The organism is Pseudomonas sp. K2I15 (assembly GCF_002204795.1).
Classification (GTDB): domain Bacteria; phylum Pseudomonadota; class Gammaproteobacteria; order Pseudomonadales; family Pseudomonadaceae; genus Aquipseudomonas.
In genome coordinates, this window is record NZ_NIXO01000030.1 from 1 (window position 1) to 57,671 (window position 57,671).

The 57,671-nt window shown below is 59.9% G+C and carries 46 protein-coding genes and 1 pseudogene (1 of these 47 running past the window's edge); 19 read left to right on the forward strand and 28 right to left on the reverse strand.

Annotation, left to right across the window (positions count from 1 at the left end):
• Positions 1 to 68: 68 nt before the first annotated feature.
• A complete protein-coding gene (locus CEC48_RS18330; protein WP_088425019.1) occupies positions 69 to 1,901 on the reverse strand; it encodes a sigma-54-dependent Fis family transcriptional regulator in 1,833 nt (610 codons plus the stop codon).
• 331 nt (positions 1,902 to 2,232) lie between these two features.
• Between CEC48_RS18330 and CEC48_RS18340 the strand changes: the two genes are divergently transcribed.
• From CEC48_RS18340 to CEC48_RS18365, 6 genes are read left to right on the forward strand one after another with little or no spacing between them, the layout of a single operon-like run.
• On the forward strand, positions 2,233 to 3,327 hold the full coding sequence (locus tag CEC48_RS18340) for an ABC transporter ATP-binding protein (protein ID WP_003218524.1): 1,095 nt from the start codon (positions 2,233 to 2,235) through the stop codon (positions 3,325 to 3,327).
• The gene (locus CEC48_RS18345) at positions 3,327 to 4,424 is read left to right on the forward strand and encodes an ABC transporter ATP-binding protein (RefSeq protein ID WP_088425021.1); all 1,098 of its coding nucleotides are present in this window, start codon (positions 3,327 to 3,329) and stop codon (positions 4,422 to 4,424) included. The genes CEC48_RS18340 and CEC48_RS18345 overlap by 1 nt, the downstream gene beginning before the upstream one ends.
• Complete coding sequence (locus CEC48_RS18350) at positions 4,421 to 5,287, forward strand: carbohydrate ABC transporter permease (protein WP_010173085.1); 867 nt, start codon at positions 4,421 to 4,423, stop codon at positions 5,285 to 5,287. The genes CEC48_RS18345 and CEC48_RS18350 overlap by 4 nt, the downstream gene beginning before the upstream one ends.
• A gap of 10 nt (positions 5,288 to 5,297) precedes the next feature.
• Positions 5,298 to 6,098 (forward strand): carbohydrate ABC transporter permease, encoded by an 801-nt coding sequence (locus CEC48_RS18355; protein ID WP_008433050.1) that lies wholly within the window; start codon positions 5,298 to 5,300, stop codon positions 6,096 to 6,098.
• A 10-nt stretch (positions 6,099 to 6,108) separates the two neighbouring features.
• Positions 6,109 to 6,381, forward strand: a complete 273-nt coding sequence (locus tag CEC48_RS18360; RefSeq protein ID WP_088425022.1) for a DUF2160 domain-containing protein — start codon at positions 6,109 to 6,111, stop codon at positions 6,379 to 6,381.
• Between the two features lie 35 nt (positions 6,382 to 6,416).
• Positions 6,417 to 8,159: an ABC transporter substrate-binding protein gene (locus CEC48_RS18365; RefSeq protein ID WP_088425023.1), complete on the forward strand. Its 1,743-nt coding sequence runs from the start codon at positions 6,417 to 6,419 to the stop codon at positions 8,157 to 8,159.
• Positions 8,160 to 8,293: 134 nt separating this feature from the next.
• On the opposite strand, the gene CEC48_RS18370 is transcribed toward CEC48_RS18365, so the two are convergent.
• Positions 8,294 to 8,599, reverse strand: a complete 306-nt coding sequence (locus CEC48_RS18370; protein WP_141099686.1) for a DUF6124 family protein — start codon at positions 8,597 to 8,599, stop codon at positions 8,294 to 8,296.
• A 546-nt stretch (positions 8,600 to 9,145) separates the two neighbouring features.
• Between CEC48_RS18370 and CEC48_RS18375 the strand changes: the two genes are divergently transcribed.
• Together CEC48_RS18375 and CEC48_RS18380 are read left to right on the forward strand one after the other, a co-directional pair.
• Positions 9,146 to 10,198, forward strand: a complete 1,053-nt coding sequence (locus tag CEC48_RS18375) for an ATP/GTP-binding protein (protein WP_088425024.1) — start codon at positions 9,146 to 9,148, stop codon at positions 10,196 to 10,198.
• Entirely contained in the window at positions 10,185 to 10,706 is a 522-nt protein-coding gene (locus tag CEC48_RS18380) for a hypothetical protein (protein WP_256579733.1), read from the forward strand. Before CEC48_RS18375 ends, CEC48_RS18380 begins: the two co-directional genes overlap by 14 nt.
• Positions 10,707 to 10,734: 28 nt before the next feature.
• Here the strand turns inward: CEC48_RS18380 and CEC48_RS18385 are convergent, their stop codons facing one another.
• The 9 genes from CEC48_RS18385 to CEC48_RS18430 all read right to left on the reverse strand — a co-directional run bounded on the left by CEC48_RS18385 (position 10,735) and on the right by CEC48_RS18430 (position 21,279).
• On the reverse strand, positions 10,735 to 12,375 hold the full coding sequence (locus CEC48_RS18385; RefSeq protein ID WP_088425025.1) for a BatD family protein: 1,641 nt from the start codon (positions 12,373 to 12,375) through the stop codon (positions 10,735 to 10,737).
• Positions 12,372 to 14,114 carry a tetratricopeptide repeat protein gene (locus CEC48_RS18390; RefSeq protein WP_088425026.1) on the reverse strand — a complete coding sequence of 581 codons (1,743 nt, stop codon included), beginning with the start codon at positions 14,112 to 14,114 and terminating at the stop codon, positions 12,372 to 12,374. The genes CEC48_RS18385 and CEC48_RS18390 overlap by 4 nt, the downstream gene beginning before the upstream one ends.
• Positions 14,111 to 15,199 (reverse strand): VWA domain-containing protein, encoded by a 1,089-nt coding sequence (locus tag CEC48_RS18395; RefSeq protein WP_088425027.1) that lies wholly within the window; start codon positions 15,197 to 15,199, stop codon positions 14,111 to 14,113. Before CEC48_RS18395 ends, CEC48_RS18390 begins: the two co-directional genes overlap by 4 nt.
• A complete protein-coding gene (locus tag CEC48_RS18400; protein WP_088425028.1) occupies positions 15,192 to 15,686 on the reverse strand; it encodes a DUF4381 domain-containing protein in 495 nt (164 codons plus the stop codon). Before CEC48_RS18400 ends, CEC48_RS18395 begins: the two co-directional genes overlap by 8 nt.
• Positions 15,683 to 16,615: a DUF58 domain-containing protein gene (locus CEC48_RS18405; protein WP_088425029.1), complete on the reverse strand. Its 933-nt coding sequence runs from the start codon at positions 16,613 to 16,615 to the stop codon at positions 15,683 to 15,685. The genes CEC48_RS18400 and CEC48_RS18405 overlap by 4 nt, the downstream gene beginning before the upstream one ends.
• A gap of 5 nt (positions 16,616 to 16,620) precedes the next feature.
• Positions 16,621 to 17,580: a MoxR family ATPase gene (locus CEC48_RS18410; RefSeq protein ID WP_003218556.1), complete on the reverse strand. Its 960-nt coding sequence runs from the start codon at positions 17,578 to 17,580 to the stop codon at positions 16,621 to 16,623.
• A 312-nt stretch (positions 17,581 to 17,892) separates the two neighbouring features.
• Entirely contained in the window at positions 17,893 to 18,249 is a 357-nt protein-coding gene (locus CEC48_RS18420) for a hypothetical protein (protein WP_088425031.1), read from the reverse strand.
• A 98-nt stretch (positions 18,250 to 18,347) separates the two neighbouring features.
• A complete protein-coding gene (locus CEC48_RS18425) occupies positions 18,348 to 20,051 on the reverse strand; it encodes an ATP-binding cassette domain-containing protein (protein ID WP_088425032.1) in 1,704 nt (567 codons plus the stop codon).
• Between the two features lie 31 nt (positions 20,052 to 20,082).
• Positions 20,083 to 21,279 (reverse strand): YcaO-like family protein, encoded by a 1,197-nt coding sequence (locus CEC48_RS18430; protein ID WP_088425033.1) that lies wholly within the window; start codon positions 21,277 to 21,279, stop codon positions 20,083 to 20,085.
• A gap of 1,020 nt (positions 21,280 to 22,299) precedes the next feature.
• On the opposite strand from CEC48_RS18430, the gene CEC48_RS18435 reads away from it, so the two are divergent.
• Positions 22,300 to 27,159 carry an NAD-glutamate dehydrogenase gene (locus CEC48_RS18435; protein WP_088425034.1) on the forward strand — a complete coding sequence of 1,620 codons (4,860 nt, stop codon included), beginning with the start codon at positions 22,300 to 22,302 and terminating at the stop codon, positions 27,157 to 27,159.
• An 86-nt stretch (positions 27,160 to 27,245) separates the two neighbouring features.
• Here CEC48_RS18435 and CEC48_RS32215 read toward each other — a convergent pair.
• The 4 genes and pseudogenes from CEC48_RS32215 to CEC48_RS18450 all read right to left on the reverse strand — a co-directional run.
• Positions 27,246 to 27,340: pseudogene (locus CEC48_RS32215) on the reverse strand (N-acetyltransferase); the annotation flags it as partial.
• 14 nt (positions 27,341 to 27,354) lie between these two features.
• Positions 27,355 to 28,041, reverse strand: a complete 687-nt coding sequence (locus tag CEC48_RS18440; protein ID WP_088425035.1) for a GntR family transcriptional regulator — start codon at positions 28,039 to 28,041, stop codon at positions 27,355 to 27,357.
• Positions 28,042 to 28,058: 17 nt separating this feature from the next.
• Positions 28,059 to 28,763, reverse strand: coding sequence for a FadR/GntR family transcriptional regulator (locus CEC48_RS18445; protein WP_088425036.1), 705 nt, complete (start codon positions 28,761 to 28,763; stop codon positions 28,059 to 28,061).
• A 145-nt stretch (positions 28,764 to 28,908) separates the two neighbouring features.
• Positions 28,909 to 30,234, reverse strand: coding sequence for a C4-dicarboxylate transporter DctA (locus CEC48_RS18450; RefSeq protein WP_176438734.1), 1,326 nt, complete (start codon positions 30,232 to 30,234; stop codon positions 28,909 to 28,911).
• 217 nt (positions 30,235 to 30,451) lie between these two features.
• Here CEC48_RS18450 and CEC48_RS18455 point away from each other — a divergent pair, with 217 nt between their 5' ends.
• Positions 30,452 to 31,081 (forward strand): DNA-3-methyladenine glycosylase I, encoded by a 630-nt coding sequence (locus CEC48_RS18455; RefSeq protein WP_088425038.1) that lies wholly within the window; start codon positions 30,452 to 30,454, stop codon positions 31,079 to 31,081.
• On the opposite strand, the gene CEC48_RS18460 is transcribed toward CEC48_RS18455, so the two are convergent.
• Positions 31,078 to 31,479: a cupin domain-containing protein gene (locus CEC48_RS18460; protein ID WP_088425039.1), complete on the reverse strand. Its 402-nt coding sequence runs from the start codon at positions 31,477 to 31,479 to the stop codon at positions 31,078 to 31,080. The genes CEC48_RS18455 and CEC48_RS18460 overlap by 4 nt on opposite strands.
• 84 nt (positions 31,480 to 31,563) lie before the next feature.
• Positions 31,564 to 32,997: a PLP-dependent aminotransferase family protein gene (locus CEC48_RS18465; protein WP_088425040.1), complete on the reverse strand. Its 1,434-nt coding sequence runs from the start codon at positions 32,995 to 32,997 to the stop codon at positions 31,564 to 31,566.
• A 162-nt stretch (positions 32,998 to 33,159) separates the two neighbouring features.
• Between CEC48_RS18465 and CEC48_RS18470 the strand changes: the two genes are divergently transcribed.
• On the forward strand, positions 33,160 to 33,603 hold the full coding sequence (locus CEC48_RS18470; RefSeq protein WP_088425041.1) for a carboxymuconolactone decarboxylase family protein: 444 nt from the start codon (positions 33,160 to 33,162) through the stop codon (positions 33,601 to 33,603).
• Here the strand turns inward: CEC48_RS18470 and CEC48_RS18475 are convergent, their stop codons facing one another.
• The 4 genes from CEC48_RS18475 to CEC48_RS18490 form a co-directional block, all read right to left on the reverse strand.
• Complete coding sequence (locus CEC48_RS18475) at positions 33,604 to 34,371, reverse strand: SDR family oxidoreductase (RefSeq protein ID WP_088425042.1); 768 nt, start codon at positions 34,369 to 34,371, stop codon at positions 33,604 to 33,606.
• A gap of 18 nt (positions 34,372 to 34,389) precedes the next feature.
• Positions 34,390 to 35,457: a phosphotransferase family protein gene (locus CEC48_RS18480; protein WP_088425043.1), complete on the reverse strand. Its 1,068-nt coding sequence runs from the start codon at positions 35,455 to 35,457 to the stop codon at positions 34,390 to 34,392.
• A 130-nt stretch (positions 35,458 to 35,587) separates the two neighbouring features.
• Positions 35,588 to 37,444 carry a pilus assembly protein TadG-related protein gene (locus tag CEC48_RS18485; protein ID WP_088425044.1) on the reverse strand — a complete coding sequence of 619 codons (1,857 nt, stop codon included), beginning with the start codon at positions 37,442 to 37,444 and terminating at the stop codon, positions 35,588 to 35,590.
• A gap of 90 nt (positions 37,445 to 37,534) precedes the next feature.
• Complete coding sequence (locus tag CEC48_RS18490; RefSeq protein WP_088425045.1) at positions 37,535 to 38,485, reverse strand: 2-hydroxyacid dehydrogenase; 951 nt, start codon at positions 38,483 to 38,485, stop codon at positions 37,535 to 37,537.
• 179 nt (positions 38,486 to 38,664) lie between these two features.
• Between CEC48_RS18490 and CEC48_RS31155 the strand changes: the two genes are divergently transcribed.
• Positions 38,665 to 39,000, forward strand: coding sequence for a hypothetical protein (locus tag CEC48_RS31155; RefSeq protein WP_141099687.1), 336 nt, complete (start codon positions 38,665 to 38,667; stop codon positions 38,998 to 39,000).
• Positions 38,997 to 39,323, forward strand: coding sequence for a hypothetical protein (locus tag CEC48_RS18495; RefSeq protein ID WP_088425046.1), 327 nt, complete (start codon positions 38,997 to 38,999; stop codon positions 39,321 to 39,323). Before CEC48_RS31155 ends, CEC48_RS18495 begins: the two co-directional genes overlap by 4 nt.
• 15 nt (positions 39,324 to 39,338) lie before the next feature.
• Here the strand turns inward: CEC48_RS18495 and CEC48_RS18500 are convergent, their stop codons facing one another.
• The 3 genes from CEC48_RS18500 to CEC48_RS18510 form a co-directional block, all read right to left on the reverse strand.
• Complete coding sequence (locus CEC48_RS18500; protein WP_088425047.1) at positions 39,339 to 39,875, reverse strand: cysteine hydrolase family protein; 537 nt, start codon at positions 39,873 to 39,875, stop codon at positions 39,339 to 39,341.
• 214 nt (positions 39,876 to 40,089) lie between these two features.
• Positions 40,090 to 40,686, reverse strand: coding sequence for a TetR/AcrR family transcriptional regulator (locus CEC48_RS18505; RefSeq protein ID WP_088425048.1), 597 nt, complete (start codon positions 40,684 to 40,686; stop codon positions 40,090 to 40,092).
• Positions 40,687 to 40,738: 52 nt separating this feature from the next.
• The gene (locus tag CEC48_RS18510; RefSeq protein ID WP_088425049.1) at positions 40,739 to 41,122 is read right to left on the reverse strand and encodes a tautomerase family protein; all 384 of its coding nucleotides are present in this window, start codon (positions 41,120 to 41,122) and stop codon (positions 40,739 to 40,741) included.
• 253 nt (positions 41,123 to 41,375) lie between these two features.
• Between CEC48_RS18510 and CEC48_RS18515 the strand changes: the two genes are divergently transcribed.
• From CEC48_RS18515 to CEC48_RS18525, 3 genes are all read left to right on the forward strand, one after another.
• Positions 41,376 to 42,653, forward strand: a complete 1,278-nt coding sequence (locus CEC48_RS18515; protein WP_088425050.1) for a serine/threonine transporter — start codon at positions 41,376 to 41,378, stop codon at positions 42,651 to 42,653.
• A gap of 167 nt (positions 42,654 to 42,820) precedes the next feature.
• Positions 42,821 to 43,438, forward strand: a complete 618-nt coding sequence (locus CEC48_RS18520) for a ParB-like protein (protein ID WP_088425051.1) — start codon at positions 42,821 to 42,823, stop codon at positions 43,436 to 43,438.
• Positions 43,428 to 45,062 carry a SulP family inorganic anion transporter gene (locus tag CEC48_RS18525; protein ID WP_088425052.1) on the forward strand — a complete coding sequence of 545 codons (1,635 nt, stop codon included), beginning with the start codon at positions 43,428 to 43,430 and terminating at the stop codon, positions 45,060 to 45,062. Before CEC48_RS18520 ends, CEC48_RS18525 begins: the two co-directional genes overlap by 11 nt.
• Positions 45,063 to 45,072: 10 nt before the next feature.
• Here CEC48_RS18525 and CEC48_RS18530 read toward each other — a convergent pair whose 3' ends face one another.
• Complete coding sequence (locus CEC48_RS18530) at positions 45,073 to 46,578, reverse strand: FAD-dependent oxidoreductase (protein ID WP_088425053.1); 1,506 nt, start codon at positions 46,576 to 46,578, stop codon at positions 45,073 to 45,075.
• A gap of 136 nt (positions 46,579 to 46,714) precedes the next feature.
• Between CEC48_RS18530 and CEC48_RS18535 the strand changes: the two genes are divergently transcribed.
• Positions 46,715 to 47,125 (forward strand): MarR family winged helix-turn-helix transcriptional regulator, encoded by a 411-nt coding sequence (locus CEC48_RS18535; RefSeq protein ID WP_218192534.1) that lies wholly within the window; start codon positions 46,715 to 46,717, stop codon positions 47,123 to 47,125.
• A 66-nt stretch (positions 47,126 to 47,191) separates the two neighbouring features.
• On the opposite strand, the gene CEC48_RS18540 is transcribed toward CEC48_RS18535, so the two are convergent.
• Both CEC48_RS18540 and CEC48_RS18545 read right to left on the reverse strand, forming a co-directional pair.
• Positions 47,192 to 47,686, reverse strand: a complete 495-nt coding sequence (locus tag CEC48_RS18540; RefSeq protein WP_003210798.1) for a DUF934 domain-containing protein — start codon at positions 47,684 to 47,686, stop codon at positions 47,192 to 47,194.
• Positions 47,670 to 49,328 carry a nitrite/sulfite reductase gene (locus CEC48_RS18545; RefSeq protein ID WP_088425055.1) on the reverse strand — a complete coding sequence of 553 codons (1,659 nt, stop codon included), beginning with the start codon at positions 49,326 to 49,328 and terminating at the stop codon, positions 47,670 to 47,672. Before CEC48_RS18545 ends, CEC48_RS18540 begins: the two co-directional genes overlap by 17 nt.
• 451 nt (positions 49,329 to 49,779) lie before the next feature.
• On the opposite strand from CEC48_RS18545, the gene CEC48_RS18550 reads away from it, so the two are divergent.
• A complete protein-coding gene (locus tag CEC48_RS18550) occupies positions 49,780 to 50,859 on the forward strand; it encodes an ABC transporter substrate-binding protein (RefSeq protein WP_088425056.1) in 1,080 nt (359 codons plus the stop codon).
• 6 nt (positions 50,860 to 50,865) lie between these two features.
• Here the strand turns inward: CEC48_RS18550 and CEC48_RS18555 are convergent, their stop codons facing one another.
• On the reverse strand, positions 50,866 to 51,081 hold the full coding sequence (locus CEC48_RS18555; protein WP_088425057.1) for a DUF2970 domain-containing protein: 216 nt from the start codon (positions 51,079 to 51,081) through the stop codon (positions 50,866 to 50,868).
• A 137-nt stretch (positions 51,082 to 51,218) separates the two neighbouring features.
• Here CEC48_RS18555 and CEC48_RS18560 point away from each other — a divergent pair, with 137 nt between their 5' ends.
• On the forward strand, positions 51,219 to 57,671 hold the 5' portion of the coding sequence (locus tag CEC48_RS18560) for an NEL-type E3 ubiquitin ligase domain-containing protein (RefSeq protein WP_088425058.1). It continues 504 nt past the right edge of the window; only the first 6,453 of its 6,957 coding nucleotides appear in the window; its start codon is at positions 51,219 to 51,221; its stop codon lies beyond the right edge, outside the window.

Below are 57,671 nucleotides of genomic sequence, written 5' to 3' on the forward strand. Positions count from 1 at the left end.
GTGCCAGATTTATTGGCTGATACACCGCATTCGCGAGCAAGCCCGCTCCCACAGTTTTGACTGTGTTCTTACAGCGAATCCTCGTTTTGCCGCAGGCGTTTGTAGAGGGTATTGCGGCTAACCCCTAACTCCCGGGCCAGATGCGAGATATTGCCGCCCGCTGCTTTCAACCGCTGGGCCAGGTCCATGCTGTCATCCAGCCTGTCGCCGGCAGGCTCTGGCACCAGCCCATTCAAATCCACAAAAAAATCATCCGGCAAGTGCTCCACCCGAATCGGCTGCTCTTGCGCCATTGCCAACGCCACCTGCAACACGCTGCTCACCTGGCGCAAATTCCCCGGCCACGGATGCTGTTCAAACAATGCGAGCACCTCGTTACTTAACCCCGCCCACTGCGTCGGCTCGCGGTGCTGTTGCCACAGCTGCTTGAACAACGCCTGTTTATCCGTGCGCTCCCGAAGCGGCGGCAGTTCCAGCGTCAGGCCACCGATGCGGTAATACAAGTCTTCGCGAAAACGCCCGATCTGCACCTGTTCGCGCAGCAGGCGGTTGGTGGCAGAGATGATCCGCAAATCCACCGGGAACAACTCGCTGCTGCCTACGGGCTGCACACACCGTTCCTGCAACACCCGCAGCAGCCGGGCTTGGGTCGGCAGCGGCATATCGCCGATCTCGTCGAGAAACAACGTGCCTTTATCCGCCTTGCGTATCAGCCCGATGCTGCCTTTCTGGTTCGCGCCGGTGAACGCGCCTTTTTCGTAGCCGAACAGCTCCGACTCCACCAGGTCGGCGGGGATCGCCGCGCAGTTGACCGCGATAAACGCTTGTTGGCTGCGGGAGCTGGCCTGGTGCAGGGCTTTGACGAACACTTCCTTGCCCACGCCGGTTTCGCCGTGGATCAGCAACGGGATGTCCTTTTCCAGCAGTCGCTCGGCCTGGCGTACTGCTTTTTCCACGCGGGCGTCGCCAAAGTGCAGGGTCTTGAGGCTGATGGCCGTAGGGGCGGGCTCGCTGGCTTTTTTGGGTTCCACAAACACGCGGGCCTGCACCGGCGCCTGCTTAGGGCGTTTCAGCAGGCATTGGAATCGGTTGCGCCCGGCGGCTTGCAGCGAGAAGGGCAGGCCTTCAGGCTGGTTGAGCAGTTCCAGCAGCGAGACTTTGAACAGGCTATCGATCAGTACCCGAGACAGGCTGATACCCAGCAGGTTGTCCGCACGACGGTTGGCCGACAGCACCTGGCCGCTCTCATCAAAGATCAGCAACCCCGCCCACTGGCTATCAAGGTTGTTCAACCCCGTATTGAACGTCAGCTGGAAATGCTCACCACGAAACAGGTTGAGGATCAGCCGGTTCTCCACGGTCTGGCTCATCATCTTGACCATGCCCAGGGTGTGGGAGGGCGGCAGGTAGCTGTCGCTGGACACATCCAGCACCGCGATGATCTCCCGCTGCGCATCGAAGATCGGCGCCGCCGAGCCGGTCATGAAGCGGTTGGCCTTGAGGAAGTGTTCGTCGTGTTCGATATGCACTGCCTGGGCACAGGCCAGGGCGGTGCCAATGGCGTTGGTGCCGCTTGCGCGTTCCATCCAACTGGCGCCGGGGCTGAAGCCACGGGCCAGCTTGGGTTCGATAAAGCGTTGGGTGCCCCACGAGGTCAGCACCTGGCCCTGATTGTCAGCGAGCATGATCAGGCAGTTGGAATTGCTCAGGATATTTTCGTAGTAGGGCAGCACTTCCTGGTGGGTGGTCTGCACGAGGGAATGCTGGCTCTCCAGCAATTGGCTGACACCGTCTGCGGGCAGTTGATCGAAACTCGGCGTGCTCTGGTGATCCAGGCCATAGGCCCGGCAGCGGCGCCAGGAGTCCTGGATGATGGCATCGTGCGCCAGCGGTGTGCTCATGGCGGTGACCCTGTTTTATTGTTGTTCTGGGCTCTATCTCTATGTAGGAGCGAGCTTGCTCGCGAAAAACTTCAGGACGCCGCGTTCATGCCGGATGAGCGCGTTATCGTTGACGTTCTTCGCGAGCAAGCTCGCTCCTGCAAAGTGTTGTTCAGAACTGTTCATTGTCAACCCGCCAGTTGTTCAGTTGTTCAGGCTGACCTGTTCATTTCTGTTCAGAGGTGAACGGCCTTTTTGCCTAACCCGTTGACCTGTCTGGGTTTTGGGTTTTTGGCACGGAACTCGCTCTGTGCTCTTGCCAGAACTATTCCAATAATAAAAAGGTCGTGTCATGTCATTGACCCTGGAGCACGTCACCCGCGTTGTCGAAGGCCAGACCTGGATCGACGACGCCAACCTGCGTTTCGAAGCCGGTTCCTTCAATGTATTGCTGGGCCGCACGCTGTCCGGCAAGACCAGCTTGATGCGCCTGATGGCCGGCCTCGACAAGCCCGACAGCGGGCGCATCCTGATGAACGGCGTCGACGTCACCCAAAAACCGGTGCGCTTGCGCAACGTGTCGATGGTCTATCAGCAGTTCATCAACTACCCGACCATGACCGTGTTCGAGAACATCGCCTCGCCGCTGCGCCAGGCGGGTGTGTCTGCCGAGCAGATCCAGAGCAAAGTCCTCGAAACCGCGAAAATGCTGCGTATCGAGAAATTCCTACAGCGTCACCCCCTGGAGCTCTCCGGCGGCCAGCAGCAACGTACCGCCATGGCCCGGGCGCTGGTCAAGGACGCCGAGCTGATCCTGTTCGATGAACCCCTGGTGAACCTGGACTACAAACTGCGCGAAGAGCTGCGTCAGGAAATGCGCGAACTGTTCAAGGCGCGCCACACCATCGCCATCTACGCCACCACCGAACCCAACGAAGCCCTGGCGCTGGGCGGCACCACCACCATTCTCCATGAGGGCCGGGTGATTCAGAGCGGCAAGGCCGCCGAGGTCTATCACCAGCCGCAAACCGTGCTGGCCGCCGAATTGTTTTCCGAGCCGCCGATCAACCTGATGCCCGGGCGCATCAGCGGCAATGAAGTGAGCTTCGCCAACTTCGTGCACTTCCCGTTGAACGTTGACCTGCGGCCCATCGGTGAAGGCGAGTTCCGCTTCGGCGTGCGCCCCAGCCATATCAGCCTGGTGCCGAGCAACGACGATGACCTAGAGTTGGCGGTGACCGTGGAAGTTGCCGAGATCAGCGGCTCGGAAACCTTCCTGCACGTGCGCAGCGAACACTTCCTGCTGGTGCTGCATTTGCCCGGCGTGCACGAGTACGACGTCGACGCGCCGATCCGCATCTATATCCCGACCCACAAATTGTTTGTGTTCGATGGCCAGGGACGGCTGGTGCAGGCCCCCGGCCGACGTGTCGCGAGGGTTGCCTGATGGCCGAGATCCATTTGCAGAACCTGGCCCACAGCTACAGCGCCAAGCCGGCTGGCCCTGAGGACTACGCGATTCGAGAAATGAACCACGTCTGGGAGCAGGGCGGTGCTTATGCCTTGCTCGGGCCCTCGGGCTGCGGCAAGTCGACCTTGCTCAACATTATCTCCGGCCTGCTCAGCCCGTCCGAAGGCCAGGTGCTGTTCGACGCCAAGGTGGTCAACGACCTGACTCCGGAAAAACGCAACATCGCCCAGGTGTTCCAGTTCCCGGTGGTGTACGACACCATGACCGTGTTCGATAACCTGGCCTTTCCCCTGCGAAACCAGGGCATGGCCGAGGCGAAGGTTCACAGCAAGGTACAGGAAATTGCCGAGGTGCTCGACCTGCAAAACCTGCTGGGCAAAAAGGCGCGCAACCTCACTGCCGATGAGAAACAGAAAGTCTCCATGGGCCGCGGGTTGGTGCGCGATGACGTGTCGGCGATCCTCTTCGACGAACCGCTTACGGTGATCGACCCGCACCTGAAGTGGAAGCTGCGGCGCAAGCTCAAGCAGATCCACGAGCAGTTCAACATCACCATGGTCTACGTCACCCACGACCAGTTGGAAGCCTCGACCTTCGCCGACAAGATCGCGGTGATGTACGGCGGCCAGATTGTGCAGTTCGGCACGCCCCGGGAATTGTTCGAGCGGCCGAGCCATACCTTTGTCGGCTATTTCATCGGCAGCCCGGGGATGAATCTGATTGAGGTGCAGGCAGAGGCGGGCGGTGTGCGCTTTGCCGGGACGCATCTGGCGTTGCCTGAGGCGTTGCAGCAGCGCATTGGCGAAACGCCCTATAAGAAACTGCAGGTCGGCATCCGCCCGGAATTTATCCATGTATGGGATGAGCACAATCCTGACGCGTTGCAGGCGCAAGTCACTCATGTGGAAGACCTCGGCACCTACAAGATCATGACCCTCAACCTCGACGGCGCACCGCTGAAAGTGCGCCTGGCCGAAGACAAACCGGTGCCCGAGGGCCAGGCGTCCATCAGCTTTCCCGGGCAATGGCTGATGGTGTATGCCGATGATTACTTGCTGGAGGGGCAGCCATGAACAAGGTGCAGAACAACAAGGCCTGGTGGCTGGTATTGCCGGTGTTCCTGCTAGTGGCCTTCAGCGCGGTGATCCCGATGATGACCGTGGTCAACTATTCGGTGCAGGACATCTTCGACCAGTCCAGCCGCTACTTTGTCGGCGCCGACTGGTACAAACAGGTGCTGCTGGACCCGCGCCTGCATGACTCGCTGTTGCGCCAGTTCATCTATTCGGCGTGTGTGCTGTTGATCGAAATACCGCTGGGCATCGCCATCGCTCTGACCATGCCCACCAAGGGCCGCTGGTCCTCACTGGTGCTGATCGTGATGGCGATTCCGCTGCTGATCCCGTGGAACGTGGTGGGCACCATCTGGCAGATTTTTGGCCGTGCCGACATCGGCTTGCTCGGTTCAACGCTCAATGCGATGGGCATCAGCTACAACTACGCGGCCAACACCATGGACGCCTGGGTCACCGTGCTGGTGATGGACGTGTGGCACTGGACGTCCCTGGTGGCGCTGCTGTGTTTCTCGGGGCTGCGGGCAATCCCGGATGTGTACTACCAGGCGGCTCGGATTGATCGGGCCTCCAGCTGGGCGGTATTCCGACATATCCAGTTGCCGAAGCTGAAAAGCGTGCTGTTGATCGCGGTGATGCTGCGCTTCATGGACAGTTTCATGATCTACACCGAACCGTTTGTGCTGACGGGCGGTGGTCCGGGGAATGCCACTACCTTCCTCAGCCAGACCCTTACCCAGATGGCCGTAGGCCAATTCGACCTGGGCCCGGCGGCGGCATTCTCGTTGGTGTACTTCCTGATCATCCTGTTGGTGTCCTGGCTGTTCTACACCGCCATGACCCACTCCGACGCCAACCGCTGAGGCCGCCAACATGAGCAAGCGCAAGGTAATCCCATTGTTGGTCTACATCCTGTTCCTGCTGGTGCCGATCTACTGGCTGCTGAACATGTCCTTCAAGAGCAACACCGAAATCCTCGGCGGCCTGACCCTGTTTCCGCAGGACTTTACCTTCGCCAACTACAAGGTGATTTTCACCGACCCGAGCTGGTACACCGGCTACCTCAACTCGCTGTACTACGTCAGCCTCAACACGGTGATTTCCCTGAGTGTGGCGCTGCCTGCGGCCTATGCGTTTTCGCGCTACCGCTTCCTGGGTGACAAGCACCTTTTCTTCTGGCTGCTGACCAACCGCATGGCGCCGCCGGCGGTATTTTTGCTGCCGTTTTTCCAGCTGTATTCCTCCATCGGCCTGTTCGATACGCATATCGCCGTGGCCCTGGCCCACTGCCTGTTCAACGTGCCGCTGGCGGTGTGGATTCTCGAAGGCTTCATGTCTGGCGTGCCCAAGGAAATCGATGAAACGGCCTACATCGACGGGTACAGCTTCCCCAAGTTTTTCGTGAAGATTTTTATCCCGCTGATTGGCTCCGGGATCGGCGTCACGGCGTTTTTCTGCTTCATGTTTTCCTGGGTTGAACTGCTGCTGGCGCGCACGCTGACGTCGGTCAACGCCAAGCCGATTGCGGCGGTAATGACCCGCACGGTGTCGGCGTCCGGCATCGACTGGGGCGTGCTGGCAGCGGCGGGGGTGTTGACCATTCTGCCGGGCATGCTGGTGATCTGGTTTGTTCGCAACCACGTGGCCAAGGGCTTTGCCCTGGGCCGGGTCTGAGGAGTCGATGATGGAATGGATGGCCTGGACCACCCCGACTGCACTGTTCTTTATCGCGATCGGCCTGCTGCTGGCGGGCATGACAACTTGGGAATTGCGCTCGCCGAGTATCCCCCGGCGCGGCTTGTTACCGATCAGCACCACCCGTGGTGATCGCTTGTTTATCGGTCTTCTCGGCAGCGCCTACCTGCATTTGTTGGTGATCGGCGTAACCGGCTGGAGCATCTGGGTGGCGTCCGCGCTGTCTGTGGTGTGGCTGTTGTCTGTGATGCGCTGGGGCTAGTTGCCCCTTTTGAACCCCAAAACCAGGAGGTCTCTATGTTCGATAAAAACAATAAGCTGCGACATAGCATTTCATTGGCGGCCGTGCTGGCGCTCAGCGGGCTCAGTGCTGCGGCCTGGGCCGATGCCTATGAAGACGCTGCGAAAAAATGGATCGGCAGTGAGTTCAAACCGTCGACCCTTACCGAAGCCCAACAGCTCGAAGAGCTGAAGTGGTTTATCAAGGCTGCCGAGCCGTTTCGTGGGATGAAGATCAATGTGGTGTCGGAAACCCTTACCACCCACGAGTATGAGTCCAAGGTGCTGGCCAAGGCCTTCACCGAAATCACCGGGATCAAGCTGACCCACGACCTGCTGCAGGAAGGCGATGTGGTGGAAAAGCTGCAAACCCAGATGCAGTCCGACAAGAATATCTATGACGGTTGGGTCAACGATTCCGACTTGATCGGTACGCACTTTCGCTATGGCAAGACAGAATCTATCACCGACCTGATGGCCAACGAAGGCAAGAACTTCACTTCGCCCACCCTGGACATCAAGGACTTCATCGGTATTTCGTTCACCACCGCACCGGACGGCAAGATCTACCAATTGCCCGACCAGCAGTTCGCCAACCTGTACTGGTTCCGCGCCGACTGGTTTGAACGGGCGGACCTGAAAGCCAAGTTCAAGGAAAAATACGGCTATGAGCTGGGCGTACCGGTGAACTGGTCAGCCTACGAAGACATCGCCAAATTCTTCAGCGAAGACGTCAAGGAGATCGACGGCAAGCGCGTCTACGGGCACATGGACTACGGCAAGAAAGACCCGTCCCTGGGCTGGCGCTTCACCGATGCCTGGTTCTCCATGGCCGGCGGCGGCGACAAGGGCCTGCCCAACGGCTTGCCGGTGGACGAGTGGGGCATTCGTGTGGAGGACTGCCACCCGGTGGGCTCCAGCGTGACCCGTGGCGGCGACACCAACGGCCCGGCGGCGGTGTATGCCACGCAGAAATACGTCGACTGGATGAAAGCCTACGCGCCACCGGAAGCGGCGGGCATGACCTTCTCCGAATCCGGGCCGGTGCCATCCCAGGGCAACATCGCCCAGCAGATCTTCTGGTACACCGCGTTTACCGCCGACATGACCAAACCGGGATTGCCGGTGGTGAATGCCGACGGTACGCCGAAATGGCGCATGGCCCCATCGCCTGTCGGGCCTTATTGGGAAAAGGGCATGAAGAAGGGTTATCAGGACGTGGGTTCCTGGACCTTCCTCAAGTCGACGCCCGAGAAGCAGAAACTCGCGGCCTGGCTGTACGCGCAGTTCGTGACCTCGAAAACCGTGTCGCTGAAAAAGACCATCGTGGGCCTGACGCCGATTCGTGAGTCCGACATCAACTCCCAGGCCATGACCGACCTGGCGCCGAAACTCGGTGGCCTGGTGGAGTTCTACCGCAGCCCGGCCCGGGTGGAGTGGACCCCGACCGGCACCAACGTGCCGGACTATCCACGGTTGGCGCAGTTGTGGTGGAGCCATATTTCGGAAGCAGCAAGCGGCGAAAAAACGCCGCAACAGGCGCTGGATGGGTTGGCCAAGGATCAGGACGCGATCATGACGCGCCTGGAACGCTCCAAGGTGCAGCCGATTTGCGGGCCGAAGATGAACGAGGAGCGGGACGCGCAGTACTGGTTTGACCAGCCGGGTGCGCCGAAGCCGAAGCTGGCTAATGAGAAGCCGCAGGGCGAGACGGTTAGCTATAACCAGCTGCTCAAATCGTGGGAGGAAGCGCGCAAGTAATCCAGACGCAGCAAATCAAACATGTGGGAGCGGGCTTGCTCGCGAAACCGGAGGATCAGTTAGCAGATAGGTGACTGACAGACCGCGTTCGCGAGCAAGCCCGCTCCCACATTAGGTTTTCGGTGTTTTCGAATTTAGTGTGGTTTCAGACAATCCAGCGCCTGATCAGCCAAGGTTCGAGCCATCTCGATGAGGTGCACGGTAGAGTGCGCCATATCGCGGCTTTCCCCAGTTGCGCTCTGCGCTGAACCTCCTGCCGTTGCGGCTGCACAGCGTAGTAACTCAGAGATTTGGGCGATTGCGTCTTCAAAGCTGACGTCTTGGTGAACGGTGAATATTGGATGAGAGAGGGGGTCGGGTTTTACGTAGTGACTTAAAGCGCGATCAAAGGCTTCGCGGTCTCGGGTGGAACGAGGTGGGTCTGGAACGATCTTGTCCATGCATAAGCTCCTACTGAGTGGGATCCACATCATGTCGTTTCCACACGACAGGGGGTGGCAGCTATACGCGGGGTGGAAAACCGGACAGTAGGACCCGGCCAGACCGAAGTCTGCCCACGTACAGCCGCCATAGAGCGCTGACGAAAAAACGCCGACGACGATTATGGTGCTGACGCTTGGCGCCCACTGAATTTCCAGGTTTCCACACCCGATCGCTGATGTGCAGCGACGGAGCGAAGACTAGCCAGTGGTTCCAGTAGGCACAAGGCCGAAAGATTCTCTAGGAAACGTCCCGCAAGTTAAAGCGATTTGCCTTGCTGGCCTTTAACAATCTGTGACGGCTATGCATACGGTTGTGAAAACTGCATTACCTGACGGATCCTCATTTTTCAAGCAAACCGCAGGACTTCATGACCGCCTCAATGTAAGCTTATGTCCTAATCAATATTTTCAAACTCGTATTTTCCGCAGCCCTCAAAGCGAACGTTTTTTTCAGCAAAGCTGGGGTTCCCGAGGTAAAAGTGCGGCAACGTCAGAGGATCCAGCATGCTGAAAAGCGCCAACATTAAGAATTTTGGGCCACTGCCCAACACTGAGTTTCGTTTTGCCGCCGGGCTGAACGTTGTGATTGGTGAGAATGGTTGCGGAAAAAGTCAGTTGTTGAAGCTTTTGTATACGCTGCTCAAAGTACAGGCTGACGGTAAAGAGTTAAATAAAACTACACTTCAGAAAACTTATGCCGACAAATTGATAGGGGTTTTTCGACCGGACAGCCTAGGGCGTTTGGTTACACGTGGCCGAGGCCGCGTAAAGTGTGAAATTGCATTAGCGATGGAGGCGCGTAGCGCAGATTTGGCAATTAGTTTTGCTTCGCAGGCGACCACATCAGTTCAAATTGATAAATTACCGGCAACAAGTCTTGAAAAGTCGCCTGTGTATCTTCCCACTCGGGAGTTGGTAACGCTTTCTCCCTGGTTCGTTCCTCTTTATGATAATTATCACATTGAGTTTGAGGAAAGCTGGAGAGATACAGTCTCATTGCTGGGTAATCCAGCGCTTAAAGGCCCTCGTGAAAAAATAGTAGCCGCAATGGTCAATCCTTTAGAGGTGGCGCTAGGAGGGCGAGTTATCGTCGATCCCGGCACTGGGCGTTTTTATTTGCAAATGCCGGGTGAGGGGAAAATGGAAATGCCACTGGTCGCAGAAGGTCTGCGTAAAGTGGCTATGATTGCTCGCTTGATCAGCACCGGAACCCTGTTGGAACAAGGTTATTTGTTCTGGGATGAGCCAGAGACCAATCTCAATCCAAAGCTAATAAAGCTAATTGCTCTCAGCGTTATGAATCTCTGCAAGCAAGGCATACAGGTCTTTATCGCCAGCCATTCCCTATTTTTGTTACGCGAGTTGGAGATGATCGCGGAACAGCCTGAGTTCAAATCTGTTGAGCAGCGTTATTTTTCACTTAAGTCAGGAGAGGATGGCGTTGAGTTAGAGTCAGGCGACAGTGTAGAGGACCTTGCTACATTGGTTTTGTTGGATGAAGAACTCAAGCAGTCGGACCGGTTCATCGGTTTGGAGAGTAAAAATGGCCGTGATTGAGCAAACGATTCAAGAAGGGCTACTCACTTTCGACTTTCCTCTTGGAGCGCTTTCCAGTAAGTATGATGAGTGGGCTCATTATCGACGCCAGTTTAATAAGTCGTTTGGCGGTACCAAAGCGGTCGACATTATATTTGCAGATAACGCGGTCGGCTGGCTTATTGAAATCAAAGACTATCGAGCGCACAGCCGTACCAAAGCGATTGATTTGGCCGATGAGATTGCAGCGAAGGTTCGGGATACTCTTGCGGGGCTGGTCTCAGCCAATATCAGCGCGAATGATGCTGATGAAAAAAATTTGGCTAGTCGTCTTTTGCTCTGTACCCGCTTACGCGTTGTATTGCACATTGAGCAACCAGCAACACAGTCGAAGTTGAGGCCCACAGCGATTGACCCTGCGGCTGTTTTACACAAACTTAAGGGGCGCGTAAAAAGCGTAGATCCATACCCATGCGTAGTTGACCAAAACAGCCTTAAGAATGCCATGAGTTGGACAGTCCAAGGGTAGGGGTTAGCAAGTAGCCTGAGCTACCAGGCTACTTGGGATACAACGGCGGCAAGCTGGTGCTGTCCCCCGCAGGGTCCTGCTCGCGCTCCGCCATCGGAATCGCCTTCACCGCTCGCCACAATTCCTCTCCCTGCCAATACTGCCCACTCTCGCTGTACAGCGCGCCGTTCAACCCATCCAACGCATCCGACAGCGGCACAAACCGCGCGGCCATATCGGCCAGCGTCTCCGGCTGTTGCCGTGCCCAGGCATCCAGCGCCTGGCGTGTGGCCTGTGGGTCGTTGGCCTGGCTCGCGCGCTTGAGGTCGTCCAGTAACGTACGCGGGCTCGGGCCGGTTTGCGCGGCACGCAGGATCGCCGGCTGCCAGCGCGCACGCCACCACAAGCCGAAGCCCAGCAGGGTGGTGCAGGCCAGGATCAGGCTGGTCAGTTGCCAGATCCACAGGCTGTCGTTGTCGGGCGCGGTGATCACGGTCGGGCTGGCCGGCGTGTCTACGATCAGGCTCGGGTTGGTTGCCACTTGCAGGGTGCGGGCCGGCAGGCTGGTGCGTTCCAGGTGGTCTTCGTGGGTGTTCCACCACACCACTTCCACCGCCGGTAGTTCGAGCGCACCCACACGGTTGGGCACCAGCGCCTCGCGGTCTTCACGGCTGCCGATCAGGCCACGGTCGTTGTTCTGGTTGCCCAGCACCGGCTGGTCCGGGTAACGGCGCAGGCCCGGGATGTCGCTCAGCGCGAGCGGCGGCAGTTGTGCGCCGGCCAGGCCTTCGGTTTTCAAGGTCAGGCTGCGGGTCAGGGAGTCGCCGACCTGCACGTGATCCGGCTCGGGGTTCCAGCTTTCAGTGAGGGTCAGGCTGCGTGCCGGTAACCAGGCGGCGTCTGCCGGGTACAGCGCAGGCTTGGCCTTGACGTTCAGCGACAGCTCCGGTGAGCTGACGTGGATCAGCTTGCCGGGTTTGGAGCCTTGCGGGTTGTTGTCCTGGGCGGGCCGTGGCTCTACCAGGGTGGCGCTGAAAACCTGCGCCGGGATCGTCAACGTACCGCTGTGCTGCGGGTAGATCGCATAGCGGGTTTCGATCACGCCATGGCGGATGCCGTTGATGACTTTTTCGTAGGTGCGCGACTCACCCAGTTGTTCGATGCGTGTATCGGCGATCTGCAACGGGGTGAGGCTGCTGTCGTCGTACAGTGACACCGAGTGGTAGACGCGCACCGTCAGCAGTGCCTGGGCCTGGACGTAAACGCTATCTTGATCAAGGTTGGTTTCGATAAACACCGGAGCCAGTTGGGTCTCGGTGTTCTGGCTGACGGTTTCCACCACTTGCAGGCTGATCGGCTGGGTCTTGAGTTCGCCGATCTGCAACGGCGGAATCACTACGGTGCCGTTCTCTTTGGGCAGCAGGGTGATGATCCAACGGGTGGTGGCATGGTTGTCGCCGGCCAGGGTGGTGAGCTGGTTGATCTGGCGGGTGCCGCTCACTTCAAACAGCGGGTCCAGGGGCGCCAGGTCCGGTTTGCCGAACAGCGTGACGTCGTTGGACTCCACCGTCAGCTCCACCGTCTCCCCGGAATTGATGCGGCTGCGGTCGACACTGGCCACCAGGCCAGCTGCCTGGGCCTGGCTGGCCCACAACGCGAGGGTGAGAAGAAGGGCGGTGCAGCGGTTCATCGAGTCTTGTCCTGATGTTGTTGCTGTTCGTACCAGAATTTACGTCGCAGCAGCTCGCCGGGGTTGTCCGGGATCTGCCGCAGCCATTGTTCCAGGGCCTGGCGCTGTTCGCCTTCGATTGTGCCGTTGGCGGGGCGCAGGGGCGGCGTGGTGGTTTGCTCATCCCCCAACTCGCTGCCGGGCACCTCGTTACTGCCGGCATGGGGCGTGGCACCGGTTTGTGTATCGGTGGTGCCGGGCTGGCCCTGGCCTTGGGACGTCTGCTCGCCACCGGTGGCGGTCTGGCTATTGGCGCCCGGTTGCGCAGTCTGGCCGGGTTGGGTGGTTTCGTCATCCTCGTTGTTTGCAGGCTTGGCCGGCTCGGTTTTTTCCGGCTCCTGCTGCATGAGGCTTTCCACCAGAGCTTTGTTCTTCAGCGCCGGTTGCAAGTCTGGCTGGGCTTCGAGGGCTTGTTCATAGGCGTCGATCGCCGCTTCCAGCTCGCCACTTTTCGCCAGGGCATTGCCTCGATTGTAGTGAGAATAGGCGTCGCTGCCTTCGGCAAAACGCTTGGCGGCCTCTGCGTAGTTGCCCGCTTGATACAGCGCGACGCCTTGCCATTGCGGGTCTTCAAAATGTTCGGCTGCTTCAGCCGGGCGTTTTTTCTTCAGCAGCAATTGGCCCTGTTGGTCCGGGCGCAGCCACAGGTCCTGGAAGTCGAAGGCATAACTGGGCTGCGGCGCGCCCAATAACAGCAACGGCAGGAAGAACAGCCAGCCACGTCGCCCGGCGCAAGCGGCCAGCAGCAACAGAGGCAAGAGCAGCCAATAACCCTGGTCGGCCCAGGTGTCGAGGTGCAGCAATTGGCCGTCGTTGCGCAGGCTCTGCGGGCCGTCCAGCAGGCCGAGGCTGCGCAGGTCCTTGTCGTCCAGGCGGGCCTGGCGATAGCGGCCGTCCATTTCACTGGCGAAGGCCTTGAGGGTCGGGCTGTCGAGGCGCGGCACCAGGATTGCGCCCTGGGCGTCCTTTAGGAACTCGCCGCTTTCCTGGGTGACTGGCGTGCCTTCGCGGCTGCCGATGCCGAGGATCGACAAACTCGGCGCCTGGTTGCCTTGCAACAGCAGGCGGATGCCCTGGCGCTCTTGCTTGGACAGCGACGAGCCAATCAGCAGCAGCCGCCCCTGGCCGAGGCCGCCATGCTTGAGCAGGTTCAGGGCTTTTTCCACCGCCAGGTCGGCGCGGTGGCCGGGCTCGGGCATGATCGAGGGGCGCAGGGCTTCCAGCAGGTTGTGGCTGGTGGCCAAATCGTCCGAGAGCGGCACCAGCGTGTGCGCGCTGCCGGCATAGACCACGATGGCGGTTTGCGCATCGCTGCGAGCCTGGAGCAGGTCGAACAGCTTGCGTCGGGCCTGTTCGAGGCGGTTGGGCGGGCTGTCGGTGGCGAGCATTTCCGGGGTCAGTTCCAGCAACACCACCAGCGGGTCAGAAGGCTTCTGGCTGGATTGTTCAACGCGCTCCCAGCTCGGGCCGAGCAACGCCAGTACGGCCAGCAGCCAGGCGATGCCGAGCACCACCCACGGCGATTTGCTTTCGCGGCCATTGCCGCCGCTGAGCAGCGCGGCGTGGAAGGCTGGCGGCAGAATCATCTGCCAGCGCCCGGCGCGTTTCTGCCGGTGCCACAACTGCCACAGCAGCCAGCCGAGCAGGGGCAGCAGCAACAGCCACCACGGGCGGAACCAGTGCGGCCACAGGGCGATCATCGACGCCTCCGCAAACGCAGGCGTTTCAGGCGTTCGCGCCATTCAGGATTGGGTTGCAGGAAACGGCCCTTGCTGGAGAGTTTGTCGAAAAGCCGTTGCAAGGCGTTATTTGGCCAGCGTTCGTGAATGACCAGCAGCATGCTGAGGATGAGTGCCAATGCCAGCGGCGCGCTGTACAGCGCCTGGGCGGGACGGGCCTGGGTCGGTTGCTGGGCCACGGGCTCAAGCTGGTCGAGGGTTTCCTTGATCTTCAGCAGTTCGTTACCGTCGCGGGCGCGGAAGTAGCGGCCACCGGTGGCCTCGGCGATGGCTTTGAGGGCCGGCTCGTCGAGGTCCAGGCTCGGGTTGACGCCGAGGATGCCCAGGGAGCCGGTTTGTTCAGGGTCTGCACCGATGCCGATCGGGTAGATTTTCACGCCTTCTTCAGCGGCCAGGCGGGCGGCGGTCAGCGGGTCGATTTCGCCGGCATTGTTGGCGCCGTCGGTGACCAGGATCAGCACCCGGCTCTGGGCGGGGCGCTGGCGCAGGCGCTTGAGGGCCAGGCCGATGGCGTCACCAATCGCGGTGTTTTTGCCGGCGATGCCGATTTTTGCTTCATCGAGCCAGGTGCGCACGGTGCGCCGGTCGAAGGTCAGCGGCGCTTGCAGATAAGCCTGGCTGCCGAACAGGATCAAGCCCACACGGTCGCCTTCGCGGCCTTCCAGGAAATCCCCCAGCAGGTGCTTGACCAGGCTCAGGCGGCTGACGTCCTCGTCTTGCCACTGCATATCGGGGAAGTCCATCGAACCGGAGACGTCCACCGCCACCAGCAAATCGCGGCCACTGGCGGCAATGGGCAGCGGCTCGCCCAACCATTCCGGGCGGGCGGCGGCAGTCAACAGCAGCAGCCACAGGAACACGAACGGTGCTTGCTGGCGCCAGCCCGGCAGGTTGACCCGCGCACGGCGACGGGCAAGGCCTTCGAGGTCGCTGAGGAAGCTGACTTTCAATGCGGGCTCGCCGCTGTCGGCCACCGGCAAGATGAGGCGCATCAACCACGGCAATGGCAACAGGGCGAAGATCCACGGCCAGGCAAACTCAAACATGTTTGCGAATCCAGGTGTCGACGGCTTGGGTCAGACCGGCGATGGCCTTGTCGTCGAGTTTGCATTCGGGCTTGTAGGCACCTTCCACCAGCACCATCCAGCGGGTCAGGCCGGCGGCGGGGCAACGGTTGTCGAGGAACGCCAACCATTTTCGGCCGTTGAGGGTGTGGCTCTGGCTGTAGGGGTAGTCGTTGCGGCACAGGCGTTTAAGCAGGCCGTTGAGTTGTTGCAGCCAGGCACCGGCAGGTGCGCCGTCGTAAGGTTTGGGCATCAGGGCCAGCTCGGCGAGGGCGGCGATGCGCAGTGGGTCCAGGGGTTGTTCGGCGCGCGCCAACGGGCGCTTGGCTGGCAGGAAACGTCGCAGGGACCATAGGCCCCAACCCGCCAACGGGATGAGCAGCAGCAACAACCACCAACCCGGCGCCGGCGGCCAGAAGCCGATCACGGGTGGGGCGATCAGGGGTTGCAATTGGTCGAGGCTGCTCATTGCTTTTTAACCGGGCGTTGCGGGTTCAGGTATTCGCGCAGTTGCTCGACCATTTCACCCTGGGTGCTCAAGGGCATCAACAGCACCCGCAGCTTTTGCGCGAGCAATTCCCAGCGCGCGCTGCGAGCTTCGGCCTGGGCCTTGTAGGCCTGGCGCAGATCAAAATTCAGAGTGTCCAGTTCCAGTTGGGCGCCGCGCTCCGCGAAGCGAAGCAACCCGGCGGCGGGCAGCGCGTGGTCCAGCGGGTCGGAGACCGGCAACAGCAGCAGGTCGCAATGCCGCGACAGCAGGCTCAGCTGTTGCTCGGCGCCTTCGGTCAGGGCGCGCTCGTCACAGATCACAATCACCAGGCTGCCCGGGCGCAGCACTTCCCGGGCACGGCGCAAGGCCATACCGAGTGCATCGGCTTCCGGGCGGCGCTCAGTATTGAGGCTCTGGTTGACCCGCACTAAACGGTTGAGCAATTGCAGCAGGCTTTGCTTGCTGCGCCGGGGTTTGATTTCGTAGTGCTCGCTGTCGCCAAACACCAGGCCGCCGACCCGGTCGTTGTGGCCCAGCGCCGCCCAGCCGATCAGGCTCGCCGCCTGGGCCGCCAGCACGGATTTGAACATCCGCCCCGAGCCGAAAAACAGCCGGCAGCTTTGCTCCACCATGATGAAGATCGGGCGTTCGCGCTCTTCGTGGAACAGCTTGGTATGCGGCTCCTGGGTGCGAGCGGTGACGCGCCAGTCGATCGTGCGTACATCGTCGCCGGCCTGATAGACCCGCACCTGGTCGAAGTCGACCCCGCGCCCGCGCAGTTTCGAGTGGTGCAGGCCGATCAGCGGGCTGCGCTGGCTCGGCGTGGAAAACAGCTGCACTTCCCGCACGCGATGGCGCATCTCGATCAATTCGCTGAGGGTGATACGGGTTCCATCGCCAGCGTTCATGGGCGTCAAGCGACGGCAACGACGTCGAGAATGCGTTGCACCACGCGGTCCTGGTCAATGCCGGCCGCTTCGGCCTCGAACGACAGAATGATGCGGTGGCGCAGCACGTCGAACAGCACCGCCTGGATGTCTTCCGGGCTGACGAAATCGCGACCGGCCAGCCAGGCGTGGGCCCGGGCGCAACGGTCCAGCGCAATCGAGCCACGGGGGCTGGCGCCGTAGGCAATCCACTCGGCCATTTCCGGGTCGAACTTGGCCGGTGTGCGGGTAGCCATCACCAGTTGCACCAGGTATTCCTCCACCGCGTCGGCCATGTACAGCCCGAGGATTTCCTTGCGTGCAGCGAAGATCGCCTGCTGGCTGACCCGGCGCTCGGGCTTGGTCTCGCCGTTGAGGGCTTCGCCACGGGCTTGTTGCAGGATGCGACGTTCGACGGCGGCATCGGGGAAGCCGATTTTCACGTGCATCAGGAAGCGGTCGAGCTGGGCTTCGGGCAACGGATAGGTGCCTTCCTGCTCGATCGGGTTTTGTGTGGCCATTACCAAAAACAGTGGCGACAGCTCGTACGTACTGCGCCCGACACTGACCTGGCGTTCGGCCATGGCTTCGAGCAATGCGGATTGCACCTTGGCCGGGGCACGGTTGATTTCGTCCGCCAGCACCAAATTGTGGAAGATCGGGCCTTGCTGGAACACGAAGCTGCCGGTTTCCGGGCGATAGATTTCGGTGCCGGTGATATCGGCGGGCAGCAGGTCGGGGGTGAACTGGATGCGATGGAACTGTGCTTCGATCCCTTCGGCAAGCTCCTTGATGGCCTTGGTCTTGGCCAGGCCGGGGGCGCCTTCAACCAGCATATGGCCATCGGCAAGCAGGGCAATGAGCAAGCGCTCGATGAGTTTTTCCTGGCCGAGAATCTGCGTTGAAAGAAAGGTTCGCAGCGCAAGCAGCGCTTCACGATGTTCCATCGATGACGGTTCCTGGAGAGGTGAGCCGCAGGCGTTGTTAAAAACGCCAGAGCTTGGGGGTCTTACTTTAATGCATCAGAGGGTGCGGCGACTAACGGCGCAGGGGGTATTTTTTGGGAATTGTGGGAAATGTCCGAGGTTTTTGCCGGCTGGCACCTACCTTTGTGGCGAGGGAGCTTGCTCCCGTTGGGTTGCGCAGCAGCCCCAATAAGGCGGCCGAGTTTTTCCAGACAGAACGCAGTTGGCTGGTTTGGGGCCGCTTCGCAGCCCAGCGGGAGCAAGCTCCCTCGCCACATTGAGCCGTCTTGGCTTCTAGATCCGGATATAGGTCCCGGTGCCCTTGAGAATGTTCTGCAAGGTCTCTTCCACTTCGGTCAGGTCCGACTCCGCGGTGCCGTGGGTGATTTCCAGGTGATCACTGCCGCCCAACGCATCGGCGTCCGCCGCGCCGATCTCCACCAGCAACGTCGTGGCACTCAGGGTGATCTTCAGCCCGTCCAGGGTCGATGGCTCGTAATCCCAGGTGATTTCCACCTCGTCCTCATCCGGATAACGGGTGACCATGAACATCTCGCCCTTGTCGCCGTGGCAGCAGAGCATGGCCATGTTGTCTTCTTCGTCATCGCACGGGTTGACGATCAGGTGGGCGGTGGTGAGTTGCAGTGGCATGGTTAATCCTGTCTGGGGGAGAGCGGAGCAGGGCAATTGTGCCATTGCGGCGAATTTTGTGCTGCATCGTGTACGTGGGCTGTGCTGGCATTCCGGGCTTAGTCTCCCGGATTAAAGTCACTTAACAACGCCAAGATGGACGTTTTGTTAACCAACTCACTCCAGGGGCCCTGGTCAATTATTGCTCCGTTGGACATGACAATAACGTGATCAAAACGGTGCAGGTGGCGAACATCATGTGTGACACATATCAACCCCCGTTTGCCGAAGGTATCGAACAGCAAATCCCACACAGGCGTGGCGAGTTTTTGTTCAATGGACGCGCTGGGCTCATCGAACAAATTGAATTGCCCGGGCCTGTTAACCAGGCGCAGCAAGGACAGACGCTTGGCTTCGCCTCCTGAAATATTGGACGCGTTTTCGCTGAGGTTGCGGTTTAAAACGATTTCTTCAAGGTTCAGTTGCTGAACTGCCTGCTTCAAATGGGGTGAAGGATCGATTCCGAACAGCACCGATTGATCAAAAGTGCCCTCCAGAAACTGCGGCGACTGGGGGCAATACCTCAGGTACTTCAAGTGCGCTTGGGCGCTTAGTTTGGAAACGGGCGTGTCGTCGATAATCAGTCTGCTTGTCAGCGAGGGATTCAGGCCTGCCAGAACTTCCAGTAGGGTAGACTTTCCCGCTCCACTCGGCCCGGTTATGGCAACCGACTGACTCTGGGTAAATTCGATGGCTGTGTTGACGGTCAAGCGGACGGAGTTGTCATCGGTCACGGTGCAGGGTTTGAGTATCAACGTTGATTCGGGCTGTAGGAGTATTTCGTTTTTGCCGTTGTCGTCGCCAAAGTTTGGTAACGACAGTAAGTGCAGGAGGCGGCGCTGGTCTGCGAGAAACTGATCCAGTACTCGGTAGCCCTCCGTAAGCGTAGTAATGTTGATCAAAAAGCTTCCAGCGATCGAGAATATGGCAACTAATTGCCCGAGGCTGATGACGGATTGTCCTGAAAGTTGATCCAATACTCCCCAGCCGAGTAGTCCTCCGGTGGCAAGGCTGATGAATAGAATTTTTACGCCGTTCAAAAAACCACCGGAGCTTGTAACCGTTATCGCAGTACTGGCGTATTGGGTGAAAGCTTTATTTAAAGGTTGTGCTGCACTGCGTTCTGCTCTTTCAAGTTTTATCGACTTTCCCGAACTTAACGTGCTGAACAAAATGGCGCCCAACTCATCTTCTTGTTCGTTGACGCTGTCAATGTGCTTTCTACGCCACCTTATGATTTTATGGGCGGCAAACATATAGAGGGCGCTAAGGCCGATTACAGCGAGGAAAATTCCGCTACCACCCATGTACAAAAAGGCTCCTCCAACGATTAGCAATTCCAGGCACATAGGAAAAGCGATGGTGACGAAAAATGTGAGCAATTTTTCATGGGCCGTGATTCCACGCTCCACAGATTTTATGAAGTGGCCAATGCGCCATGAGCTAAATTGATGAAAGTCCTTGCGCAGCAATCGGGCGATCCAATTAATGGAAGCATCCTTTACGATGTGTTGAATTAGCTTGGATAATAAAAATATTTGTACAGGGTTTACTAGCGCCTGAATGCATCCGGCCAGAATGAAGCAGGCGATCAATATTAATAAGGTGTTAGCTGTTGGTTGGTTGTTGCTAAGTGTGTCGACGACTCTGCCAAGTAATAGAGGTGGTGCGAGCGCTATAAGCTTTAGTCCTATCGTGGTGAGGACGGTAGATGTCAGCAAGCCTGCATGCTGTTTGCATGCTATTTTAACAAGTGTTTGCATTAGGTCGCCTATCGGCTGTTATTAACTGCTTTCATATGTTAAATGCAAGAGCGGGATTGTTGAGCAAAATATGATGGGGGGCTACTAGATTACCGCTTCTAATAATGTTGAAGCGTTCGAGGCCGGGAATGTAAATCTGGACAACAATGCAGCCGTTGGAGAATTTGGCGAGTGTTCTGAAGAAGGCTTGCTTTCCAGTATTGGAAAGGCTGCTTTGTAATTTTTTCAGTTGCTGTGAGACGCAGGCTGAAAAGTTTTGGTGTTGGTCCTCAATAAAGGGGTATCTCCGACTTTTTATAGAGGAAAATTCAATAAGAGGTTGGAGCTTTTCTGAGCTAGACAGCATTTCTAGAGTTTTTCTGTCTGCCTCTTCTTCGGCGGCGCCATAGAGTTCGTCTGCTTGAAATTGCTCCGTGACGGCTCTTTGCAAGGCTATGCAAACGTCCAGTGAGCAACCTGAGCCGATGGAGGCAATATGTAGATCGCCTGCACCTGATTTGGGAAAAGCTACGGCAAAATAAACGTCTAGAAAATCTTTAATGATGATGATCTGAAGACGTCGGGCGGATTCTATTGCATAGGGTTTGTTTTGTAGTGCCTTCGCAAGGAGGGAGTCGGAAGGCGAGTATAAATTTATGGGTGGTCCAATCTTGCAAATTGCCATAAAAAATCGCGATAAAATATGCCGTTCGATGACTTCGTGAATGCCGTGTAAGAGAGCTTCGTTTTCTGTGCAACCAAATGCCATTCCGGAATTAGAGGAGTAGCGAGCCAGAAATCTTAAGTTGGCGCTGCCTTTAGTGCGGTTATTTTTGACAAAAGCGGGGCAGAGGAGGACGTGCGGGACAAATAATTTTTCTCTTTTATTAAGAGTTGTGAGTGTTAAGCATTCTAATGGCTCGCCGGCGTGAGAAAGGCTGGATAGGAATCCATCGTATTTTGCAGCCGTTTGTGTAGCAACTAACTTGCAGTGACAGCTTGCAAGGTCAAGGGGGACGGGCTGGAGCGCGATAAAATGCTCCAGGCTTTCAGCCAGTGCACCAATAAGCGAATCGGGCCCTTTTCCTGCACCCGACTCAAGTAGATGGTTGTTCCCGTCGTACAGTTCAGCCGTTGCTACCAGGTTTTCTTTGTTTGCATACTGCGTAACGGCATTCAGGCCAAGACTATGGATGATGTCTTTTATTTTTAATAATGCATCGGTGGGGGCTAGTTCGCGCTCAGACATATTCGCCTCGTTCTTTATGAATGCCGAAAGGATATCCTTTCGGCATTTTTAGCGGGTGTCTCATTTGTGTGGAGCGTTAGTTTGTGAGTGTGGCGAAAAAGTTAACTTCGGTCGCCAGCAAGCTTTCGGATGCACCTGCGTTTTGCGGAAAGCCAGTAGGGATAGTTATTTCGGAACGTTTATTGCCCATATCAATCACCTCAATTTCTATGCTGAATTAGAGACGCTCGATAGAGAGTGCCCCACTTGCGTGGATTTACACAAGTGACCAATTAATAGCAGTGACCCTAACTTGATTCAATTGGTGTGAAGGCGCGTACGTCCTGTGTTTATGTAGGATGTGTCTCGCCGAAGCGTGGGATGATAGTTGACTATGTTTAATTTTTTTTGTGAACTGCTTTTGCATGTAATTGCTTCAATGGCTTATCGCGTTTATGTTTTTGTGGGGATAGACAGTCGAGGAATAACTCGGGAAATCTTTATCTAATTTTTTTTGACGTGATAACGCGTTCGTTCTCCCTGTTGATCAGGGGCGGCCATCGAGAATTTACCGTGGCGATTCACTTTCTCAGGCCCCTCGCGGCACGCTGGCGAGACTCCGGCGAATTTTGTGCTGCATCGTGTGTCAGACCTTGTGGCATGACCTGACGGGCTACATCAGTCATTTTCGGTACTCGGCGCCCCGGGATTTCTCCGAAAACGCCCGGTTGCCCAAGTCGCAACCTGCCAGCAGCGTGCCGATGACCGAATATGTCGCAGCGTCGCAAGCAGCCTGCTTCCTACACTCGTTAAGCTGCGCAACGGATGTGCCCCGCCGGGAGTCTGACCTGCCCGTCGTACCGTCACCTGGCAAGGTGCGCATCTTATGGAAGTTGAATGTGACCTCATTGTCTTGTCCAGCTTCACCCACCTGTCACTCTGAATTCGTTACTGTAGACCGCGAACAGAGCTGACGGTCTCCCCGCAAGGGGATAACACGCGACGCTTCCATCAATAACAAGCCCAAGCGGAGTACCACAGATGGCGTTCTTCACCGCAGCCAGCAAAGCCGACTTCCAGCACCAACTGCAAGCGGCACTGGCGCAGCACATCAGTGAACAGGCACTGCCACAAGTGGCGCTGTTCGCTGAACAATTTTTCGGCATTATTTCCCTGGATGAACTGACCCAGCGTCGCTTGTCCGACCTGGCCGGTTGCACCCTGTCTGCCTGGCGCCTGCTTGAGCGCTTTGATCACACCCAACCGCAAGTGCGGGTCTACAACCCCGATTACGAACGTCATGGCTGGCAATCGACTCACACCGCGGTCGAAGTGCTGCACCACGACCTGCCATTTCTGGTGGACTCGGTGCGTACCGAGCTGAACCGCCGTGGCTACAGCATCCACACCCTGCAAACCACCGTGCTCAGTGTGCGTCGTGGCAAGAAGGGCGAGTTGCTGGAAATCCTGCCCAAAGGCACCCAGGGCGAAGATGTCCTGCAAGAATCGCTGATGTACCTGGAAATCGACCGCTGCGCCAACGCCGCCGAGCTGAATGTCCTGAGTAAGGAACTTGAGCAGGTGCTGGGCGAAGTGCGCGTCGCTGTCGCCGATTTCGAACCGATGAAAGCCAAGGTCCAGGAACTGCTGGCCGGTATCGACACCAGCTCGTACGTGATCGACGGCGAAGAGAAAGCAGAGATCAAGAGCTTCCTGGAATGGCTGGTGGGCAACCACTTCACCTTCCTCGGCTATGAAGAGTTTGTGGTACGTGACGAGGCGGACGGCGGTCATATCGAATATGACGCCAACTCGTTCCTCGGTCTGACCAAACTCCTGCGCCCAGGCCTGACGGCCGACGACCTGCGCATCGAAGACTACGCAGTGAACTACCTGCGTGAGCCAGCTGTGCTGTCGTTTGCCAAGGCTGCGCACCCAAGCCGCGTGCACCGCCCGGCCTACCCGGACTACGTGTCGATCCGCCAGATCGATGCCGACGGCAAGGTCATCAAGGAATGCCGCTTCATGGGCCTCTACACCTCTTCGGTGTACGGCGAAAGCGTGCGGGTGATCCCGTATATCCGTCGCAAGGTGGCGGAAATCGAACACCGTTCGGGCTTCCAGGCCAAGGCGCATTTGGGCAAGGAACTGGCCCAGGTGGTCGAGGTACTGCCCCGTGATGATCTGTTCCAGACCCCGGTGGACGAGCTGTTCAGCACCGTGATGTCGATTGTGCAGATCCAGGAGCGCAACAAGATCCGCGTGTTCCTGCGCAAAGACCCGTACGGTCGCTTCTGCTACTGCCTGGCCTATGTGCCGCGCGACATCTACTCCACCGAAGTGCGCCAGAAGATCCAGCAAGTGCTGATGGATCGCCTGAAAGCCTCGGACTGCGAATTCTGGACCTTCTTCTCCGAATCCGTATTGGCTCGCGTCCAGTTGATCCTGCGGGTAGACCCGAAGAACCGCCTGGACATCGACCCGCTGCAACTGGAAAAAGAAGTGGTGCAGGCCTGCCGCAGCTGGCAGGACGACTACTCCAGCCTGGTCGTGGAAAGCTTCGGCGAAGCCCATGGCACCAACGTGCTGGCGGATTTCCCGAAAGGCTTCCCGGCTGGCTATCGCGAGCGTTTCGCCGCGCATTCGGCCGTGGTCGACATGCAGCACTTGCTCAGCCTCACCGAAGCCAACCCGCTGGTGATGAGCTTCTATCAGCCGCTGGGCCAGGTCTCCGGCCAGCGCGAGCTGCACTGCAAGCTGTATCACGCCGACACCCCGCTGGCGCTGTCCGACGTGCTGCCTATCCTGGAAAACCTCGGCCTGCGTGTACTGGGTGAATTCCCGTACCGCCTGCGTCATGCCAATGGCCGCGAGTTCTGGATTCACGATTTCGCGTTCACCGCCGCCGAAGGCCTGAACCTCGACATCCAGCAGCTCAACGACACCCTGCAGGACGCGTTCGTGCACATCGTCAATGGCGATGCCGAGAACGATGCGTTCAACCGCCTGGTACTGACCGCCGGCCTGCCATGGCGCGACGTGGCGCTGCTGCGTGCCTACGCCCGTTACCTGAAGCAGATTCGCCTGGGCTTCGACCTGGGTTACATCGCCAGCACCCTGAACAACCACACCGACATCGCCCGCGAGTTGACCCGGTTGTTCAAGACTCGTTTCTACCTGGCGCGCAAGCTGACTGCCGAAGACCTCGAAGACAAGCAGCAGCGTCTGGAGCAAGCGATCCTCACGGCCCTGGACGACGTTCAGGTGCTCAACGAAGACCGCATCCTGCGTCGCTACCTGGACCTGATCAAGGCCACCCTGCGGACCAACTTCTACCAGGCGGATGCCAACGGCCAGAACAAGTCGTACTTCAGCTTCAAGTTCAACCCGCACGCAATTCCTGAATTGCCAAAGCCGGTGCCGAAGTTTGAAATCTTCGTGTATTCGCCACGGGTTGAAGGCGTGCACCTGCGCTTTGGTAACGTCGCTCGCGGCGGCCTGCGCTGGTCCGACCGTGAAGAAGACTTCCGTACCGAAGTGTTGGGCCTGGTAAAAGCCCAGCAGGTGAAGAACTCGGTGATCGTGCCGGTGGGCGCCAAGGGTGGTTTCCTGCCGCGTCGCCTGCCATTGGGCGGCGGTCGGGACGAGATCGCGGCCGAGGGCATCGCCTGCTACCGCATCTTCATTTCGGGCCTGTTGGACATCACCGACAACCTGAAAGACGGCGCCCTGGTGCCACCGTTGAACGTGGTGCGCCATGACAACGATGACCCGTACCTGGTAGTGGCCGCGGATAAGGGCACTGCGACCTTCTCCGACATCGCCAACGGCATCGCCATCGACTACGGCTTCTGGCTGGGTGATGCGTTCGCGTCCGGTGGTTCTGCCGGTTACGACCACAAGAAAATGGGCATCACCGCCAAGGGCGCGTGGGTGGGCGTGCAGCGTCACTTCCGTGAGCGCGGCATCAACGTCCAGCAAGACAGCATCACTGTAGTGGGCGTGGGCGACATGGCCGGCGACGTGTTCGGCAACGGCCTGTTGATGTCCGACAAGCTGCAACTGGTCGCGGCCTTCAACCACCTGCACATCTTCATCGATCCAAACCCGACCCCGGCCAACAGCTTCGTTGAACGTCAGCGCCTGTTCGACTTGCCGCGTTCGGCCTGGACCGACTACGACACCAGCATCATGTCGGAAGGCGGCGGTATCTTCTCGCGCAGCGCGAAAAGCATTGCCATCTCGCCACAGATGAAAGAACGCTTCGACATCCAGGCCGACAAGCTGACCCCGACCGAACTGCTGAATGCCTTGCTCAAGGCGCCGGTAGACCTGTTGTGGAACGGTGGTATCGGTACGTACGTCAAGGCCAGCACCGAGAGCCACGCCGATGTAGGCGACAAGGCCAACGACGCGCTGCGCGTCAACGGCAACGAGTTGCGCTGCAAGGTGGTGGGCGAGGGCGGTAACCTCGGCATGACCCAATTGGGTCGTGTGGAATTCGGCCTTAATGGCGGCGGTTCCAACACCGACTTTATCGACAACGCCGGTGGTGTGGATTGCTCCGACCACGAAGTGAACATCAAGATCCTGCTCAACGAAGTGGTGCAGGCCGGTGACATGACCGACAAGCAACGCAACCAGTTGCTGGCGAGCATGACCGACGAAGTCGGCCACCTGGTGCTGGGCAACAACTACAAGCAAACCCAGGCCTTGTCCCTGGCCGCCCGCAAGGCTTTCGAGCGAGCAGCCGAGTACAAGCGCCTTATGAGCGACCTGGAAAGCCGTGGCAAGTTGGACCGCGCCATCGAGTACCTGCCTTCGGAAGATCAGCTCACTGAGCGTGCTGCCACCGGCAAGGGCCTGACCCGTCCGGAGCTGTCGGTACTGATCTCCTACAGCAAGATCGACCTCAAGGAAGCGCTGCTCAAATCCCTGGTACCGGATGACGACTACCTGACCCGTGACATGGAGACCGCTTTCCCGCCGAGCCTGGTGGCGAAGTTCTCCGAAGCCATGCGTCGCCATCGTCTGAAGCGCGAGATCGTCAGCACCCAGATCGCCAACGACCTGGTCAACCACATGGGCATCACCTTCGTTCAGCGGCTCAAAGAGTCCACCGGCATGAGCCCGGCGAACGTGGCCGGTGCTTATGTGATCGTGCGTGACATCTTCCACCTCCCGCACTGGTTCCGTCAGATTGAAGCCCTGGACCACCAGGTTTCGGCTGACGTGCAACTGGCGTTGATGGACGAACTGATGCGCCTGGGCCGCCGTGCTACACGCTGGTTCCTGCGTAGCCGTCGCAACGAGCAGGATGCTGCCCGTGACGTCGCGCACTTCGGTCCGCACCTGGCAGCGTTGGGCCTCAAGCTCGACGAACTGCTGGAAGGCCCGACCCGCGAAGGCTGGCAGAACCGTTACCAGGCGTATGTCGAAGCCGGTGTGCCGGAGCTGTTGGCGCGCATGGTCGCAGGCACTACCCACCTGTACACCTTGCTGCCGATCATCGAAGCGGCCGACGTGACTGGTCAGAGCGCTGCTGATGTGGCCAAGGCTTACTTCGCCGTCGGTAGCGCCCTGGACTTGCCATGGTACCTGCAGCAAATCAGCGATCTGCCGGTGGGCAACAACTGGCAGGCCCAGGCCCGTGAAGCCTTCCGCGATGACGTGGACTGGCAGCAACGGGCGATCACCATCAAGGTTCTGCAAATGGCCGATGCGCCAGAAGACATGGAAGCCCGCGTGGCCCTGTGGCTTGAGCAGAACGCGAGCATGGTGGAGCGCTGGCGCGCGATGATGGTGGAGATTCGTGCTGCGGTCGGCACGGACTACGCCATGTACGCGGTGGCCAACCGCGAGTTGCTGGACCTGGCGTTGAGCGGTCAGTCGGTGCTGTAACCGGCTTGATTGAGCGTTAAAACAAAAAGCCCGGTATCGAAAGATGCCGGGCTTTTTTGTACTTGATCATCAGGGGGTTAGCTCAACCTGTGGCGAGGGAGCTTGCTCCCGTTGGACTGCGCAGCAGTCCCATTTTTTGGGCCGCTACGCGCCCCAGCGGGAGCAAGCTCCCTCGCCACAGGTAAAGCGGTGTGATCAATTGCTGCGTAGCAACTTGGCTTCCAGATGGTCCAGATGTTGGGTCATCAAGCTGACGGCTGTACCTGCATCGCCTTGCTCCACCGCATCCACAATCGCCATGTGTTCCTGCCACGCGCAATACGTGCAGGCCTTCGCTTCAAACTGCGCTATCACCAACGACGTCAACGGCACCAGGCTGTTGAGAAACTGCGCCAACGGGGCGTTGCCTGCGATTGCCGCCAGTTGCAGGTGAAACTCCCCGGAAAGCCGAATCGCCGGCCCGCGCTGGTCACGCTCGATGCATTCCCGCTCCCGCGCAATCAACTCACGCAACTGCCGCACCTGCGCAGGTTTCGCATGGGCACACGCCAACTGCACCACGGTGATTTCCGTCAGGCGCCGGGCCTCAAGAATCTGCTGGGTTTGTTGTGCATCCGGCGCCGCCACCTGCGCCCGATGATTGGGCCGCAGGATGATCACTTGCTGATGCGACAACCGCGCCAGCACCCGGCGAATCACGCTGCGGCTGACACCAAAACTTTGGCCGAGGCTCTCCTCGGTAAAACGGCTGGCGGGGGCAATGCGTTGTTCGAGGATGGCGTCGAACAGGGCAGGGTAGATGTCGTCTACCGAGAGTTTCGGCTTGCCCACCAGACGCAACGGCGTCAATGGGAAAGGGGTGTGCAGGGCGCGAGCGGTCATGGCCGTTCTCCAGAAAGTCAGCTGCCCAGATGGTCATCCGGGATGTTCAAGCGAATGCCCATGCGCAAGCCTTCCTGCAGGATGTGCCGGCGCATTTCGGCGCTGGCCAGGGCGCTGTTTTTGTTGCGGATGGCACGCACCACGGCGTCGTTTTCCTGCAAGCGTTCCGCCAGGTGTTCGGGGGAATTGCGCAGTACCTGGGCGCTTTGCTTGAGGGCGTTGCTGGTTTGTTGCACCACGTTCTGGAAGATCGGGTTGGAAGTCAGGGCGAACAGCTCTTCGTGGAACGCGATGTAGGCATTCATCCCGGCTTCGCTGTCGCCTGCGTCCAGGGCTTCGCGCATGTCCATCAGGGTCAGGCGCAGTTGCCCGACTTCCTTGCTGCTGATGGATTGCGCTACCAGGCCGACGATAAACGGCTCCAGGGTGTAGCGCAGTTGCAGGATGTCTTCGAGGCTGGCTTCGGCCACGCCGCTGTCCTGGGCCTGGGGCTCGCTGAGGGTGGCTTCCAGCACCACCACGCCCTTGCCGGGCATGGAGCGCACCAGGCCGAGGGTTTCGAGCACGATCACGGCTTCGCGCAGGCTCGGGCGGCTGATGCCCATTTGCTCGGCCAGTTCACGCTGGCCGGGCAGCATCTCGCCGCGCCGCCACTGGCCCCTCGCCAGGGCGGCGCGCAGTTTTTCTACCACGGAATTGACGACAGTTGACGAGGTGATCACGTGTGGCTCCCTTTAAATTGAGCGGTCTGCTTTGTGTGGCGAGGGAGCTTGCTCCCGCTGGACTGCGCAGCAGGCCCATTTTTTGGGGCCGCTTCGCATCCCGGCGGGAGCAAGCTCCCTCGCCACAGGGGATGAGTTCGTCTCATTAGAACTCTTGATGGGCGGGCACTACCGGCTTTTTAGCCTGGAATGCATACCCTTGTTGCCCGTCCAGCACCTTGTTGGCGCGCTGGATATCGATGTCTTTCTCCCAACGGGCGATGGCCACGGTGGCGACGCAGTTGCCGATCAGGTTGGTCAGCGCCCGGCCAATGCCCATGAACCAGTCCACCGCCAACACCAGCACCAGGCCCACCACTGGAATGGCCGGGATGGCCGTGAGCGTCGCCGCCAGAATCACCAGCGCCGAGCCCGGAATCCCGTGGGCGCCCTTGGAGGTGATCAGCGACACCAGCAGGATGGTCAGCAGGTCGGTCATCGACAGCGGCGTGCCGGTGGCGTTGGCGATAAACACGATGGCCAGGGTCAGGTAGATGGAAAAACCGTCGAGGTTGAACGAATACCCGGTCGGAATCACCAGGCCCACGGTCGAGCTGCCGATGCCGAGGTGCTCCAGTTTACGCATGATCTGCGGCAACACCGCATCGGAGGACGCGGTGCCCATCACGATCAACAGTTCTTCGCGCAGGTACTTGAGCAGCGGCAGCATCCGCAGGCCTGACAGGCGCATCACCAGGCCAAGAATCACCGCGACGAACAGGAAGCAGGTGAGGTAGAACAGGCCCACCAGGCTGCCCAGGTGTTGCAGGGAATCCAGGCCGTAGGTGCTGGTGGTGAAGGCGATGGCGCCGAACACGCCGATGGGTGCCAGGCGTACGATCATGCCCATGATGCGGAAGATCACGTGGCTCAGCTCGTTGATCAACCGCGAAATGCCGGAGGCGGCTTCGCCCACCAGGTTCAAGGCGCTGCCGAACAAGACGGAGAACAACAGCACTTGCAGCACGTTGTTGTCGGCGAAGGCACCGATCACCGAGTTGGGGATCAGGTCCATCAGGAACTGGCTGGTGCCCTTGATGTGTTGGCCACGGTCTGCCAGTTCATTCAGGCCGGCGGACGACAGTTGTTCCAGGTGGATATTGGCGCCGGTACCGATCCCGGTGCTGAAGGCCATGATCAGGCCAATCACCAGGGCCACGGTGGTCAGTGCTTCAAAGTAGATCACCGACTTGAGGCCGATGCGCCCGACTTTCTTCAAGTCGCCGGCGCCGGAAATGCCGCTGACCACTACGCAGAACACGATCAGACCAATCAGCATTTTGATCAGCTTGATAAAGCCGTCGCCCAGAGGCTTAAGTTGCGAGGAGAATTCGGGAAGGGCGAGGCCGCAGATTATGCCAATCACCAGGCCAATCACGACTTGCAGGAAAATCGAACGCGAGCACCATCTGAGCATGGGAGGGATCTCTATTCGGTGCCCTGGTGGGTCCAGGGCTTAATTGTTGTGGTCTGACCGGTATGTCCAGTGCGGGGCCAGTCTACGCTCGGTTTTTTTCAAGTCGCAAGTAAATATTACGTGGATGCCAGGTTCCGGTCTGACCAGTTGGTTCGCAAGGTCGGTGCTTGAGCGGTTGGCGGAGGGAAATTTTTTTCGCTTATTATCCGCAGCTTGGCCAAACAGGTGAGCTATGGATATCCCGGGACTGACGACGGATGAGAACGGCCTGACGCGCTGCACATGGCGCACGGCCGCAGCGGAGTACCCGCATTACCACGACCACGAATGGGGCGTGCCGGTGGCCGATGACATTGCGTTGTACGAGAAGATTTGCCTGGAAGGTTTTCAGGCGGGGATGGCGTGGATCACCATCCTGCGCAAGCGCGAGGCGTTTCGCCGGGCATTCGAAGGTTTTGATTTTCGCCGCGTGGCGCAGTACACCGAGCAGGATATCGAGCGGCTGATGGCCGACCCGGGCATCGTGCGCAATCGCGCCAAGATCGTGTCCACCATCAACAACGCCCGGCGCGCTTGTGAGCTGGTGGATGAAACCGGCTCGCTGGCAGCGTGGCTGTGGTCGTTTGAGCCGGGCGCCGATGAGCGCCCGGCTCACGTCGACCTGGCGTACTGGACCGCCAACCCGACGTCGCCCGCGTCAACGCGCTTGTCCAAGGCCCTGAAAAAGCGCGGCTGGAGCTACGTGGGGCCGACCACCCTGTATGCATTCATGCAGGCAATGGGCATGGTCAACGACCACCTTGAAGGCTGCATCTGCCGGCAGCAGATCGAGGACCGCCGCCGGCAATTCAATCGGCCTTAGTGCGGCAGCGGCGTGAGCACCTCGGCCTTGTCGTCCATCACCATCACTACCAGCAGTTTCGCCGGTTCGGTCTGGCTGGCATTGCTGGATTCGAAGTGCCGCGAGCCGGCCGGCTCATAGAACGATTGGCCGACCTTGTAGGTGATCGCCTTCTCATCGTTGACTCGCGAAGTGATTTCACCCTCCAGCACATACGCCACGGCGGTGCCGGTGTGGCTGTGGGGCACGGTGGCCTGGCCCGGGGCGTAGTCCACGATGAGCATGACGGTTTTCTTGCCGGGGACGTTGGTCAGGGCGTGTTCTTGCAGCACGTTGATTTTTTCCTGGTTGTACACCGGGTCGTGGGCAAAGGCGCTTAACGAGGCCAGCAGCAGGGTGGTGCCGAGCAGTACTTTCATGGTGATGCTTCCGAGAGGTTTTGGATCTCTTCACCCTACGCGCAGGTCATGGGGTGACCAATAACCAATCTGCCGGAAAAACCCTCAGCCAATCTCTTGCAGGATGTCGCGAACTTTATCCAGCGCCGGGTCAATATCCAGGGTTTCGATGGCGCCGAAACCAATGATCAAACCGTCGCGTACCGGCACGTCATGGAAGAACACGCTCAAGGGATACAGGCCGACCTCGACCCTGCGGGCCAACTCCATCAGCAGCGGTATATTCACCGGCACCTTGCACAGCGCCGCCAGATGGAACCCGGCCACGGTGGGCACCGCTTCGAACCACGGCGACAGGTCACCGGCCAGGCGCTTGAGAATGCGTTCCCGGCGCCCCGCGTACACGGTGTGGCAACGGCGAATGTGCTTGAGCAGATAGCCTTCGCTGATGAACTTGGCCAAGGCCCATTGCGGCAGGGTGGAGTTGTGCTGGTCGGTCAATTGCTTGGCCTTGAGCACCGCGCCAAAAATCGCCGGTGGCAGCACGGCGTAGCCCAGGCGCAGCTCCGGCAGCAGGGTTTTCGAGAAGGTCCCGACGTAAGTCACAACACCGCGGGTGTCCATGCTTTGCAGCGAGTCGGTGGGACGGCCCTCGTAGCGGAACTCACTGTCGTAATCGTCTTCGATGACGATAGCGCCCAGCTCGAACGCCCGTGCCAGCAACGCCTCGCGCCGCGCCAGGCTCATCGGCATGCCAAGGGGGAACTGATGGGACGGCGTCACATAGATCAGCCGGGTGCCGTCGGGTATCAATTCAACCTGGATGCCCTGTTCGTCTACCGGCACGCCCACGACCGTGGCACCCACCGCGTTGAACATCAGCCGCGCCGGGGTGTAGCCGGGGTCTTCCATGGCGACGATGCTCCCCGGTTCCAGCACCACGCGGGCGATCAGGTCCAGCGCCTGCTGGGCGCCGTTGGTGACCACGATGTCGTCGTCCCGGCATTTGACCCCGCGGGAAAACGCAATGTGCCCGGCGATTGCGTTGCGCAGGGCCGGCAAGCCTTCAGGCTGGCTGTAGTAACCGCTGTTCTGGGCGATGCGGCGCAAGGCGTCCTGGGTGCAGCGACGCCATTCTTCCTGGGGGAACTGGCTGCGGGTGGTGGCTCCGCCGATAAATTCGCAACGCAAGGTGCCGTCCCGGGTGGGGTGGCGCATGGGGGAAGGCAGCGATTGCCACTTGGCGAGGTTGGCGGCGCACGCCAGGTCTGTTGCGGTTTGCAGACGCTCGGAGCGCGGCGCCCGGGCGTTGACGAACGTGCCCCGGCCGATCTTGCCAACCAGCAAACCTTCGTAGGTCAGCGTGGCGTAAGTGTCGGACACCGTCTTGCGCGACACGCCCAATTGCTCGGCCAGCAGCCGGCTGGGAGGCAGTTGCGCGCCGGCCGCCAGTTGGCCCGACTCAATGGCCGCGTGCAGTTGCTGGTAAAGCTGTTCGGCCAGATCCTTGCGGCCGTTGATGACGACGTGCAGTTCCATGTTTCATCCAGAGGCGATCAATCCCTGGCAAGGTTACTCGCAACCGTCGCGGCTCGGAACCGCAAAAGTGGTCCCTTCATAAACCGGCATTTTGGCTATAGGGCTTATGCCACGCGGCCTTTAGGCTGGGCAGTCATTGCATTTGTCACTGGGGCTACACCGATGGAAGCTCGCCTGGATTACTACACAGCCTCGCCACAAGCGCTCAAGGGCATGCTGATGCTGGAAGCGGCGACCTTTGGCTTGTCCATCGAAAAGCCCTTGCTGGAGCTGATCCGGATCCGGGTTTCGCAGCTCAATCAGTGCGGGTTCTGTACCGATATGCACTCGATGGCGGCGCGCCAGAGCGGGGAAAGCGAGCGGCGCCTGTTTGCCCTGTGCGTGTGGCGCGACTCGCCGTTTTTTACCGCGAGGGAGAAGGCGGCATTGGCCTGGAGCGAGTCGCTCGCCACGCTGCCAACCTCCAGCGTGCCGGATGAACTGTTTGCGGCGATGCGCGTGGAGTTCAGCGAGCAGGAACTGGTGGACCTGACCATGGCGGTGTCCAGTATCAGCGCCTGGAACCGCCTGGCCGTAGGGTTTCGCCAGCAACCGCCGAATGATTGATCAGGACAGGAAACCACCGTCCACATTCAGCGACACACCGGTGGTGTAGCTCGACGCATCGCTGGCCAGGTACAGCACCGCGCCGGCCATTTCGCTTGGGTCGGCCACGCGCTTGAGCGGAATCTGCGCCAGGGCCATTTTCAGGATCGAGTCGTTTTTCACCAGTGCCGAGGCGAACTTGGTGTCGGTCAGGCCCGGCAGCAGTGCGTTGCAACGAATGCCGAACGGCGCGCATTCCTTGGCGAAGACCTTGGTCATGTTGATCACGGCGGCCTTGGTCACCGAATAGATGCCTTGGAACACGCCTGGCGAAATCCCGTTGATCGACGCCACGTTGATGATGCTGCCACCGCCGTTCTCGCGCATCAGCTTGCCGGCTTCCACCGACATGAAGAAGTAGCCGCGAATGTTCACGTCGACGGTCTTCTGGAACGCGCCCAGGTCGGTGTCCAGTACGTTGCAGAACTGCGGGTTGGTGGCGGCGTTGTTGACCAGGATATCCAGGCGGCCGAACTGTTCGCGGATTGCGGCAAACACGCTGGTGATCTGTTCCATTTCGCCGATATGGCAGGCAATCGCCGTGGCCTTGCCACCGGCGGCGATGATCGCGTCGGCCACGTGCTGGCAGCCGTCGAGCTTGCGGCTCGACACGATCACGTGGGCGCCCTGCTGGGCCAGCAACTTGGCGATGGCCTCACCGATACCGCGGCTGGCACCGGAAACAAAAGCGATCTTGCCGTCGAGGTCGAACAGTTGAGTCTTGGACATGGTTTTTCCTTGAAGGGGTCAGAGGGAAGACTGTTTGATGACATTCAGGCTCATCTGCTCCAGCAGCTTGTTCATGTGGATGAACTGCGCAAAGCGTTTGTCCTGGGTCTGGCCATGGAAGAAGCGGTAGTAGATCTGCTGCACGATGCCGGCCAGGCGGAACAGGCCGTAGGTGTAGTAGAAGTCGAAATTGTCGACCTGGATTCCGGAGCGTTCAGCGTAATAGTCGACGAACTGGCGGCGAGTGAGCATGCCGGGGGCGTTGCTTGGCTGGCGACGCATCAGTTGCACCGGCGCCGGGTCGGCCGCTTCGATCCAGTAGGCGAGGGTGTTGCCCAGGTCCATCAGCGGGTCGCCGAGGGTGGTCAGCTCCCAGTCCAGCACGCCGATGATCTGCATCGGGTTATGCGGGTCGAGGATCACGTTATCGAAGCGGTAGTCGTTGTGGACGATGCTCGAGGTGGGGTGGTCGGCCGGCATCTTGTCGTTGAGCCAGGCACGTACCGCTTCCCAGCTCGGCGCGTCGGGCGTCAGGGCTTTTTCGTAGCGGTCGCTCCAGCCGCGAATCTGCCGCTCCACGTAACCTTCAGGCTTGCCCAGGTCGGCCAGGCCGCAGGCGGTGTAATCGACCTGGTGCAGTTCGACGAACTTGTCGATAAAGCTTTTGCACAAGGCTTCGGTTTTGGCCGCGTCCAGGCCCAGTTCCGGCGGCAGGTCCGAGCGCAGGATGATGCCGTTGACCCGCTCCATCACGTAGAACTCGGCGCCGATCACCGATTCGTCGGTGCAGTGCACGTAGGCTTTGGGGCAATACGGGAAACCGTCCTTGAGCTGGTTGAGAATCCGGTATTCGCGGCCCATGTCGTGGGCAGACTTGGCCTTGTGGCCAAAGGGTGGGCGGCGCAGCACGAATTCCTGGCCGGGGTATTCCAGCAGGTACGTCAGGTTGGAGGCGCCACCGGGGAACTGGCTGATTTTGACGCTGCCGCTCAAGCCCGGAATATGGGCCTTGAGGTAGGGATCGATGAGGCTGGCATCAAGTTCTTCGCCGGGGCGAATCTGGGTCGATTGGTCATTAAGCGCCATGCTTATCCCTTCTGCTTATTCTTAAGGCCTTGGACTATTGGCTAATCTAATGCGCGCGGCCGCCAAGCCACAAGGTTGGGGCGGCTTAATAGGTTAGCGTGTTGGCCGATGATCAGCGGGCCTGATGTGCTCAGATCACCAGAATTGCACGCCCGCTGGGGTTGCAGGACAGGTTGGCACCGATCTCGACTTTTGCCAGGTCCACGCCCAGGCCGGCGAGGAGGTTATTGACCAGTGGGTCGAGGAGCGGGCTGAGCACGCCGGAGATAATACCGGTGAGGAGATTGAGCACGCCCGTCACCAGGCCGACCACCAGGTTCAGCACCAAACCCAAAAGCCCGCCCTGTGTGGGTGGATGGTTGATCAACTGGATGCCACTGAGCGTGTTGCTCAAGCTGCCTACCACGTTACTGGAACTGAAACTGAAGTAGTCGGGGGGCTGCTTCACCTCGGGCGGCGACGCATAGGTGTGGTTCCTGGTGGTCTTGGCCACGCTGCTGTCGACTCTCAGGCTGATGCCGCCGACGGCGTAGGGTTGCCGAGGGTCGCAGGCGCCCTTGCTGCAGGTTTGTATACCCAGGTCAAGCAATGGAAACTCGTCGACACTCAGCGGGGCGGTGGAGGAAAACAGTTTTTTCGGGTCGATCTGGCCGACCATCAACCGCACGGCAGAAGTGGTACCCACTACCGACAACGATTTTTCCGCAGGCCCATTGCAGCGATAGCCGGTCACCTCGCTGCTGCCGCTGGCCGCTTCCAGGGCCACATCGAGTTTGGTACCGATTTTTGCATCCAGGGAGCTGCCCAACAACAGCCCCAGCAGGCCTGTTACCCCGCCTACCACATCGTTCAGCACGCCGACCACGGGCAAGTTCACGCAGATCAAGGTCCTGACTTGCGCGGTCCTGACGAAGATCGGTTGTGTGTCGATCAGCTTCGGGTTACCGATGGCAGATAGCTGCGCCGGTTCGATAATCTTGGTCTTGACGGTGATATTCACCAATCCCAATACATCGATCGGCAGCTCCACCGCCACGGCGTTGTACTTGTTCGACAGTTGCACAAACCCCTGGATGAGGTTGAACAGTTGCAGGTTGACGTCCAGGGCGCTCTTGTCGGTGCCGTTCTGAATGGTCAACAGGTCGCCTAGATGCAGGATCTGCGTGCCAGGTGCAATCAGCTTGATCGCTTCCAGGTTATTGATCACCACCTTGACCGCGTCGCCTCCCACTTTGAGTACATCAATCGCGGCCTGGATCAGTTGGCCTACGGTGGCGTCGGTCTTGAGCAGTTGGTCGTAATTGCCGGCGCTGACGTTCAGTTGAATGGCCAGGGCGTCCAGGTAACTGAGCAGGCTGATGTTGGTGTTGATCAAGCCCTCCCAGCCCACTGCATTGAGTTGCAATTTTCCTCCCAACAGTCCACCGATCAGGGCGTTGAGCGCCGCAGACTTGGTGCTGTCCACCGTCAGCAACGTGCTGCGAATGCTCAGCACTGCCACCGGTGGCGCGGGCACTGCGGCCACGGCCACTGCCTGTAATCGAATGGTCGGCTCGAAAGGGCCTGGGGAGAACAGCATGAACAAGCCGTTAGCGATGCTGGTGACGACTCGATGGGTGGCGATGACCTGGATCGCATCGGCTTTGGAGAGGTTGGGGGTGAAGGTGCGCATGAAGTCAGCCCCGGTCACCAGGGTGCCACAGGCGGTGGCCAGGGTACGGTTCTCGTCGGTCGGGAAGTCGTTACGGGCTGCGCTTTGTATCGCGAATTGTGCGGCGTTGGTATTTGGCGCCACACAGGTGCCGCCACGGCTCACCACTTCCAGCGCCGCGGTGTCGGCAACACGCTGCAACTTGCGCTTTTCCAGGTACAGCCGACCGCTGTCAACCACCAGCAACAGGAACAACAGCGCGATCCCGAGGGTCATCGCACCCATCAGCCCTATCGCGCCGCGCTGCCGACCCGGGCCATGTCCATGGCAAACCATCCTGCGTTCCTTCGCCGGTCCAGTACCAGCGTCCTGAGCATCCCCGCAAGCAGTGTAGTCAGGATTTGAATGATTTCTGGCTATTGGCCACTATTTTCGTGGCGGCAATATCACGGGCGTCAACACGGGGCGGCCGGCAAAGTATTCCAGCAGGTTGTCCGCCACGCGCTGCACGGTGTCGTGGGCCGCTTCCGGTGACAGGCCGGCGACGTGGGGCGTGAGCACGGTGTTGCTGAGGTGCTTGAGCGCATCCGGTACCTTGGGTTCATCGTCGAACACATCCAGCGCCGCACCGCCGATGCGCCGTTGCTCCAGGGCGGTAATCAGGTCGGCCGTGACCACCACGCTGCCGCGGCCGATGTTCACCAGGAAACCGTTGGGTCCCAGCGCGTCGAGGGCCTGGCGGTCGATCAAATGCCGCGTGCTGGCGCCGCCCGGCGTGGCCAGGATCAGGAAGTCCGAGGCCCGCGCCAGTTCCACGGCGGTGGCGCAGTAGGTGTAGTCCACGTCGTCGCGGGGTTGGCGGTTGTGATAACTCACCTCCATGCCAAAACCCAGGGCCGCGCGCTTGGCGATCTCCAGGCCTACGGCGCCCAGTCCGAGAATGCCCAGTTGTTTACCGGCGAGGGAAGGGCGCATCACCTTGGGCCATTCGCTGCGACGTACCGCCGCGTCGGCCCGGGGAATATCACGCACCAGCGACAGCAGCAGGGCCATCGCGTGGTCGGCCACCGATGGCGCATTCACGCCGGCGCCATTGGTGACCACGATGCCCCGGTTGCTGGCGGCTTGCAGGTCCACGTGTTCATAACCGGCGCCGATCACGCAGATGATCTCCAGCACCGGCAGCGCGGCGATTTCCTCGGCGTACAAGCCCAGTGGGCCACGGGTCAGCACCGCCTGGATTTGCCCGCCGTGGGTCTTGATTGCCTTGGCACGCTCGGCCGGGGTCGGCGCGAGGATCACGTGAAAGCCGTTGCCTTCGATGATCGGCAGGTAGTCGTTGATGGTTTCAACCAGGACTAGAACGGTGACGGGCATCGGAAGGCTCTTCCTAAAGGATCAGAGGCCTGGATTATGCGGGATTTGTAGTACCGATCGTTTCTTTACCGCAGAAAAATTTCATATTTCACCAGCCGAATCTGATTTTCCAGACCGTTCGTCCCAGCCTTTTTTGCTGCTGCAGACTTCGACGACTTTCCTTTGCAGAGACGTCATGGATGCATGTTCCTGCCACGCCTGAAACCGTTGAATGGACCGCTTATGGCTACAAGCACAGCCCCTCAAAAAATCTCCCCTGGGAAGACATTGTCAGCAGTACCCGATACGGCCCTTCCAAATACAAGCCCGGTATAAATATTGAAAAGCTTGAAAGAGAAGCCTATAAAAATGGAGTGCCAAGCACTCATGCAAAACCCTGGAAACTCAGGGAGTACTCGCAAGCCATAGGTGCCAGCGATGGCAAACTCAGTTATTGGGTTCGAATTGAGCTAAGTGCGGGCGTCATACATGGTCATCCGGTTTCCGAGCAGGAATTCAGGAGGTTAACAAATTGATCTCATTAGGTTTTATTGACGGAAACGTCACCCATGACGATCTCTCCATCTTGCAGGATGTGGCGATGGAGAATCAGGCCCACCTGTTGAAAGAGGACATGTTTCAGGTTGAATACGCCGGTGGACTTATATTGGATGTCGGCTGGTATCCCTCCTTCGATACCCACGGTGGGTTCCGCATAAATGTAATAAGAAATTACGACTGGGACTGCCCGGTTATTGCTTTAACGGCGCATGCAACCGGTGATCTGGTCGAACAGCTGGTGGCTGCGCAGGGTGCCATTAATGGCGAACTGCGCAACGTATTGAGAACCATGGCTTAGACAAAGCCTTGGGCTTTAGAAGCAAATATCTGCCGCCTTCACACGCTTCACAAACGCCCCAACCAGGGTCGCATTGTGATGCCCAATAATCGCCTCGGCCGATAACGCCGGAGTGTCCATGCAGGTATGGCCATCCTCCGGCAGTACCACCGAGAACCCCAGTTCCACGGCAACCCGGCATGTTGTGTCGATGCAGTATTGGGTTTTCATCCCGACGATCACCAGTTCATTGACCTCTGCCGCCTCCAGCCGTTGCGCCAGCTCGGTGCCGAGAAAACAGCTGGGCCGGGTTTTATTGAAAACCGTGTCGCGGGCCTCATCGACCTCCAGCGCTGGCCATAGCTGCCAGAACGGGCTGCCCACCTCGATGGGAGAGCCCGCCGGGCCGGTGTGGCGCGCCGCGAAAATTGGCACGCCAGCGTGTCGGGCGCGCTGAATCAATTGGTTGATGCTGTCGAGTACGCGCTGGCGCTCGTAGGGTTTTTCCGGGCCGTCGTACAGACCCGTCTGCATGTCGATGATCAGCAGGGCGGGGCGCTTGGCTTCAGGCATGGTATTGCTCCTTGTGGTTGCCAGATGGGCGGAGCAATAAAAAGGCCCCGTCCATTGCTGGCGGGGCCTTGGGTAAAACCGGGTGGCTTAGTTTGCGCGCCACTCACAGCTACCACACGACCCGCCATAAGCGGTCGTGGTGGTGCGGGTGAGGGCCAGCTGAATAAGGTTCATGGGCCGATCATGCTGGCGGCAGCGTTTGGCTGTCAACGCATCAGCCGAGGTTTTTTTCCGGGATCAGGAGATTTCTGGCTGCGTCGAGGAATTCATCGGACAGGCCGCTGCCTTTGGTCGCACGGGCCAGGGTAATGGCGCCGACCATCATCGCGTACTGGGCCATGGCGGCCTGCCGGTCACCTTCGGGCGTTCCGGTGCCCTGGGTGGCGCCGAGGATCCCCATCGACTCTTCGAGGCCGTGGATGAAAGTCTGTTGCAACGCGCTGTCGGCGCCTTCGTGGCACATTTCCCCGGCAAAGGCGGCCACCGGGCAACTGTCTCCGGGGTTGTCACGATTGGCTGCCGTGAGGTACGGATCGATCAACGCCCGGCGCGCGGTCTCGGGGTCTGGGCTTTGCTCGACCCTGGCCTGCCAGCGCAGGCTCGATTGTTCAAACGCCCGGTTGCAGGCTTCCGTGGCCAGCGCCTCGCGGGACTCGAAGTGCCCGTAGAGGCCTCCATGGGTCAGCCCGGCAGCGGCCATCACGTCCGACACGCTGATGCCATGGATGCCCCGTTCACGAAATAGCCGCGTGGCCGCCTCGACGATGATTTCGCGGTTGAGTTCGGCTTGTTTGCGGGACACGCGTGGCATCAAAGGCTCTCTGGATCAGGTTGTGGCAGGGATGGGCGGCATCATAAAACGTTTAGCTGGCGTACTGCGCAATCCCGTTGCCGAACGACCAGTTTTCCTTCTTGACCTCCACCAGGCTGATAAACACGTCTTCCAGGCGTACAGCCAGTTCCCGGTTCAAGCTGTCGGCGATGGTCTTGTACAGCAGCTTTTTCTGCTCGGTGCTGCGACCTTCATTCAGGGTGATCTGGATGATCACCAGGTTGTCGGTGCGCTGGATGCCCAGGTACTCGGGGTCATAGATGAAGTGGTGTTCATCATGCTCGGTGAGGATCTGGAAGTTGTCGTGCTCAGGCACGCCGATGGCCGTGTGCATGGCGTTGTAGATCAGTACGCCGACGCGCTTGGCGTAGGTGACGTCGGAGTTTTTCCGAAGGTCGATGCGCACGATTGGCATGGCGGTGATTCCAGCGAGAGGCGGGACTTAAAAATACATGACGGTATAAATTTATAAAATAGATTTCTTTCGAAATGTAAAATTCGTCAAGGCCAAAACCGCCTTGAATCCTCTGCACCGCACAACCGCTCCTCAGCTAAGTCTTTGCTTATTCAAGCGAATCCCGGACAATCGCGCCCCTGTTTCGGTCGGGGCGCTGCCTGTCAGGTTTTTCTGACTCGTTCCGGCTGAGTGAATGCGGAGATCCGAACGGATGAATGATCAGGCCAATAGCGTCGACGAACGCTACGCAACGACACCTGCAACCCTCACAAGCTGGAGCCGCCAGGACACCACCTGGATGCTCGGCCTGTTCGGTACGGCCATCGGCGCCGGCACCTTGTTCCTGCCGATCAACGCGGGCCTTGGCGGTTTCTGGCCACTGATGATCCTCGCGGTACTGGCGTTCCCGATGACGTTTTTCGCCCACCGTGGCCTGACCCGTTTTGTGCTCTCGGGCCGTGAAGGCTCGGACATCACTGATGTGGTCGAGGAACACTTTGGCCTCAAGGCCGGCGCCGCGATCACCTTGCTGTACTTCTTCGCGATCTTCCCGATCCTGCTGATCTACAGCGTGGCGCTGACCAACACCGTCGGTAGCTTCATGGAGCATCAACTGCATATTGCGCCGCCGCCCCGGGCGATCCTGTCGCTGGTGCTGATCCTCGGCCTGCTGGCCGTGGTGCGTTGCGGCGAGCAGGTGATCGTCAAGGCCATGAGCCTGATGGTGTATCCGTTTATCGTTGCCTTGCTGTTCCTGGCCGTGTACCTGGTGCCGCACTGGAACGGCGGCATCCTCAGCACCGCCAGCACCGTGCCGGCCCCTTCGGCGCTGCTGCACACCCTGTGGCTGGCAATTCCGGTGATGGTGTTCTCGTTCAACCACTCGCCGATCATCTCGGCCTTTGCAGTCGACCAGAAACGCCAGCACGGCGAACACGCCGAGGAGCGCAGCTCGCAGATCCTGTCCCGGGCGCATATCCTGATGGTGGTGATGGTGCTGTTCTTCGTGTTCAGTTGCGTACTGACCCTGTCGCCGGCGCAACTGGCCGAAGCCAAGGCGCAGAACCTGTCGATCCTGTCGTACCTGGCCAACCACTTCAGCAACCCGACCATCGCGTTCGCCGCGCCACTGATCGCCTTTGTCGCGATTGCCAAGTCGTTCCTGGGCCACTACATCGGCGCCAGTGAAGGCCTCAAGGGCCTGGTGCTCAAAAGCGGCCGCCGCCCGGCGGCCAAGACCCTGGACCGCATGACGGCTGCGTTCATGCTGGTGGTGTGCTGGATTGTTGCGACGCTTAACCCGAGCATCCTCGGCATGATCGAGACCCTGGGCGGGCCGATCATTGCGTCGATCCTGTTCCTGATGCCGATGTACGCGATCCGCAAGGTGCCGGCGATGGCCAAGTACCGTGGGCAGGCGTCCAACGTGTTCGTCACGGCCGTTGGCCTGGTGGCGATCACCGCGCTGATTTACTCGCTGATGTCCTGATACTCGGGCGCTGTGCAAAAGGCCGACTTGCCCATAACGCGAGTCGGCTTTTTTTGTGCCCGTAAAAGCCGGTTGGCCTGATAAGTATCAACGCTGTGCAGGCATTCACGACTAAGCTTGTCGCGGGTGTCTGCAAGGCACGTCGAATTCTTACCTGGAGGTTGTTCATGGCTCGTGCCCGCCCGCAGTTGATCACTGGCAAGCTGGAGAAACTGCACCCCACCCAATTGACGGTCGGCCTCGCCGAGGTCGCGAGCAAGCGCGAGGCCTGGAAAAAGCTCAAGCGCAAGGAGCGCGCCGCCGCACTCGACCAGCATTGGTTTCCTTGTGTGGTTGGACCGGACGAGCGTTACTACATCACCGACCATCATCACTTCGGCCTGGCGTTGTTGCAGGAAGGCGTTAAGAGCGTGTCATTGCTGGTGCTCAAGGACCTGTCGTTTGTCGAGCGCACCACGTTCTGGAACGTCATGACCTTCAACCAATGGGTGCATCCGTATGACGCGCGGGGCATTCGTCGTTCCTACGATGCGATTCCCCGGCGGATTACCGATTTGCAGGACGATCCTTACCGCAGCCTGGCGGGCCTGCTACGCACCGCTGGAGGTTATGCCAAGGACGCGACGCCGTTCAGCGAGTTTCTCTGGGCAGACTTTTTCCGCAGCCGGATCGGCAGCGACCTGATGAATGACCTGAGCCCCAAGCTGATCGGCAAGGCCATGACCCTGGCGCGCAGTCAGGAAGCCCGCTACCTGCCAGGATGGGTAGGTCAGATTGGCAACTGAGACCAACCAAAACCGGGTTCAGGACTTATTGGCCGGCCTGTCCATCGCGGGCCTGCTGTTGCCCGAGGCCGTGGCCTATTCCAGTATCGCCGCGCTGCCGCCCCAGGCGGGCGTTATCGCCTTGTTCGCCGGGCTGTTGTGTTACGGCCTGTTTGGCACAAGCCGGTTCGCGATTGTCTCTGCCACGTCGTCCTCGGCCGCTGTACTGGCGGCGGCTACGGCGACGTTGGCAGGGGACAATCCCACGTTGCGGCTGAGCCTGGCGATGGGCCTGGTGCTGGTGACCGGGGCGTTTTTCCTGCTGGCCGGGCTGCTCAAGCTGGGCGGCCTGACTTCGTTTATCGCCAAACCGGTGTTACGTGGGTTTGCCTTCGGGCTGGCGCTGACCATCATCCTTAAGCAGCTCGCCAGTGTGGTGGGCGTACACCTGACCGATAACAACCTGATTCGCTTCCTGCCCCAGCTACTGGAACAACTGCCTCGCTGGAACTGGGCGGCGGCTGCCGTGGCAGGCGTCGCCTTGCTGCTGCTGTGGCTGTGCGCACGGATCAGGCGCCTGCCGGGCGGGCTGCTGGTGGTGGTGCTCGGGATTGCCGCCGGCCAGTGGCTGGATTTGCAGGCCCACGGTGTGGCGTTGATCGGCGTCATCGACCTGCGCCTGGAACTGGCCCACCTGCCGGTGTTGCCGTTTGCCGACTGGCTGCGCCTGGGGGAGCTGGCGTTTGCGATGGTGATGATTCTTTACGCCGAGTCCTACGGCTCCATCAGTTCATTCGCCCTCAAGCACGGCGACCGGGTGTCATCCAATCGCGATCTGCTAGCGCTGGGGGCCGCCAACCTGTTGTCCGGGCTGTTTCAAGGGATGCCCACGGGTGCTGGTTATTCGGCGACTTCGGCCAATGAGGCCGCCGGGGCCAACTCCCGATTGGCGGGTGCCGTGGCAGCCGTGGTGGTGTTGCTGATCGTCCTTACCGTACTGCCGTTGGTGGCGCTGACGCCGGAGCCGGTGCTCGCCGCGATTGTTATCTACGCGTTGGGCCGGGGCTTGAGCCTGCAACCCCTGGGCCGCTATTTCTCTTGGCGGCGCGACCGGCTGCTGGTGATTTGCGCGGTAGCCGCGGTGTTGGTGCTCGGCGTGCTGGACGGTTTGCTGGTGGCGGTCGGCATCAGTGTGGTGTTGATGCTGCGGCAGATGTCGTCAGCGGACGTCCGCGAGTTGGGGCGCATCGATGGCGGGCATGATTTTGTCGACCTGCAACATCATCCGAACGCCGAACAGATCCCGGGCGTGCTGATCGTACGGCCCAGTGAAGCGCTGTTTTTCGCGAATGCCGAGCGGGTGCTGGGCGCCGTTTTACACCTGATGCGGCGGGTGTCATCGCCGGTTCACACCGTGGTGCTGAGCCTGGAAGAGTCGCCGGATCTGGACGGCACCAGCATTGAGGCGTTACAGGCGTTTTTCGTGCAGGTGCAAGGGGAGGGCAAGTGCCTGGTGCTGGCCCGCGTGCGGCATGAGGCACAGGAAGTGTTGCAGAAGCTGCCCGAAGCGTGCGCGCCGCAGGTGCTGATCAGCGGGCTGAGTGTGGATGGAGCGGTGCAGTTGGCCTTGCAGCCAACCGCCTGAACCCGGACGCTTAAAATGTCTCGGCGCTGAGCCCCACTTGAGCGAAGTAGCCGTGCAATGTCTCAAGGTCGTCATTCGTGACGATCGCTCCAACGTAGCCATCCGGGCGCACTAACACCCATTCGCCGCTGGCAAGGTTGTAAGCGTCACTGAACTGCCGCTGATCATCGACCAGGTCGCCGCCTGGGCCGAAGCGATGGATATGCAGCCCGGCCCCAGGCTTTGGCGGTCCGCCTTCCACCTCGTAGCCGAGCAGCGTCCAATGCGCGCCCTGGAACAGGCTGAATAGCCGGGATGAGTGGCCAGCGGCGTTCCGAACCGTTGCATCGGGCGCCCGGTCACCGGCGAGCAAGCCGCCCTCACGTCCCGTAAGTTGCAGCGCCAGCGAGGAGTCGGGATAACCGATATCGAGTTGATGCACTTCGCGGCCGCGACGCATATCGCCCTTTTTCATCCCATCAAGCAGCTTCGCCGACAGGCCGAGCATTGACGCAGCGACAGGCCGGCGCTCCTCCTCATAGGTGTCGAGCAATGCTTCGGGTGCGCCGGCGACCACCGCCGCCAGCTTCCAGCCCAGGTTGTAGGCATCCTGCACGCTGGTATTGAGGCCTTGGCCGCCAGTCGGCGGGTGGATGTGTGCAGCGTCCCCGATGAGAAATACCTGCCCGACGCGATAGTGATCGGCCAGCCGCGCGTTCATCGTGTAGGCCGACGCCCAGGAGACGGACTGGATGTGAATGTCCTGCCGGCCGGTGCGCTGCGCAACCATGGTCGTGAGCCCGTCGATGCCGAGGTCAACTTCCACATCGAGCGGAATCGGCGCCTGTATCTGAAACATTTCGGTTCCGGCCAGTGGGCATAGCGCGAGTTGCGTTGCCATGTCGCCCTTGCCGTAACGGTGCCAGTAGTCCCGTGACAGGCCGGTCATCACAGCATCAGCCACGACGGCACGAACGCCGAGGGTCTGGCCGGGAAAGCCGACATTGAGCGTGTGGCGTACCACGCTGCGGCCGCCATCTGCGCCCACGAGCCAACGTACGCGCAGCGTCTGTTCGCCGTCATTACCGACAATCAGTGCGGTGACGCCGTTAACGTCCTGTTCGAAGCTAACCAACTCGCAGCCAAATTCGGGGCAATGCCCCAATTCCAACAGGCGCTCGCGCATCACCCCTTCGGTAAGGAACTGCGGCAGCATCAAAGGCTGCTGATAAGGTTCTGCGGGTGTTGGCTGCTGGTGCTCGATAACCTCGGTGTCGGTGTGGGTGCCATCGACGTTGTATAGCCGCTCGGGCGGGTAGGCGCCGCCCGCTGCGAGAATTTGCTCAAGAATGCCGAGGTCTTCGAATATTTCCTGGGTTCTGGGCTGAATACCCTTGCCGCGTGAGCCATGGAACGGCGAGGCCGCTTTCTCGATCAGGCGGAAGGAAACGCCCCGTCGCGCCAGGTCGATCGCCAGGGTCAAACCGGCCGCACCCGCACCACAAATCAGAACGTCGACTGGGCTTTGCTGTTTCATCTGGATCGCCTTTATGTGTAATATGCACATATATTTGAGCAAGGAAAAATCCGTGTCAACAAAAAGCGTGCAAAATACACATATAGGCCTTCAGATTCGCCAGCTTCACGGGGCGTTGATTGAAATTGTCGGGGCAATGAACCGGCCCCAGCGAGACGAAGTGATGGTGCGGGAGGCGGGGATATCCCTGGATCGGGCACTGTTTCCGCTGCTGGTGCTGGTGGAGCGGCTGGGACCGATCGGGGTTGTGGAGCTGGCCGACCGCGTGGGGCGCGACTACACCACCGTCAGCCGCCAGGTGGCGAAGCTGGAAAGCCTTGGCTTGGTCGACCGCCAGGAAAGCGCCAAGGACCGCCGGGTTCGCGAGTCGGTGATCACCCCGCAAGGCAAGGCGATGACGGACCGGGTGGATGACGCACGCACCCGGATGGGCATGGCTATTTTCGCCACCTGGGAGGCGCAGGATGTCGAGGACCTGGTGCGGCTGATGGGCAAGTTTGCCGCCGACCTCAACGACGATGCGCTGGTCACCCTGGAGGTCAAATAGCGCATCGATAAAAGCCCGGGCAAAAAAATACCCCTCAGTGAGGGGTATCGAAGCGGGTGCTGAAGGTTACCGGCGGCGGAACAGCGGCAACGGTTCATCCGTCGCGGCCTGGTAGGTCACCGAGAAATCCTTGAGGCTTTCCAGCGCTTCATACGGGTCTTTGTCTGCGCGCAAGGCGAAGGCATCGAACCCGCAGCGGCGCAGGTAGAACAACTGGTCGCGCAGCACATCGCCAATCGCCCGCAACTCGCCCTTGTAACCGTAGCGGTCACGCAGCAGGCGGGCGTTGGAGTAGTTGCGACCGTCGGTGAAGGCCGGGAAGTTCAGGGCGATGACCTGGAAATGCTCCACGTCATCACCGATCTCTTCGGCTTCTTCATCGGCGTCCAGCCATACGCCCAGGCCGCCGTCGCGGGCCTTGAGGGCGTGAGCGTGCTCGCGCCACAGGGCCAGCGGCACGATCAGGTCGTCGCAGTTGGAGATGCCATCGAAGCTCGCGTCCTTGGGCAGCAGGTGCCAGGTCTCGTCGAGGACTTCGTTGTTCTTAATGATTCGCTGCATAGACGCGCTCCTTGAACAGGTCAATGCCGATGCGCTGGTAGGTGTCGATGAAACGCTCATCTTCGGTGCGCTGTTCAACGTACACGTCGATCAGCTTGCCGATCACCTCGGGCATGGCTTCCTGGGCGAAGGATGGGCCGAGGATCTTGCCCAGGCTCGCATCGCGGCTGGCGCTGCCACCCAGGGACACTTGGTAGAATTCTTCGCCTTTCTTGTCCACGCCCAGGATGCCGATGTGGCCGACGTGGTGGTGACCACAGGCGTTCATGCAACCGGAGATGTTCAGGTCCAGCTCGCCGATGTCGAACAGGTAGTCCAGGTCGTCGAAACGGCGCTGGATCGATTCGGCAATCGGGATCGACTTGGCATTGGCCAGGGAGCAGAAATCGCCACCCGGGCAGCAGATGATGTCGGTCAGCAGGCCGATGTTCGGCGTGGCAAAACCCTGCTCGCGCAACTCGCCCCACAGGGTGAACAGTTGAGACTGTTCGACGTCGGCGAGGATGATGTTCTGCTCGTGGGAGGTGCGCAGTTGGCCGAAGCTGTAACGCTCGGCCAGGTCGGCGACGCCATCCAGTTGCTTGTCGGTGATATCGCCCGGTGCAACACCGGTGGGTTTCAGCGACAGGGTCACGGCCACATAGCCCGGCTTTTTGTGGGCCAGGGTGTTGCGGGTGCGCCAACGGGCGAAACCTGGGTGCTGCTGGTCGAGTTCGGCCAACTCGGCGCCCTGATTGCTCAAGGCCTTGTAGTCCGGGTCGACGAAATGCTTGGCAACGCGGTGCACTTCGGCTTCGGTCAGGGTGGTCTGGCCGCCGCGCAGGTGTTCCATCTCGGCGTCGACTTTCTGGGCGAACACCTCAGGGGTCAGCGCTTTTACCAGGATCTTGATCCGGGCCTTGTACTTGTTGTCACGACGGCCATAGCGGTTGTAGACCCGCAGGATGGCATCAAGGTAGCTCAACAGGTCCTGCCACGGCAGGAATTCGTTGATGAAGGCACCCACCACCGGCGTACGGCCAAGGCCACCGCCTACCAGAACACGGAAGCCCAGTTCGCCAGCGGCGTTATGCACCGGCTCCAGGCCGATATCGTGCACTTCAATTGCAGCGCGGTCCGAGGTCGAGCCATTGATGGCGATCTTGAACTTGCGCGGCAGGTAGGCGAATTCCGGGTGGAAGGTGGTCCATTGACGGACGATTTCACACCACGGGCGCGGGTCGATCAGTTCGTCGGCGGCAACGCCGGCGAATTGGTCGGTGGTGACGTTGCGCAGGCAGTTACCGCTGGTCTGAATGGCGTGCATCTGCACGGTGGCCAATTCAGCCAGGATGTCTGGCACGTCTTCCAGGGCCGGCCAGTTGAACTGGACGTTCTGGCGGGTACTGATGTGGGCGTAGCCTTTGTCGAAGTCGCGGGCAATCTTGGCCATCATGCGCGTCTGACGGGAAGTCAGTTGGCCATAAGGCACGGCAACCCGCAGCATCGGCGCAAAGCGCTGAACATAAAGGCCATTTTGCAGGCGCAGAGGGCGGAACTCTTCTTCGCTCAGTTCGCCTGCCAGATAGCGTCGGGTCTGATCACGGAACTGCTTGACGCGGTCCTCGATGATGCGCTGATCGTATTCGTCGTATACGTACATATAGGTCCTGTTCTCGGCAAATCTGCGCGCACGGCCGCGCACTCCCAACGGAGCCGGCGCACGATACCAGTTTGCGTTTATGCGCAAAAGTGATGTTTGAGTATATGCAAATAACCAAATGGCCTAATGAGAACGGTTATCGCGATACCCACATTTGTCATGCGGGCAATCATGAACTTTACTGTGCTCGTGTCTTTATGCAATCACCTATAAAACCGACAAGAGGCGATGCTATGAGCAATCCGACCAAAGCCCGCAAAAGTGACAGCAGTGTCGATGCCTGGGCCATTTTGTTCTTGATTATCCTGGTGGTTTCCACTGCCGTGTTCTGGGTCAGCCATCAATAAGCGGGCGCTACCCGAGCCAGATTGTCGGACAGTCGGCAATTAATCGAGATTGACCGGCCTGTAGCCATTATCATGGGCGGTCATTTCGAAGGGCTCTGGCAACGATGTTGAAGGTTCTCTGCAAGTGCTTGCTGGTGCTGAGCATGCCGTTCTGGGCCATCGCCCAGGCGACGTCGGTGGTGTTTCTCAACCCTGGCAATTCAACCGAGGCCTTCTGGGTCAGCTACGCGCAATTCATGCAGGCCGCCGCCAGGGACCTCGGCCTGGATTTGCGTGTGCGCTATTCCGAGCGCAACCCCGAGACGACCCTTTCCCAAGCCCGTGAGGCATTGCAAGGCAGCGAGCGCCCGGACTACCTGGTGCTGGTCAACGAGCAATACATCGCCCCGCAGATCCTGCGGCTGTCCGAGGGCAGCGGCGTCAAATTGCTGATCGTCAATAACGCCCTGACCGCCGACCAGACCCAACTGCTCGGCGCGGGCAAGTACCCCAACTGGATCGGCAGCATGGTCGCCGACGACGATGAGGCGGGCTACTTGATGCTCACGCAACTGTTGCGCCTGCATGGCCCCGTCGCCCCCGGCCAGACCCTTGACCTGATCGCGTTCTCCGGCGCCAAGACCACACCCGCCGCCCAACTGCGTGAACAAGGCTTGCGCCGTGCCCTGGTAGACCATCCGCAAGTGCGCCTGCGCCAGTTGGTGTATGGCGAGTGGAGCCGCCAGCGGGCCTTCGAGCAGGCCACGCAATTATTCAAACGTTACCCGCAGGCCGCACTGGTGTGGTCAGCCAACGATGAAATGGCGCTGGGGGCGATGGACGCACTCAAAGGCAGCGGGCGCACGCCGGGCAAGGACGTGTTATTCAGCGCGGTCAACAGTTCGCCCGAAGCGTTGCAGGCGCGCATCGAGGGGCGCATGAGCGTACTGGTGGCCGGGCACTTTACCCTCGGCGGCTGGGCGATGGTGGTGCTGCATGACGATGCCCGGGGGCTGCACATGGCGCAGTACGGAGGGCGTGAGCGCAAGCTCGGGCTCTTTCAGTTGATCGACCCGCCCCAGGCCGCAAAGCTGTTGCAGTTGCGCGGGCGCGAGGACTACGGCGTGGATTTTCGCGCGTTGTCGGCCCAGGGCAAGCCTGCGACTTACCGTTACCCATTCAGCCTGCAACTGCTGACGCATTGACCGGGCTCAAGCCCCGGCCAGGTGCAACACCAGCTTGACGATACCAAACAGGGTCAAGGCAAAAATCGCGGTGAACAGAATGCCCAGCACCACAAAGTGACTGGGTTTGCCGTGGGTAAAGTCGCGTGCGCGATTCTTGCCGCTCTGCACGCCGAAGGCTGCGGCCATCACGCTGTGGAGCATCTGCCAGAAGCTGGGTGGCTTATTGTCGGAGTCGTCCATGTGGCCCTCAATCGGTGGTGATGAGAACAAAGCTACCCAGAGGATAGTCAACTTGCGGCAAGTAGCTATCTACCACCCTGGAAGGCGACGCGCTGGGTGTACTGGGACTCCTTAACAAGAGTCTCAGGAGATACCGCATGTCAGATTCCACCCCGCCGCTCGACAAGGGGCTGCACACCTCGCTGATCAAGGCCCGGCTGCCTGCCTGGCTGGCCCACAGCGCTCCGGCAGATATCAATCGCCTGAGGGCCGGGTTGCTTCCCGGGCGCATTCCGCCCGGCCCGCCGCCTGCATGGCTGTCCACCGCAACACCGGAATTGCGCAAAGCCTTGAGCGACAGCCAGGCGCGCAGTCGTACGGCCAACCAAGTGCTGGCCAAGACCCTGAGCCTGCTCAAGGGCCCGACTGAGTTTGCCCAGCCGTTGCTGGTCGAGGCGTTGAGCAAACGCTTTGGGCAGACCCTGGACGTCAACCAGAACGCATTGTTCTACCTGCGCTACCGTGAGGTCACCGAGCAACACACGCTGCTGCAGGCGGCGCTGTTGAATTTCGAGGGCAATGAAGACTTCACCCAGCAGGCGTTGGGCGAGACTAGTGCCCTGGCGCCGGTGGGCGCACTGAAGACTGAATACGGTGAGTTCACCAGTGCCGGGTCTTGGTCGGCGCGCTATCGCTATACGCAGAAACTGTCGATTACGCCGCAGGACTTCTCGACGCTCTGCCGCACTCTGGACTTGGGCCAGCAGTACCAGGCGCATTTGAAGCAGGTGTTTGACGCGCCGGAACGTTCGGCAACCGTGCGTGAGCAGATGATCAGTGCGCAAAAGGCCTTGATGGCCGTGCGCACCCACACTGCCCGAATGAAAGGCGAGATTGCCGAGCCGGCCTATAACCTGCTGCTGGCAATACAGGCCGGTGAGGATCGACCCAGCCTGGCAGGCAAGGCGGTGGTCTACAGCCAGTTGTCGGTGCTGGGATTTACGCTGGCGGAGGTGGTGTTGATCGGCGCGCCGGCGGTGGGGCCGAGCGGGACGATTTTTGATTGGTTGTCGCCCACAGCGCCCGGCGTCAATTTACTCACGCTTGGTTCGTCCACACCCCGGGGTCGATTTGTGGTCTGGATTCCCGGTGCACCGCTGGCGCCGATCAAGGACTACGCGACGCTGGAGGCGTTCGACAAAGACCTGGCAATCAACCTGCGCTCACCGGCTTATCAGCAGCTTTTCTGCAGCTTGTTGCCGCAAGGCGATGCGGCGGCTTTTCTCAAGCGGCTACAGGAAAAACTCTTTACCTATAAGTGGAATGCATCCAAGGGCCTGTACGAGCAACAGTACGACGAGAATATCAGCCTGAACCTGCGCGAGACCGCCCTGAGTGGCGAGCTTTTCGGGGCTCTCTACGACAAACACGTGCAGCGCCTGAAAGAAAATGCCCTGAAACTCGCCGTGCCCACCGCCGAAGCGGATCGCAAGGCCGCCCAGGAACGCCGTGAGCACTGGCTCAGCCTGGGCTTGAATGTGTTGAATGTGGCGGCGTTTATCGTCCCGGGCCTGGGCGAGGTGATGCTGGCGGTCACGGCGATCCAGTTGGGGATGGAGGTTTACCACGGCATTGAGTCGTGGAAGCAGGGTGACCTGGATGCCGCCTGGGCACACCTGGAGTCGGTGGCGCTGAACCTGGCATTCATGGCGACGCTGGCAGGAGCGGGCGCACTGGCCAGCCGGGCGCCGGTGATCCAGGTCTCCAAATGGGTCGACGGCCTGGTGCCGGTCAAATTGCCCGGCGGTGAGGCGCGCTTGTGGAAACCGGACCTTGCGCCGTACCGCAGTGAGGTGCAGCTTGACCCGTCGATCAAACCCAATGCCCAAGGCCAGTACGAGACGGGCGGTCGGATTTACATTCGGATCGGCGAAGGCGTGTATGAGAAGGGTTTTGACACCCAGCTGAAAAAATGGCGGATCAAACACCCCAATGATCCCGCGGCGTATCAACCCGAGCTACAAGGCAACAACGCCGGCGCGTGGCGCGGGATTCACGAGCGGCCACGGGAGTGGGATCGCCTGACATTGCTGCGGCGATTGGGGCATGACACTCACGGTTTATCCGATGAGGCCCTGACCACCCTTGGCGACATCAGCGGGGTGTCCGAGGAGACCTTACGCAAAGTCCATATAGATGGCTTGCCGGTGCCGGCGCCACTGGCTGAAACCCTGAGGCAGTTCAGGGTCGATCAACAGGTGGACGAGTTGATCGCGCAGATTCGCAGTGGCTCGGGCCTGCACCCGCATTACGAATACACCCTGCCGCTGGTGGTCGAGATGCCACGCTGGCCGGCCGGCAGGGTGCTGGAAGTGTTTGAAGGGCCGGAACCGTGGGGGCGATCCCAGCGTTATGGCAGCCCGTTGTCGGCGGCCGATGTGCGCGCCACGATCAAGGTCACGCGCGCGGAGGTGCGCCAAGGCAAGTTGGCGCGCCAGGTACTGTCGGAACTGAGTGAGCAGGAAAGCGCCGATATGTTGGGGCGTGAGGCAAACGGCCCAGAGGCGGACAGGGCGCAGCTATTCAATAGACGACTGGCCGACGTTGCCCTCAACCGCAAACAGGCGCTGTTTGACGGCATGTCCCACCCCACACAGCCTGCCGCGCCCGACAGTGAGTGGATTCAGCGCCGGTTTGCGATGCTGTCTCGCGAGGCCATGGGCGAAATCCTGGCCACTGCCAGCGATCAGGAACGTGCGCAGATGCGCAAAACCGGCAAGCCCCCCGAGCGTTTGGATAACCTCGCCCGAGGCTATGCCCAGCAAGCGCGTTTGAGCCGGGCGATGACTGGCTTGCTGCGTGAGACAAGCGCTTCAGTGGACAGCCACAGGCTGGCCTTGCACAGTCTGGGGCGATTGCCAGGTTGGCCGGCGAGCGTCCGGCTGGAGCTTCGCGCGGGAAATATCACAGGGGTGTTACTGGACAGCGTTGGCCCTGAAACGGCCTCGATTCGCCGGGTTCTGGTCAAGGACGGCGACAGCTTCCGGGCTTACAATGAACGCGGTGTGCCGCTCAACCCAGTGGGGTCCGGTACACGCAATTTTTCTGAATCGATCCTGCATGCGTTACCTGATGACGTACGGCGCGGGCTGGGTTTTCCCTTGGTCAGCCAGCAGGCGGATTTGCAACGCGCCCTGACGCGTTACGCCACCGCCCATCGCAGTGAAATGGCCACGGTCTTGAAGCAGCGTATTGTCCGCGCCCGGACGCCCTGGCAGCGGTTCGGCGGGCGTTTGGGCTACGGACTGAGTGGCCGTGGCGTGGGGGTTGAGGATGAAGGATCGCTGGTGGCCAGGGTGCAGGATCTGTATCCCAATCTCAGCGAAGAGCAGGCCACCCGTTTTGTGCAGGCACGCCTGACCAATGGTGAAAACAGGTCGCAGGTAGCCCATATAGTGGCCCAGCGCAGCCGCGAATTTTCCAGCCTGCAGGCGGCCCTGGAAGGGTGGATGAACGAGGCAGTCGGCAATCCGCAACTCGTCGGACCGAGGCGCAGGCAGATGGCTCAGGACCTCATCGCGTGCTGGCGTCAAAACCTGTATCGCGGGTTACCCGCCCACGCGCACCTGGACCTCGTCTGGGAGTATCGCCTGCCTGACTTGCAGGCGGATTTTTCCCATGTGCGCAGTTTGAAACTGCAGGGGGCAGCGATGGCCGGCGAGGACGGGGCTGCGCTGTTTCGGCAGTTCCCGAACGTGCAGCGCCTGGAGGTTTATGCGCAGCAGGCCAGCCTGGATGCGGTGGGCGAACGCCTGCGCAACCTGACGAATATCAACGAGCTGTCGATCGACGGTCACGGCCTGGATTACCCCCAGGATTTTGGGCGTGTACTCAATGCAATGCCACAGTTGGAAAGCCTGGCCCTCAGCGGGACGATGGAGGCTTTGGATGTCAGTGGTTTGCCAAACCTGCGCACGCTGGTGGTGTCGGGCTCCCTGGTGACCTTGCCTGTCGGGGTCGCGGACCTTGCGCAGCTTGAGAAGCTGAATCTCTGGGGCACCCGGATCAATTCACTGCCGTCGACGATATTCCAGGGGCATGAACGCGTGTGGCGAGCCCTGCACCTGAATTGGTCGTCCTTCACACCAGCGGATTTCATGCAAGTGTTTGAGCACCTGAGTGGTAACACTGCGCACCTGGTGGACGAGGAACGCTTGGTGCAGAACTATTGCAGGGGCAGTCTGCAAGCCTTGAGACCCGCCGATTCGCCGCTGTTCCCAGATGCGGTCGCACAGTTCCAGCATCTGGGGCTTTCGGGGCGAGACAGGGTGGTTCGAGTCAATGCCTTGCGCGAGGAGCACAGCACCTTGGTCGGGGCGCTGGACACCTGGAAAACCCGCGAGCCACGGGTTGATCACCAGTTAGTGGATTTCCTTTACCGTCAACGTGCCGCTGAGAACCTCCTGGCTTGCTGGCGCAACGGGTTGGACCGACGCCTTGCGGGTGACAACCCATTACCCATTGACCCGAGAATTGCCCGCCTTGATTTGTCGGGGGGCGCGCTGGGAGAATTTCCACAACTGCCGGCTCAAGGCTTCGGGCATGTACAGCATTTGAACCTCGGAAGGGCTCGTGTACCGGTGCAGGCACTGGACGCGCTGCTGGAGCGATTCCCGGGCCTGCATAGGCTGGGCCTGAGCGGCAATAATCTGGCGACGCTGCCATCAACGCTGAGTGACCTGCACAGCCTTGCCGGCCTTGATCTGTCCCACAACCAACTAACCGTAACATCAGAGATACAGCGCCAGTTGAACCGCCTCACAGGGTTGCGAGAGCTGACCCTGTCGTACAACCGGATCGACAGGCTCGATGTCGGTAGGCTCAACCAGTTACGCAGTTTGAGCCTGGCCCATACGGGGACCAAGGTTTGGCCCACAGGCGTGTTGGATCTGCCCAATCTGGTCAGGCTGGACTTGAGCTGCAGCGCTATTACCGATGTTCCGTTGACGGCTTTAAGCGGGCATGACCCGCTGATGCTCAGCACCTACGTGCAGGGGTGCCGCTTGAACACTGCCTCCATCAGCAACTTGCAACGTTTCGCGCTGCGCACGGCGGTGCAATCTCCCCTGGGTATTTCCCTGGAGCTTCTCGCGCAAGGGCGTACCGGTGGCGATCCTGAGTTTTTTCCGGTGGAGTCTGCGGAAAATCCGAATTTAACGATACCGCTGCCTGTGCCACCCACTGGCGGCGAGGCGCAAATGACGTCGGCAGCCCGGCTGCAACGGCTCGACCCTGCACTGAGTACTGTCGACGCGATACGGCGCATTGATGAACTGACCGCACAGGGGGCAGGGGGGCTGGCGGCCCGCGCTGTCGAGGCGCGGCTCGGGCAATGGAGCCAGCAGCATGATGAGTTGATCGGACAGTTGAACGCCTGGATCGATATCCGCGGGTACAGGGATGGCGGCGGCTGGGTCCAGGCTCTTGATCGGCGGCGGGCGGCAGACAGGCTGCTGGAAAGTTGGCGACGCAACCTTCATGCGCAGGCGGGTCTGACGGCAACCGATGGGCGGCACATCGTTGATCTTTCCGGGCTATCTGTGGGGGACTTACCGGCGTTGGGTAGGTACTTCGGACATGTCCGGGTGCTGAACCTCAGCGAGGTCAAACTTACGGAGGAGGGTTCCAATGCCTTCCTGCGCGGGTTCCCTGGCTTGCGCGCCCTGATGCTCAACAAAAACGGGCTGAGCAGCTTGCCGGAAGCCGTCAGCGAGATGACCACGCTTACCCGGCTTGAAGCCAACTACAACGACTTCCGGGGCGCCGCCGAGCTGAAGCGGCAACTGGACCGCTTGCCTGAACTTACGTGGCTGGACCTGAGCGATAACACCCTCGACAGCCTGGACATCAGCGGCCTGCACAACCTGGAAACCCTCAACCTGCATGGCAACATCCTGGCGGATTGGCCGGAGGGCGTGTTGCAGGCGCCCCATCTAAGGACCCTGAACCTGAGCAACAATCAGATTGAGGCAGTGCCTCACGCCGCCTTGAGCCCACAGCACCGCCAATTGATGGCGGGCACGGACCTCTCGGACAACTTGTTGTTGGAGCCGGAGTTTCGGGTGCTGCGCGACCACCTGGTGGAAACCGGCAATGGCTTGGGATTTACCCAGCGGGAAATAGACCGGTTACTGGATGGGTACGAGGTGACGGATGAGGAAAGTGATGGCAGCGCCGAAGAGGATGCTCATCCCGAATTCCTGACGGATCGGGAGCAGAAAGCCCAGTGGTCTTGCGGCGTGGCTGCCGATTCGGAGAAGCTTGTGGCCTGGGACGATCTCAAGGCGACTGACGGCAACTCTCAATTTTTTTACATTATTTCCCGGTTGAAAAGCACCCGTGACTTCGCCCGGGACCGCGCGGAACTCACGGGACGGGTGTGGGAGGTGGTGGAGACGTCCTATCAGGATGCCGACTTGAGGCGGCTGATGTTTGACAAGGCAAGGGCATTGGTACACAGAGCCACCTGTGGCGATGGTTGGGCGCTATTGTTCAATGAGCTTGAGGTTGGCGTTTATGAGTACAACGCCCTCAAAAACGTTGCCCCGGGC

Coding starts and splice junctions, on each gene's coding strand:
- CEC48_RS18355 (WP_008433050.1), top strand. CDS start 5,298: ATGAGCAAGCGCAAGGTAATCCCATTGTTGGTCTACATCCTGTTCCTG.
- CEC48_RS18515 (WP_088425050.1), top strand. CDS start 41,376: ATGAATGATCAGGCCAATAGCGTCGACGAACGCTACGCAACGACACCT.
- CEC48_RS18540 (WP_003210798.1), bottom strand. CDS start 47,686: ATGCAGCGAATCATTAAGAACAACGAAGTCCTCGACGAGACCTGGCAC.
- CEC48_RS18430 (WP_088425033.1), bottom strand. CDS start 21,279: ATGTCTGAGCGCGAACTAGCCCCCACCGATGCATTATTAAAAATAAAA.
- CEC48_RS18420 (WP_088425031.1), bottom strand. CDS start 18,249: ATGCCACTGCAACTCACCACCGCCCACCTGATCGTCAACCCGTGCGAT.
- CEC48_RS18550 (WP_088425056.1), top strand. CDS start 49,780: ATGTTGAAGGTTCTCTGCAAGTGCTTGCTGGTGCTGAGCATGCCGTTC.
- CEC48_RS18500 (WP_088425047.1), bottom strand. CDS start 39,875: ATGCCTGAAGCCAAGCGCCCCGCCCTGCTGATCATCGACATGCAGACG.
- CEC48_RS18385 (WP_088425025.1), bottom strand. CDS start 12,375: ATGAACCGCTGCACCGCCCTTCTTCTCACCCTCGCGTTGTGGGCCAGC.
- CEC48_RS18365 (WP_088425023.1), top strand. CDS start 6,417: ATGTTCGATAAAAACAATAAGCTGCGACATAGCATTTCATTGGCGGCC.
- CEC48_RS18435 (WP_088425034.1), top strand. CDS start 22,300: ATGGCGTTCTTCACCGCAGCCAGCAAAGCCGACTTCCAGCACCAACTG.
- CEC48_RS18345 (WP_088425021.1), top strand. CDS start 3,327: ATGGCCGAGATCCATTTGCAGAACCTGGCCCACAGCTACAGCGCCAAG.
- CEC48_RS18530 (WP_088425053.1), bottom strand. CDS start 46,578: ATGAAACAGCAAAGCCCAGTCGACGTTCTGATTTGTGGTGCGGGTGCG.
- CEC48_RS18350 (WP_010173085.1), top strand. CDS start 4,421: ATGAACAAGGTGCAGAACAACAAGGCCTGGTGGCTGGTATTGCCGGTG.
- CEC48_RS18555 (WP_088425057.1), bottom strand. CDS start 51,081: ATGGACGACTCCGACAATAAGCCACCCAGCTTCTGGCAGATGCTCCAC.
- CEC48_RS18440 (WP_088425035.1), bottom strand. CDS start 28,041: ATGACCGCTCGCGCCCTGCACACCCCTTTCCCATTGACGCCGTTGCGT.
- CEC48_RS18390 (WP_088425026.1), bottom strand. CDS start 14,114: ATGATCGCCCTGTGGCCGCACTGGTTCCGCCCGTGGTGGCTGTTGCTG.
- CEC48_RS18405 (WP_088425029.1), bottom strand. CDS start 16,615: ATGAACGCTGGCGATGGAACCCGTATCACCCTCAGCGAATTGATCGAG.
- CEC48_RS18395 (WP_088425027.1), bottom strand. CDS start 15,199: ATGTTTGAGTTTGCCTGGCCGTGGATCTTCGCCCTGTTGCCATTGCCG.
- CEC48_RS18520 (WP_088425051.1), top strand. CDS start 42,821: ATGGCTCGTGCCCGCCCGCAGTTGATCACTGGCAAGCTGGAGAAACTG.
- CEC48_RS18535 (WP_218192534.1), top strand. CDS start 46,715: ATGAACCGGCCCCAGCGAGACGAAGTGATGGTGCGGGAGGCGGGGATA.
- CEC48_RS18485 (WP_088425044.1), bottom strand. CDS start 37,444: ATGGTTTGCCATGGACATGGCCCGGGTCGGCAGCGCGGCGCGATAGGG.
- CEC48_RS18475 (WP_088425042.1), bottom strand. CDS start 34,371: ATGTCCAAGACTCAACTGTTCGACCTCGACGGCAAGATCGCTTTTGTT.
- CEC48_RS18400 (WP_088425028.1), bottom strand. CDS start 15,686: ATGAGCAGCCTCGACCAATTGCAACCCCTGATCGCCCCACCCGTGATC.
- CEC48_RS31155 (WP_141099687.1), top strand. CDS start 38,665: ATGCATGTTCCTGCCACGCCTGAAACCGTTGAATGGACCGCTTATGGC.
- CEC48_RS18470 (WP_088425041.1), top strand. CDS start 33,160: ATGGAAGCTCGCCTGGATTACTACACAGCCTCGCCACAAGCGCTCAAG.
- CEC48_RS18510 (WP_088425049.1), bottom strand. CDS start 41,122: ATGCCAATCGTGCGCATCGACCTTCGGAAAAACTCCGACGTCACCTAC.
- CEC48_RS18380 (WP_256579733.1), top strand. CDS start 10,185: ATGGCCGTGATTGAGCAAACGATTCAAGAAGGGCTACTCACTTTCGAC.
- CEC48_RS18545 (WP_088425055.1), bottom strand. CDS start 49,328: ATGTACGTATACGACGAATACGATCAGCGCATCATCGAGGACCGCGTC.
- CEC48_RS18455 (WP_088425038.1), top strand. CDS start 30,452: ATGGATATCCCGGGACTGACGACGGATGAGAACGGCCTGACGCGCTGC.
- CEC48_RS18490 (WP_088425045.1), bottom strand. CDS start 38,485: ATGCCCGTCACCGTTCTAGTCCTGGTTGAAACCATCAACGACTACCTG.
- CEC48_RS18360 (WP_088425022.1), top strand. CDS start 6,109: ATGGAATGGATGGCCTGGACCACCCCGACTGCACTGTTCTTTATCGCG.
- CEC48_RS18480 (WP_088425043.1), bottom strand. CDS start 35,457: ATGGCGCTTAATGACCAATCGACCCAGATTCGCCCCGGCGAAGAACTT.
- CEC48_RS18410 (WP_003218556.1), bottom strand. CDS start 17,580: ATGGAACATCGTGAAGCGCTGCTTGCGCTGCGAACCTTTCTTTCAACG.
- CEC48_RS18375 (WP_088425024.1), top strand. CDS start 9,146: ATGCTGAAAAGCGCCAACATTAAGAATTTTGGGCCACTGCCCAACACT.
- CEC48_RS18340 (WP_003218524.1), top strand. CDS start 2,233: ATGTCATTGACCCTGGAGCACGTCACCCGCGTTGTCGAAGGCCAGACC.
- CEC48_RS18465 (WP_088425040.1), bottom strand. CDS start 32,997: ATGGAACTGCACGTCGTCATCAACGGCCGCAAGGATCTGGCCGAACAG.
- CEC48_RS18330 (WP_088425019.1), bottom strand. CDS start 1,901: ATGAGCACACCGCTGGCGCACGATGCCATCATCCAGGACTCCTGGCGC.
- CEC48_RS18505 (WP_088425048.1), bottom strand. CDS start 40,686: ATGCCACGCGTGTCCCGCAAACAAGCCGAACTCAACCGCGAAATCATC.
- CEC48_RS18370 (WP_141099686.1), bottom strand. CDS start 8,599: ATGGACAAGATCGTTCCAGACCCACCTCGTTCCACCCGAGACCGCGAA.
- CEC48_RS18425 (WP_088425032.1), bottom strand. CDS start 20,051: ATGCAAACACTTGTTAAAATAGCATGCAAACAGCATGCAGGCTTGCTG.
- CEC48_RS18460 (WP_088425039.1), bottom strand. CDS start 31,479: ATGAAAGTACTGCTCGGCACCACCCTGCTGCTGGCCTCGTTAAGCGCC.